Below are 56724 nucleotides of genomic sequence, written 5' to 3'. Positions count from 1 at the left end.
GCGGCGTCGTCGGGTGGGCCGCCGGCCTGCGCGGCTGGGCCCTCGCGGGGCTCGCGCCGCTGCTCAGCTACGCCATCACCGGCCTGGCCGGGCCCTGGCTGGCGATCGTGCACGTGCCGTACGGCCCGCTGAGCGTCGCCGCCTGCACCCTGCTGCTCGCCGTCGTGCTGTACGGCCTGCGCCGGCTGGCCGTGGCCCGGGGGTGGATGACGCCGGGGGCCGAGGAGCCGCGGGAGCCGTGGACGCGCCGGGCGCACCTGGCCGTCGCCGCCTGCGTCGGGATCGCGACCGCGGTGTCGATCGCCGTGGTGGTGTCCGGCCGCGGCGGCACGACCGCCGTCTTCCAGCGCTGGGACACCGTCTTCCACGCGAACGGCATCCGGTACATCGCCGAGACCGGTGACGGCTCGCTGACCGGCATGGGCACGCTGAACTGGTACCCCGACGGCTCCTTCTACCCGAACGCCTACCACCTGGTCGGCGCCCTGGTCTACCAGCTCTCCGGGACGTCGATCCCGGTGACGCTCAACGCGGTCACGATGCCGATCGCCGGGCTGTTCGCCCTGGCCATGGTCGCCCTGGTCCGCCAGCTCGGCGGCCGCGCGGTGTTCGCGGGCTGCGCCGCGCTGGTCGCCGGCGGCGCCACGACCGGCGCGTACGAGTCGGTGTCGAGCGGGCTGCTGCCGTTCGCGCTGGGCATCGTCCTGACGCCGCTGGCCGCGGTCGCGCTGCAGCGGTTCGTGGTCCGGCCGGGGGTCGACACCGGCGCGGTGCTGGCGCTGGGCGCGGTGGGCCTGCTCGCGGCGCACTCGAGCGCGTTGTTCGGCGCGATCCTCTTCGCGTTGCCCCTGGTGGTGCAGCGCTGGTACCGGGCGCTGCGCGGCCGTCGCGTCGACGGCGTCCCCGAGGGCAAGGCCGCCTGGCGGGTCGTGGGCGGCGACGTGCTGAAGATGATCCCGGTGATGCTGGGGGCCGGCCTGCTGGCCGCGCCGCACATCCTGGGCGCGATCACCTTCACGTCCGGGTCGTACCCGTACCACCCGTGGGGCTCGCACATGCCGGTGTGGAAGGCCCTGGCCATGCTGGCGACGTTCAAGCAGGTGCTGCCGGTGCCGCAGATCTGGCTCACGGTGTTCCTGGCGCTCGGCGCGCTCACGCTGGTCGCGCTGCGGCGGATGCGCTGGGTGATGCTCTCGGCGCTGGGCCTGTCGGCGTTGTTCGTCGTCGTCGCGTGCTTCGGCGGCGAAGACTGGGTGATCTCGCTGTCGCGGCCCTGGTGGAACGACCGGTTCCGGCTGATGGCGCTGGCGGCGATCCCGATGTGCCTGATCGCGGCGCACGGCATGAGCGAGGCCCAGCGGTGGCTGGCGAAGGTCGCGACCGGACGCGCCTGGGTGCGCGCGCGGCCGTGGCTGACCGGCCGGGTCGGGCTGGCGACGGCGGTGCTGATCGTGGTCGCGATGGGCGTGCTGACCGGCGGGTTCTACCGCGCGGCCAACGCCAAGACGGTCTCGCTGCTCTACTACAACGGCCTGCCCGGCGAGGTGGTCCCGCCGGTCAGCCAGGACGAGATCGACGCGATGGACCGCCTGGGCGAGCTGGGCATTCCCGGCGACCAGAAGGTGCTCAACGACCGCCTCGACGGCACCGCCTGGATGTACGCGCTGACCGGCGTGCACCCGGTGGCCGCCCACTACGACGCCGGCGCGGTGAACCCCGACGCCGTCTACATGGCGGTGCACTTCCGCGACTACGACACCGACCCCCGGGTCCGCGCGGTGACGCGGGAGCTGAACGTGCACTACGTGCTGGTCGGCAGCGGCACCATCCGCCGGGACACGCCGATCGCGCCGGGCCTGCAGAAGCTGGACGGGCTCGATTTCGTGACCGTCGTCTACCGGAACCCGGGCGCGGTCATCTACCGGATCACCAAGTAGCCGGTTCGACGCAAGACAAAGCCCTCGTGGCCGCGGCGCCCCGTGCCGCGGCCACGAGGGCCTCCCGTCCCCCAACCACCCCCGGGGTGATCCTTGACGTCTGCTGTGAAGGACGCCTCAGGGACGGCAATCGGTTTCCCGACCAGGCAGATGTCACCCGTTCGGCCTAGTCCTTCAGCTTCGGCAGGACGTCGTTCGCCACCTGCTCCAGCACCGACTCGTGTCCCTCGTACGGCGACGACGAGCGCGGCCAATGCGAGATAACGTCGGTGAAACCCAGCTCGCCCGCGCGGCCCACGGCGTCGCGGAAGGCCTCCACGCTGCTCAGCGAGTACACCGGGCACGCGTCCAGGCTGAGGTGGCGCTGGATGCCCGCCCGCTCGCGGCCGACGGCGTCGAGCCGCTGGTCGAAGACCTCGGTGAGTTCCTTGATGCCGCGCCACCAGTCGTCGGCGGTCTCGCCGCCCTTGCCGGTGGTCACCCAGCCCGCGCCGAAACGGGCCGCGAGGGTCATCGTGCGCGGGCCGTTCGCCGCGACCACGAAGGGCAGCCGCGGCCGCTGGACGGTGCCCGGTAGGTTCCGGGCGCCGCGAGCCTTGTAGTACTCGCCGTCGAAGTCGAACTTGTCGGTCATCAGGAGCCCGTCGAGCGCCTCGACGAACTCGGTGAAGCGGTCGGCGCGCTGCTTCGCCGTCAGCTCCGGCGCGTCGAGCACCTCGCCGTCGTAGTGCTGGTGGGTGACGCCCGCCCCGACGCCGAGGATGAACCGGCCGTCCGAGACGTCGTCGAGGGTGGTCAGCTCACGCATGAACGGCACGGGGTGCCGCGCGACCGGCGAGGCCACGAACGTGCCGAGCCGGATACGGGACGTCACCATCGCCGCCGCGGTCAGGGTGGGGACCGCGGAGAACCAGGGGCCGTCGACCAGGTTGCGCCAGCCCAGGTGGTCGTACGTCCAGGCGTGGTCGAAGCCGTATTCCTCGGCGGCCCGCCACTTCGGCTCGGCCGCCCACCAACGATCTTCCGGAAGAATCACGATGCCTACTCGCACACTGCCGGACGCTATCGTCACCCACCGACAATCGCACGGACGGGCGGGGCCCCACCCGAACGTGTCAGGGACAATGGCGGGGTGGAGAGACCCCTTCTGATCGCGTCCGACGTCGACGGCACCCTGCTCGGCCCCTCCGAATCCCTCAGCGCCCGCACCATCGCGACCGTCCGCCGGGTGGTCGACGCGGGCGTGCCGTTCGTGCTGGCCAGCGGCCGGCCGCCGCGCTGGATCGCGCCGATCGCGCGGCCGCTCGAGCTGACCGGGTACGCGGTGTGCGCCAACGGCGCCGTCCTCTACGACTGCGGTGCCGAAGAGATCGTCGAGGTCCACGGCCTGCTCGAACCGGCCCTGCTGCACGACATCGCGAGCGCGCTGGACAAGGCGCTCCCGGGCTGCCGGCTCGCCTCGGAGCGCGTCGCCACCGGCGCGGTCGACCACGACATGCGCAACTTCGTGATCGAGCCGGACTACCACAACCCGTGGGGCGACGGCGAAGGCCGCACCGGCCCGCGCGCCGAGGTGCTCGGGCACCCGGCGATCAAGCTGCTGGTCAGCCACCGCGGCATGACGTCCGAAGAGATGGCGAGCGCGGTGAACTCGCTGTTCGACCGCGACGTCGACGTCACCTACTCGTCGTCGGGCGGGCTGGTCGAGATCGCCGCGCACGGCATCACCAAGGCGACCGGGCTCGCCGACGTCGCCGCGCGCTTCGAGGTCCCGGCCGACCGGGTGATCGCCTTCGGCGACATGCCCAACGACGTCGAGATGCTCAGCTGGGCCGGCCACGGCGTGGCCATGGCGAACGGCCACCAGCAGGTGCTCGACGTCGCCGACGAGGTCACCGGGCCGGCCGGGGACGACGGCGTCGCACAGGTGCTCGAACGCTGGTTCTGAGTCAGGAGCGGCGGTCGAGCTCGACCGCTTCCTCCGGCGTGGGCGCGGTCCCGCCCAGGTGGGCGGGCAGCCACCAGCGTTCCTCGTCGGAGGCCGGCTGGTCCGGGTACTCGGCCTGGGCGCGGTCGACGAGCGCGCTCATCCGGTCGCGCAGCTCCTTCGTCACGACGTCCCAGTCGTCGCCCTTCGCCGGGTGCATCGGCTCGCCGATGAGGATCGAGATCGGCACGTGCCGCCGGGTCAGGTCCTTCGGACGGCCCTTCGTCCAGAGCCGCTGGGTGCCCCACAGGGCCATCGGCACGACCGGGACGTCCGCCGCCGCGGCCATCCGGACGGCGCCCGACTTGATCTCCTTGACGGTGAACGACCGGCTGATCGTGGCCTCCGGGAAGACGCCGACGACCTCGCCGTCCTTCAGCTTCGCGAGGGCCTCGCGGTAGGACGCGAGCCCGGCGGCGCGGTCGACGGGGATGTGGTGCATCCCGCGCATCAGCGGCCCGGCGATCCGGTTGTCGAAGATCTCCTGCTTCGCCATGAAGCGCGTCAGCCGCTTGGCCGGGCGCCCGCCGAGGCCGCAGAAGATGAAGTCCAGGTAGCTCACGTGGTTGCACGCGATGACCGCGCCGCCGGTGCGCGGGATGTGCTCCGCGCCCTCGACCCGGATGCGGTTGTCCAGTACCCGGAACATGGTCCGGGCCGCCGCGATCACGGGCGGGTACACGAAGTCAGCCATCTCGCCAGGTTACGGGACCGTAGGTTACGGACGGCTGTACAGCGGGGAAGAACACAAACCGGGCGAAGCTCACACCGGCCGCACGTCGTCCCGCCGGACGGGAACCGCGAGCACCAGGGCCACCAGCAGCGCGAACAGCGCGACGGACTGGTGCTTGACGCCTTCGATGCCGTCGCCGAGCGCCGCCAGGCCGAACTGCGTCGCCGAGACCGTGAACAGGAACGCCAGCACGACGCCCAGCGCGCTCCGGCGCTGCCACCACGCCCTGGCCAGCACCAGCAGCCACAGCGGCACCAGCGCGAACAGCCCGAGCGGCGCGATCAGCCCGGTCAGCGACGACACGACCGGCACCCGATACTCCTGCGCGTGCGGCGCGAAGCCCGCCGACTGGTCGAAGCTGCCGAGGTAGTCCGGCCGGGCGGTGAGCTGGTCGGTCGCGGCGCGGTTCAGCACCTCGAGCGTCCGCCCGGGGTGGCTCGCGAAGTAGCCGATGACGTTCGCGCGGTCCATCTTGTCGCGGTAGCGCGGGTAGAGCGGGTCGATCCGCACCGGGTGCGGGTGCCACCAGCCGTTGCCCGCGTACTGCGCGAACGACGGCGGCAGGCCGAGCGCCGCGAGGTCGGCCTGGGTGTCGTGCTTGCCGTCGACGATGTTCAGGAAGATCGAGTTGACCATGTTGATCTCGCGCGAGTCGTCGCCGGGCAGCTCGGCGAGCGTGCCTTCGGGCGTGACGGCGGGCTGGACGGTCTGCTGCGCGTACAGCGTGACGGCCCCGAGCGCGCCGATGGCCAGCACGGCCGCGGCCCACCGCCGGGCCCCGCGCAGCGTGCCCGGCCGCACCAGCAGGATCGCGACCACCAGGATCGGCAGGATGGTCAGCGTCTGGACCTTGGCGTTGACGGCCAGGACACCGCCGGCGAGCGTCACGGCCATGCCGGCGTAGCTCCACCGGCCCTCGCGCGCGGTGAGCAGCAGGCCACCGGCGATCAGCAGCAGCCCGAGGAAGGCCGCGCCTTCGCCGAGCACCGCCGCGAAGTACCCGAAGACCGCCGAATCGGCGACGACCAGCAGCAACCCGGCCGCCACGGCCAGCCGCGCCCGGCGCCGGTACGGCAGGCCCAGCACGATCGCGGTGATGGCGGCAGCGGCGATCAGGCTGCTCAGCAGACCCAGGACGACCAGGCTCAGCGTCGTGGGGAACCCGAAGACCCCGGCGAGCCGGACGGCCAGATCGGCGAGCCAGCTCTGCGTCAGCAGGTAGGTGGGCTGACACGGCGGCACGCCGGGCGGGGCGCTGTAGGCGAGGTGGATGAACGGCTCGGGCCCGCCGTGCCAGGTGATGCCGGCGCCGCACAGCACCCGCAGGCCGTCGCCGTTGTTGGACATCGCGATCGGGCGCGGCACCAGGAACCGCACCACGAACAGGCCGAACGCCGCCACGAAGACCCCGATCCCGAGCGCGGCTTCGGTGCTCAGCCGCTGCTTCGGGACGTCGAGTTTCACGTGGGACAGGGTACGTAGCGGAAGTCCGGGTCCTTGTCGAGGTCGTCGACCACGATCCTCGCCTGCTCCGTCCGCGGGTAGACGGCGACCCAGTACGGCGTGCCGACGCGGCGGAAGGTGGCGACCTCGTACTGGCCCGCGTAGACCGGGTCGATGGTGCAGCGCTGGCTGTCCGCGTAACCGCTGTCGGCCGGGACCGCGACGGTCGGGCGCCGGCTGTTGACGACGTAGTCGTAGTCGGTGGCGAACCCTCCGTCGTGGCGCCCGTCGTGGGCGATGTGCTCGTCGGTGCGGCCGAGGACGTCGACGATGAGCAGCTGCCCGCCGCGGGCGGACAGGGCGCCCGGGGCGGCGGCGCTGACCACCGAACCCGGCGGCAGGTACGTGCCGAGCCAGCCGCCGATCTCGGTGAGCTGGGTGCCGTAGGTGTGCCAGTCGCGCACCCGGCCGAGCATGTCGGGGCTGAACACCGAGACGAGCACGGCGATCCCGGCCAGGCCGCAGGCGGTCACTGGGACCAGCCGCGTGCCGGTGGGCCATACCCGCGGCCGCGGCGACGGCTTCACCTCGACGTCCGCCGTCAGCACGCCGTACGCCGCGACGGACCCCACGGCGAGCAGCGGCGGCACCGCGGCCAGCAGCCGCCACGACGGACCGGCGTCGCCGCCCGACACCACGGCGGCGGCCGCGAGCCCGGCCGCCATGGCGAACAGCAGCCAGATCAGGGCGCGGGATTCGAGCGCGGCGCCGGCCGAGCGACGCAGCAGCAACGCGACGGCGGCGACCAGGCCGAGCAGCAGGAAACCCTGGTGCGCCAAGGCGAACCCGGACAGGTAGGGCCAGCCACCGGCGACCTGCGCGCCGAACGGGCCACCGAGCTTGGCGGCCACCGGGGCGGGCAGGTAGTGCTGGTAGAAGGTCAGCCGCCAGGCCAGCCGGGGAATCAGGAACACCAGCGCGCCCAGCGTGTAGCCCGCCGGGGCCCACCAGGTGTGCTGCTTCTTGACGGCGGCGCCGGCCAGCCACAGGCCGCCCAGCACCCCGACGACCAGGCCTTCCGGGCTGGTCATCACGGCGAACGCGACGAGCACTCCGGCCACGACCGGGCGGCGCGCCGCGAGCGAGTAACAGACGGCGAGGACGAGGAGCACGAACAGCGGCACCTCGGAACCGGACGCCCCGTAGACGGCGAGCCCGCCGGCGGCCGCTGTGAGCACCGCGGCGGCGATGCCGATCGCCGGCCGCGGCTCGGCACCCTCCGGTGCGGCGGCGGCAACAATCCGGTTCGCGAGGAAGTAGGAAAGCAACACGCAACCGAGCGCCGAGAGAATCCCGAACGCGACGGCGGTCGATTGCACGTCGGCGCCGAATGCGGCACGCGGAAGGGCGATCAGCACCAACCAGAAGAAGTTCGTATAACCCTCGACGCGTTCACCGGGGTTGAAGACCGGCCCGTTGCCGTCGGCGATGTTCACCGCGTACCGGAACGAAACGAGCGCGTCTTCGGTGACGGTGGCGAACAGCAGTTGGTGAAGCAGGGAAAGGCCGAGTGTGAGCGCGAGCACCACACCGCGCCAGCCGCGATCGGTGCCCAGGCGGCCCCAGGTCAGCACCACGATCGCGGCGAGCACCAGCCACGCCACCACGAGCGCGTAAACCACCCGGCCCCCTCACTTCGCCACCCCAGCCGGCCCCGCCAGGTTATCGGTCATCGGGTGGCGAACCACGGGTCAATATAACCCGATCGGGTGGCTCTTCCGACGGTTGAAGTGACGACCCCGGAATTACGGGCAAAAAGCCTGATCAGAGCCTTGGCCCGAACTGCCGGTCCGGCCGTTGTCGGCTTAGTCTCCAGCGTGCTCTCCGTCGCCGTCGCCATTGTCGTCATCGCCGTGCCGGGCCTCGTAACCGGTTTCGCGGCGGGGCTGCGCGGCTGGGCCCTGGCCGGGCTGACGCCGTTGCTGAGCTACGCCATCGGTGGCCTGACCGGACCGTGGACCGCCGCGGTCGGCTGGTCGTTCACGCCGCTGACCTACGCGCTGTCGACCGTCGTGTTCGCGGCGATCGCCTTCGGTGTCCGGAAGCTGACGGTCCGCAGGTGGGCACCGGAGCCCGAACCGGGCCTGTGGGCGCGGCGCGGGCACCTCGCGGTGGTGGCGTGCCTGCTGTTCGCGTCCGCGGTCGGCGTCTACGCGACCCTGCTCGGCCTGGGGCACATCGGCGCGCTGCCGCAGGGGTTCGACGCCGTCTACCACGGGAACGCCGTCCGCTACATCGCCGACACCGGCGACGGCAGCCTGTTCGGCACCGGCCACGTGAACTGGTACGGCGACGCGCCGCCGGTGTTCTACCCCAACGCGTACCACCTGCTGGCAGCCGTGACGTACCGGCTGAGCGGGACGTCGATCCCGGAGACGCTGGACGCGAACACGGTGTTGCTGCCAGGCCTGCTCGCGCTGTCGCTGGTGACGCTGGTGCGCGAGTTCCGCGGCCGCGCGGTGCTGGCCGGCGCGGTCGCGCTGACGGCGGTGGCGCCGGTGATGGGCGTCTACGAGTCGATGGAGCGCGGGCCGCTGCTGCCATTCGCGCTGGGGCTGACGCTGACGCCGCTGGGTGCGGTGGCGCTGCGGCGGTACCTGGAGCGCGTCGCGCCCGACACCGGGCTGGTGCTGGTGCTGGCCGCGGTCGGGCTGCTGTGCGTCCACTCGTCGACGCTGTTCGGCGGCGTCCTGTTCGCCGGCCCGCTGCTGGTGCAGCGCTGGCTCGGCGGCTGGCGCCGGATCGGCCGTGACCTGCTGGCGCTGCTGCCGATCGCGGCGGTGTCGCTGCTGGTGGCGTGGCTGCAGCTGTTCGGGGCGCTCGGCCTGGCGAACAGCGCGGTGCCGTACTACGGCTGGCCGAGCGAGTGGCGCGCGACGACGGCGCTGGGCGCGCTGCTCGGGTTCCAGCACCAGGAGGCGCACCCGCAGATCTGGCTGTCGGCGGCCCTGTTCCTGGGGATCGTGTTCTTCACGCGGGCGGGCGCGCTGCGCTGGATCGGCCTGACGGCGGCGGTAACGGGCCTGGCGTACATGGCGGTGGCGTCGTCGAACGCACCGATCGTGATGGCGCTGTCGAGGCCGTGGTGGGACGACCCGTACCGCTTCTTCGCAATGGCGGCGATCCCGCTTTGTGTCCTGGCCGCCCACGGCCTGGCTTCGACGCAGGCCTGGCTGTGCTCTCGTATCCCCCGGCTGCCGGCGGTGGCGGTCGCGGTGGTGGTGCTGCTGGGGTTCGTGCTGCTGTCCAACGGCCTGTACTACCGCTCCAACGGCGCCCGCGTGTCCACCGGCTACCAGGCCGCGGACCCGTCGAAGCTGCGGGTGACACCGGGCGAGGCGGCGGCGATGGAGGAACTGGGCAGGCTGGCGAAGCCGGGCGAGTGGGCGATGAACGACCGCTTCGACGGAACGGCGTGGACGTACGCCCTGTCGGGCGTCCGCACGGTGGCCGCCCACTTCGACGAGACCTTCCCACCCTCGGACGCAATCCTCCTGGCGAACCACTTCCGCGACTACGCGACGGACCCCTCGGTGCGGGCGGCGGTGCAGCGGCTGAACGTGCACTGGGTGATCTTGGGCAAGCCGTCGACGGAGCCGGACAAGCCGTACCAGCCGGGGCTGATCGGGCTGGCCGGGGAGCCGTTCCTGCGGGAGGCGTGGCACAACTCGGACTCGGTGATTTATCGACTCCAGCCCTGAGGGTCCGGATCGGCTGGGTTCACCGACGGCGGTTGGCGTTCGCGAGTCGGCTTCGGATCCGCCTGCGGTGGCGTGGGCACCCCCGCGCAGCAGGTTGCGCTTCGGGTCAGAGCGGACGCGAACCCGCCTCGACGTCGGCCACGTTCCGCGATCATCTGTAGCGCTGCGAAGTCGACTTCGCCGGGAATCGTCCGCCGGGAGGCTCCGAGAAGCGCGGCCTGTGGTGCCGCCGTGGCCGAGGCCCGGCGAATACTCCCCCGCCTTCCCCGCGCCGGTGGATCGCGCGGGCGCCATCGCTGACCTCGAGTGGCGGACGGGGAGGTCGTCTCAGCGGTCCGACTAGCGCGGCCGTGACGCGAGCCGGGCTCTACGACGACCGCGGTTCTTTCTGAGCGAGGCCCGACGGGAACGCGCGCCCCGGTCTGACCCACCCGGCCTGGCCGAGCACGGCCGGCAGTTCACCGCTGACCGACCGTGGAAGCCTGCTCGTTGCGGGCCTGGCTGGACCTGCCGCAAAGGCGATTTCGGGCCGAGTTGTCCACATGTGCGCAGAGCCTGTGGACAACTTGGGTACAAGGCTGTGGGCAGTTGCCCGATCGGGCGAAATCGGGGTGGATTGCCGTGACAGCACCGAAAGTGTGCTTGCGTCACGGTGACGAAAGGGGACGGTTGCGGCGCTGTGGGTGGACCAGGCGGCCTAGTTGTCCACAGGCCAAGAGTGAATCGGCAGGTCAGGCCGGTGCCGCGGTCTTGCCGCGCACCGAGCGGGCCGCCAGGGCCGCGCCGCCCGCTGTCAGGAGGTCGGCGACCGTGAACATCACCCGGGAGGCCACCGCGAACGCCGTGGCCTGGCCGACCGTCAGGCCACTCGCCGTCAGGACCGCTACCTGGGCCACCTCGCGGACGCCGACGCCGCTGGGGAGGATGAACGCGAACGTGCCCACGGTCATCGCCACCGCCATCGCGCCGACGCACAGCACGAAGCCGCTGAAGCCGGGGGTGCCGACCGAGTTCGCCAGGAGCCACAGGTGGATGCCCTGTAGGCACCAGGCGGCGGTCGAAGCGCCGAAGACCTTGCCGATGACCTTCCAGGTCAGCGGGTGCGCCAGCGGCGGGCGGCGCAGGATCTTCAGGACCAGCGACGTGCCCCACGTCAGGATCTTCGGGTGCAGCATCGCCAGGCCGACCGGGATCAGCACGAACAGCCACAGCGCGCGCGGGCTGTTGCTGAACACCGCCGGGGCCGCCAGCAGCGACACGACCAGCGCCGACACCACGCCGACGCCGAGCTGGATCAGGGAGCCCGTGAAGATCCGGGCGCGGGCCAGGCCCGCCTTGCGGCCCAGCTCCATCTGCAGCAGGTACGCCCAGACCGAGCCGGGCACGTACTTGCCGAGCGAGCCGACCAGGCAGATCTGCGCGCCGCGGGCGTAGCCGATCGGCTTGCCCAGGTCGTCGACCATCACCTGCCAGCCCCAGGTGGACACCATGATCGCCGCGACCAGCGCGACCAGGCTCAGCAGCGACGACTGCCACGCCACGTCGTGCAGGGTCCGCCAGAACTCACCCCAGTTCGACGCGAGCTGCTTCGCCGCGAAGCCGATGACCAGCAGGATCGCGACCCACCTGACGACGTCGAGGATCTTCGCCTTGGTGGACTTCGGCTGCTTCTTGGCAGCCGGCGTCTCCCACTCCGGCGACTCCAGTGTCGTCATCGACGTATCTCCTCAGGCCTGCACGGTGACCAGGCGGCTGAACTCGGCCAGCAGATCGTAACCGTCCCAGACCGCGGAGAAGGTCAGAGCGGAGCCGAACGGCACGATCCGGTCGACTCCGCGACCGGCCAGCTCGTACGCGAACGCCGTGAGCTCTTCCGTGGTAAAGCCGAACTGGCCGACCGTCTGGTCCTTGCGCAGGACGATCGGGACCAAATCGGACAGAGAGTCGACCTGGGCGTTCGCGAAGGTGCCGGCGCCGAGCCACTCACGCGGCATCACCGCCGAGTCGGTCAACTCCAAGGTGGCCAGGCCGTTGCCCTCGAACGCGATCTCCTTGACCAGCCCGTCGACCGCCGCGCCGTACGCCGAGACGCGCTTCTGGACCGCCATCGCGGGCTCCGTGACGTGCTGTTTCGCCACCAGCACCTCGGCGAGCAGGGTGCGGAACTCCTGGCCCGCGACACGCGCGCCGTCGGCGTCGCCGACCCAGAACACCGCGCGCGGGGACGAGCAGGCGGCCTGGTCGAACCAGTACGAGTCGTTGTAGAAGCCCTCGGCGGCCGCGCGACGCTGGTCCGAGGACGCCCGCTGCCAGCCCGCCACCGAGGCGACGGCGAACGACGAGCGGTCCGGGAACGTCAGGTCACGCGCGTGCGGCGCGAGCGGGTACTGGCGCAGGGCGGCGACCGAGCCGTCGCCACCCCAGATGACGCGCAGGTCGGCGGCCAGCGACAGGGCGCCGCTCACCTCGTCGCTGCGGTCGTAGGTGACCATCCGCTGGGTGGCGGTGATCGCCGCCGCCGTGTCGGGGTCCACTTCGGACAGTGCGGCGTTCAGCGCCTCCAGCACCGCCTCCGCGGCACCGGCCGAGCGCGACGACACCCGCACGACGTTGTGGTTGCCCGCCAGCGCGGACAGCGCCCAGGAGTAGACGAAGATCGTGTCGACGTTCGCCGGCGGCACGTGGAACACGAGCCCGCGCGGGAACCGCAGCGCGCCGCCTGCGGTGTCCAAAGTGGACAGCGCCTTGGCGATCTCGCCCTTGCGCAGGAAGAACCCGAGGGACGCCAGCTCCGGGAACCGGCGCGCGGTGGCCGGGGCCAGCAGCTTGCGCGCGAACTTCGTGATGAACTCGACGACCCGCGGGTCACCGACGCGCAGCCGGCCGCCCGGCGGCGACGCGCGCAGCTCGTCGACCAGGTCGGTCACGGCAACGGAAGGAGCAACGGGAAAGCGCTGGGTAAGGGTGCTCACGCCGCCGCTCCCGAGAACGTGTCGGAGCAGCCGCGGGCCTCGGCCTTCGGCAGCCGCCCGAGGACGGAGAAGTGCTTGCCCGGCCAGTCGCCGTCGTCGATCCCGTTGCAGACACCGAGGTCTTCGGTCAGCAGCACGTGCCCGGGGTAGGACCGCGGCAGCGTCGAGACGACCTCGATCACGCCCGGCTCCCCCACCGGCTGCTCTTCCCAGGTTTCCGGGTTGCGGATCACGACGTCGGCGAAGTCCGGGCAGTACAGCGAATTCCCGGACGGGCCTTCGAGGAACACGGTGCCGATCTGCTCGATCATCCCGTAGTAGTTGTGGATCCGGGTGAGCCCGGTGTCCTCCTTGAACCGCCGCCGGAACTCGGTGTTGTCCACGGCGCGGTCGATCAGCTTCTTCCAGCCACCGCTGTGGATGAGGATGCCGTTCGACAGGTCGAGCCCGTGGTCGCGCGCGACCTCGTAGAGGTACTGCCAGACCATGAACGTGAAGCCGAAGATCAGGAACGGCCGGTCGCCGTACTCGGCCAGGAACTTCTTGACGGCCTCGACGTCCGGCCGGTCGTTCTCGTCGAGCACGTACGTGTGCTTGCGGCCGAAGTTCGCCATGCCCAGCACCCCCGCACCGCGTGCGGAGAACGAGCGGCGGTTCTTGATGATGCCGATGGTGTCGACCATCAGCATCGGCAGCCGCTCACCGCCGAGGACCTCCTGCAGGGTCGCGCCGAGTTGCTTGGTCTGCGCGCCCGCCGCCTCCTTGTCCAGGTAGATCCGCGACGCGCCGGCGCCGGTGGTGCCGGACGACGTGAGGGTCTTGAACACCTCGCTGTCCGGGACGGACTTCAGGTCGTGCGTCTTGAACATCCGCACGGGCAGCCAGGGCAGGTCGGCGATCGTGGCGAAGGACGCGGATGGTGCGATTCCCAGCGACGACAGGATCCGCTCGTAACCCTCGGAATTCGCCCGATGGTGGGACGTCAGAGAAGCGAGCTCGGGCAGCAGCAAGGCTTCCCGGTCGGCCTGCGACCGAGTGAACACGCTCATACCTTCGCCTCCAACGACCGGTAGTCGATCTTGCCGCTGGCCAGCAGCGGCACGGTTTCGATCGGGCGCACGTCGAACCCGCTCGTGTGCAGGTGCAGCCGCTCGGACAGCGCCTTCGACGCGTCCTTGCAGATGTCCTTGTCCACGCCCTCGGCGAACAGCACGACCTTGTCGCCGGCGGGCACGGCCGCCACGACGTCGATCCCGACCGCCGCGGTGCGCACGGCCTGCTCGAGATCGTCGAGGCTGACGCGGTTGCCGAACACCTTGCCGATGCGCTTGAGCCGCCCGGTGATGAACAGGAACCCGTCCTGGTCGAGGTACCCGAGGTCACCGGTGGCGAGCACACCGCCGTATTCGTCGCCCTTGGCCAGGCCGGACTCGTCGTCCGCGTAACCCAGCATCACATTGGGCCCACGGTAGACGACCTCACCGACAATTTTCGGGTGCGTGGTCTCCGACCCGTCGTCACGGCGGACGGCGAACGTGCCGCCCGGCAGCGCCGGCCCGGCGGAACCGAGCTTTTCGGCCAGCCGTTCGGCGGGCACCGTCGTCATCCGCGGCGCGGCCTCGGTCTGGCCGTACATGACGTACATCCGGCCGCCGACGGCGATCATCTTGTCGTTGAACTCGGTGATCAGCTCGTCGCGCAGCTTCCCGCCGGCCTGCGTCAGCGTGCGCAGCGTCGGGTACTTCGCGGGGTCGAACTTGAGCCGTCGCAGCATTTCGTAGTGGTACGGGACGCCCGAGAGGGATGTCACGCCGTAGGTGTTCACCGCGTCCCAGAAGCCACGGCCGAGCACGCCGGACGGCTCGATCACGACGGTCGCGTCGCGCACCAGGTGCGAGTTCAGCACCGACAGGCCGTAGCTGTAGTGCAGCGGCAGGCAGGTGGGCGCGACCTCGCCGGAGTCGATGTGCAGCACCTGCGCGATGGCGTCGGCGTTGGAGAGGATCGCCTGGCGCGAGAGCCGGACGAGCTTCGGGTTGCCGGTGGACCCGCTGGTCGGCAGCAACACGGCCAGGTCGGGGTGCGGTGTGACGCCCTCGGCGCTCGAGCGGATCCAGTCGGAACCGCGCGTGACGTACCCGGCGGGTGCGTCGCCCGAAGCGGACAGCACCGCCGCCGGACGGAAGCGTTCGACGAGCCCGGCGAGCACGTCGACGTCCAGTGCCGGGTCGATCAGCGCGATCGCCCGCCGCGTCTCGAACGCGCCGAGGTAGGTCAGCACGCTGGGCAGGTCCACCGACATCCGCGCGAACACGACGCCGACGGGCAGCGAAGCCAGCTCTTCCATCCTGCGGCCGACCTCGGCCGACAGTTCCGCCCCCGCCAGCGTGCGGCCCCCGGCCACATCGACCAGCCGGGCTCCCGCACCCAACAGCGTCACAACACCAAGCCTCCGTCGACGCCCAGCACCTGGCCGGTGATGAAGGACGCTTCATCACTCACCAGGAACCGGATCGCGTTCGCCACGTCCTCCGCCCGGCCGAGCCGCCCGAGCGGCGTCTTGCCGGCGTTCTCGGCCTTCGCGTCCTCGCTCAGGCCCGCGGTCAGGTCGGTCTCGATCACGCCGGGCGCGACCGCGTTGACCCGGATCCCGGACCGGCCGAGCTCCTTCGCCGCCGAGCGCGCGATGTTCGCCACCGCTGCCTTCGACGCCGCGTACACCGTCTGGCCGGCGCTGCCGTACTCGCCGACGATCGAGGCGAGCACCACGATCGAGCCGGTCTTCTTGCGCATCATCGCCCGCGCGGCGGCCTGCACGGTGTGCAGCGTGCCGGCGACGTTCGTGCTCAACGTCGTGTCGACGAGTTCCTCGCGGATCATCCCGAGGAGCGCGTCCTCCATGATCCCGGCGTTCGCCACGACGATGTCGAGCCGTCCGTGCTCCTTCGCGACGCCCCTGACCAGCGAAGACACCGCCTTCGCGTCGGTGACGTCGAGCGCGAGCCCCGCCGCGGCGCCGGCCGCCGAAGCAGCCTCCTTGGCGCGAGCCTCGTCGCGGCCGGTGAGGACCACCGTCGCGCCCGCATCCACCAAAGCGCGGACGGTGGCCAGGCCGATCCCCCGCGTCCCGCCCGTGACGAGCGCGACGCGACCGGACAGATCAGTCATTCTTCGACTGGAGCTCGGTGACCATGTCCACGGCGACCTTGAAGCTCGACATGTCGATGACCTGGTCGGTGTCGAACTCGACGTCGAACTCGTCCTCGATGGCCGCGACCAGCGCCATGTGGCCGACCGAGTCCCACGCCTCGAGGTCGCGGTACTTCAGGTTCTCGACGTCCACGCCGTCCTCGAGGTCCAGCGCCTCGACGAAGACCTCGCGCAGCTTGGGGGCGACATCCGACATAGCCATGACTCCTAGTGTTCCTCGCGCGGGCGGGCGTCCCACGCCTTGACCAAGGTAGAGAGGTCGCCGGGCAGGGTGTTGTCCGGGAGCCCCGCCTTGCCCTTCAGCCAGGGCCCGAGCGCTTCGATGGTCTCCTCGTCGACGCCGCGGCGCGACAGGCCCACCACGTTGACGCCGGTGACCCGCGCCGGGTTGCCGACGGCGATGGTGAACGCGCCCACCTCGCGGCGCACCGCCGAGGCCATCCCGACCATCGCGCCGGGGCCGACCACGACCTTCTGGTGCAGCACCGCGCCCATGCCGAGGTTCGCGCCGTCCCAGATGTGGCAGTGGCCACCGGTCACGACGTTGGACGCGATCGTCACGGCGTCGCCGACCAGGCAGTCGTGCGCGATGTGGGAGCCGCGCAGGTAGTAGCCGTCGCTGCCCATCGTCGTGGCGCGCCAGGTGCCCTGGTGGACGCTCACGTACTCGCGGATCCGGTTGCGGCTGCCGATGACGACGCCGTGGCCGTCGTGATCCGGGTCACCGGCCGGCGCCTCGTCCCAGGCGGCCGGGTGGGCGCGGTGACGGTCCTCACCGGGCGTGCCGATCGTCACGTGCGGGCCGATCCAGTTGCCGTCCCCGATCCGCGCCGGCCCGGCGACGACCGTGAACGGCCCGATCACGTTGTCCTCGCCGAGTTCGACGCCTTCGCCGATGACGGCGGTCGGGTGGATGCGGTTGGCCACGGGTCGGGTGTCCGTTCGTCGGCGGCTGGGTACTGGGCGTGCTACCGCGCCCGGTAACGTGTGGCCCGCGTTCATGCAGGGCGGCCGGGCGCAGAACCGGCGGCTCACTGTACCGGACGCGCTCAAATCGCCTGCCGAGAGAGACTGCCCATGATCCCCATCACCGTGGTCGACGTCCGCGACGCGGAGGACCTCGTCGTCGAGGTCCTGCGTTCCGGCGCCATCGCACAGGGACCGATGGTCAAGCGCTTCGAAGACGCCTTCGCGGCGGTCTCCGGGACGAAGCACGCGATCGCGGTCAACAACGGGACCACCGCGCTCGTCGCGTCGCTCCAGGTGCTCGACCTGAAGCCGGGCGACGAGGTCGTCACGTCGCCGTTCACCTTCGTCGCGACGCTGAACGCGATCCTCGAAGCCGGCGCGACCGTCCGCTTCGCCGACATCCGGCGCGACGACTTCGCGATCGACCCCGACGCCGTGGCCAAGGTCGTCACGGACCGCACCAAGGTGCTCATGCCGGTGCACCTCTACGGCCAGACCGCGGACATGGGCAAGCTCACGCCGCTCGCCGCCGAGCACGGGCTGAAGGTGATCGAGGACTCGGCGCAGGCCGTCGGGGCGTCGTTCGAGGGCAAGCAGGCCGGCTCGTTCGGCATCGGCTGCTTCTCGCTGTACGCGACGAAGAACATCACCACCGCCGAGGGCGGCGTCATCACGACGGACGACGACGCGCTGGCCGACAAGCTGCGCGTGCTGCGCAACCAGGGCATGCGCGCCCGGTACCAGTACGAGGTCGCCGGCCACAACTACCGGATGACCGACCTGCACGCCGCGGTCGGCATCCCGCAGCTGGCGAAGCTCGACCAGCTGACCGCCGCCCGCCAGGCGAACGCGAAGCGGCTCTCGGAAGGCCTCGCGGGCACGCCGGGCCTCGACATCCCGCAGGTGCTGCCGGGCCGCGAGCACGTGTGGCACCAGTACACCGTGCTGGTCGGGCCGCACGCGTTCCTCTCGCGCGACGAGCTGGCCGCGGCGCTCACCGAGCGCGGCATCGGCAACGGCATCTACTACCCCAAGATCGTCTTCGACTACGACTGCTACCGGGGCCACGACCTGATCCCGGGCGCGCGCGTCGAGGACTTCCCGGTCGCGAAGGCCGTTTCGGAGCAGGCCCTTTCGCTGCCGGTGCACCCGCACCTGACCGAGTCCGACCTGGACACCATCATCGAAACCGTTCGCGAGGTACTGGGCGCATGACGCATCGGATCGCTCTTGTCGGGACCGGGAACATGGGTTCCCTGCACGCCCGCGTGCTCGCCGCCAACGAACGCGTCGACCTGGTCCGCGTGATCGATCCGCGCGAAGAAGCCGGCAAGACCGTCGCCGAGCGGTACGAAACCCAGTGGACGCCCGAGATCGGCTCACTGTCCGATGTGGACGCCGTGGTGCTGGCCTCGGCCACCGAGGCGCACTACGACCTGGCGCAGGAGATCCTCGGCCAGGGCAAGCCGATGCTGGTCGAAAAGCCCGTCTGCAACAGCTACGAGAAGTCGCAGGAGATCGTCGCCCTGTCGAAGAAGCAGGGCGTCGCGCTGATGTGCGGGCTGCTCGAGCGCTACAACCCGGCGGTCATGACCGCGCGGGCGCTGGTGCAGGAGCCGATCCACCTGATGGCCCGCCGCCACGGCCCGTACGCGCCGCGCATCAAGACCGGCGTCGCGTGGGACCTGCTGGTGCACGACGTCGACCTGGCGATCCAGTTCTTCGGCGGCGCGACCCCGGCGCGCGTGACGTCCGGCGCGGGGTACTTCCACCCGTCGTCGGTCGAGGGCGCCGAGGACACCATCGAGACGGTGCTGTCGTTCCCGACCGGCCTCGCGACGGTGTCCGCGTCCCGCTTGGGGCAGAAGAAGGTCCGCTCGCTCATGGTGTCCGAACTGGACCGGCTGATCGAGATCGACCTGCTGCGCCGCGACGTCACCATCTACCGGCACGTCTCGCACGACTCCGTCACCCCGGACGGCCTCGGCTACCGGCAGCAGACGGTCATCGAGATCCCGGAGCTGGTCACCGCGCGGGAGCCGCTGGCCACGCAGCTGGACCGCTTCTGCGACCTGCTGGAGGGCAAGATCGACGCCGACACCGAGCGCGACCTGATCCTGCCTTCGCACCACGTCGTCGAGCAGGTGCTCACGCAGGCCGCCGCCTGACCGCGGAACCGGCTCACTACTTGGTGAGCCGGTTCCCGTTCTTGTCGTAGGCGATCAGCGGGGTCAGGGACGCCGAGTCCGGGACGTCCGTGGTGGCGAACCAGAAGATGACCACGCTCGGGTCTGCGGTCCAGTTCGCCAGCTTCGCTTCCACGGTCTTGCCGTGCACCGTCGTGGTGATCTTCGTGGCCGCGCCGGCGAAGTAGCCGAACACCGGGATGACCTGGTCGCGCAGGACTTCGCCGCCGTCGGTGGCGTGGAAGCCGAAGGAGCGGTCGGAGCCGCGGAACTCGTTGGTGGCCAGCACCGGTTCCAGGTTCCCGCCCTTGCGGAAGCCGGCGACCAGTCCGAAGTGGATGCCGGGCAGGATCTGCGGCTCGTCGACCGCCTTGGCGAAGATCACGATCTCCCCGGCGGCGGTGCTGATCCCGGTGCCGACGACGTCGCCCAGCGGCTCGGGCGGGGGCTCGGTGGCGGTCGTCGGCGGCGGGACCGACGAAGCTGCGGACGGGGGTGCCGGCGGTTGCGCGACCGGTACGGAAGCCGGCTGGCGCCACTGGACGGCGAACACGACCACCAGGACGACGACGACCGCGGCGGCGAGCCCGCCGGTGGTCGTCAGGACCCGGCGGCGGCGCCGGATGCGGGTGCCGTCGGCCATGATCCGGGTCAGGTCCGGCTCGGCGAAGGGCTCGCTGGGCGGCTGCCGGAGCGCGGCGCGGAAGTCGTCGAGATCGTTCATCGTCCGCTCCCTCCGATCAGCGTGTCTTCGGTACCCGCTTCGATCCGCAGCTTGGCCAGCGCCCGCGAATTCGTGCTCTTCACGGTACCCAGCGAGACGCCGAGTTCGCGCGCTACGTCGGCTTCGGGCAGGTCGAAGAAGTGCCGCAGCACGACGACGGCGCGTTCGCGGTCGGTCAGCGTCTTGAGCACCGACGTGAGCCATTCCCGCTGGGTGACGGCCTGGTCGACGTCGACGCGGTCCGGCCCTTCGGGCATCGTCTCGGTCGCGTATTCGCGGATCGGGCGGCGCCAGCCGTCGATGACGTGGTTCATCAGGACGGTCCGGGCGTAGCCGTAGGCGTCCTTGTGGCGGACCCGCGACCAGGCCGCGTAGGTGCGGGTGAAAGCGGTCTGCGCGGCGTCTTCGGCCTGGTGCCGATCGCCGGTGAGCAGGAACGCGGCGTGCGTGAGCCGGGCCGAGGACGCGCGCACGAAGTCCGCGAACTCGTCGTCACCGCGCGCCATGCGTCACCCCTTTCGCCCCCAGCGACGGCCGGGCCCCGGAAAGGTTGCGCGGGCGCGTCTCAACCTTTTCGAGCGTACGCCCGTAATCCCCGGTGGCCGATCATGCCTACGAGGGAGCGAACCCATGAAGAAACGCCTCGTCATCGCCGGTACCGTCGTCGTCGCGTGCGGTGCTTTGGTGGTGTCCGGCGTCCTGACCAGCGCGAACGCCGAGACGTCGCCGGTCGCGCCCGTGGCCGCCCCGGCGCAGCTCGCCGCGGCTCCGGTCTCGCCGCCGCCGACCCGCCGCGCCGCTTCGGAGCACGAGGTGCTGGGCGAGGTGATCGGCACCGGCATCCGCGACAGCTCCGGCGAGCTGGTCTTCTACGGCGTCAAGGTGACGGAACCGCGGCTCCCGCAGACGACGTTCGGCATCATGGGCGGCATCCGCGACGCCGCCGGTGGCCTCAAGGACGTGATCATCGTGAACGAGACCTCGGGCAGCGACAAGGCCCCGGGCTTCCACGGGGTGACCGGCGGCGCCAACCTGGACGGCCACGACGTCCCGAGCTTCGGCTACTACGCGGGCCCGGCGGCGAAGATCACGGCTCAGATCGGGGGCGCGTCGGTGGTGGCGCACCAGGCCCGCTGGAGCGCGGACCCGAACGTCGTCGTGTTCTGGTTCGACACCGCGACCGACCCGGGCCGCCTGCGCGCGTACAACGCGGCGGGCGACAAACTGCCGACGGGACGCACGGACGTCGGCCACGGCTGAAACGTTGCGTAACCGATATCCTGCACTGGGTGACCGGGCGCTAGATTGTGCTCCGTGCGCACCTTGGGGGGAATCTTCGCCGCCGCATGCCTGCTGACCTGCGTCACAGCGTGTTCAGGCGGTTCCACGGCGGCGGCGCCGGCAACCACGCCGGCGCCGCCGTCATCCACTTCGATGAGCAAACCGAAGCCGACGGCACCGACCTTCACCCCGGCGGCCTCACCGGTGACGCTGAGCGCGGCGTGCCCGTTCCTCAGCTCGGACGAAATCCTGAAGCTCACCGGCCAGTCGATGAGCGGCGGCTCGAAGGACCTCGGTCAGGTCAAGACCAAGGTCGGCACCGCGTACGAATGCCAGTACGGCGCCGGTGTCCTGGGAGAGCTGTTCGTCGGCACGAACTCGACGTCACCGGCGAGTTTCATCACGGCGTCGAAGACCGGCTGCACGGCACCGGTGACGGTGCCCGGCGTCGGCGACGCGGCGATGCACTGCAAGTCCACGGGCTCGGACGGCGGCACCGTCCTGTCGGTCGCCAAGCAGAGCCACGGGCAGCTGCGGACCGCACAGTTGTTCCTGTACGCGGAAGGCACCGATGACAGCTACGCGGCCATCATGAAGCTGCTGGGAGACCGGCTCTAAGGCCTCTGTGCGTCGGGAGTCAATGCGTTCAGGTCGAACTTGAGCGGCGCGCCTTCGAACTCGAGTTCCGCGTATCCCGCCTGCTCGCCGAAGTCCTCGTAATCCTCATCGATCAGCCGGTAGCAGACCAAGCTCACCGGCGGGTCCAGATCGACGATCCAGTAATGGTCGATCCCCGCCTCGGCGTACTCGGAGAACTTCGTGACCCGGTCGGTGCGCCTGCTGCCCGGCGAGATCACCTCGATCGCCAGCCGGACGTCAGAGGCGTCACAACGCGCCGGGTTCGCGTGGACCACGGTGTTCCCGACCACGACCACGTCGGGCACTCGGACGGTGAGCGGCTTCTCGGCGATAAGTCAGCCGGTTGACGGCTCGCTGGTGCAGGAACAACGGGCGCGGCGCCACGACAAGAACCCCTTCGACCGCTTCGACCTGGTACTCCGGGGTTTCCGGCAGGTCGATCCAGTCTTCAAGGGACAAGAGGTGGTGAGGCCACTCCATGACACTCATCGCCTTCTCCGCCGCGGTAACTGGACGTCATCATCGCACGTCAGGCTGCCACAAAGCTACTGCTCCGAGTAGTCGCCCGATGGGGCTCCCCAGCCCGAAGTGTTCTGCCCGTGTGACTCCGCGATCTCGCGGCGGCGGGTGTTCTCCGCGCGCACCCGGTCCACTTCGGACTGGATGTACTCCTCGTCGTAGCGCTGGAAGACGCGGGCCGGGTTGCCGGCCACCAGGGTGCGGGGCGGGACGTCCTTGGCCACCACCGAGTTCGGCTGGACCGTGGCGAAGTCGCCGATCGTCACGCCCGCCATGATGACGACCAGGCCACCGATGAAGCAGCCCTTGCCGATCTTCACCGGCTTGCGCTCGATCAGGTCGCTGCCCGAGTGGTTCTGCAGCGTCATGTTCGCGAGCCAGCTGGAGTGGGTGAAGATCAGCGTGTTCAGGCCGATGCTCGTGTGCTCGCCGATCTCCAGGCCGCCGCTCGCGTCGAGCGCCGCGCCCTCGCCGACCCAGCAGTGGTCGCCCATCTTGAGGTTCTCGGGGCTGATGATCTTGACGCGCTCGCGGACCCGGCACGTCTCGGGCAGCCCGTAGTACTTCGCCCGCTCGGCGTCGTTCATGTACTGCGAGACGAGCTCGGTCAGGATCTGCGGGCGCAGCCGGTGGCTGCGCTCGTCATCGAAGAACATGGGAGTCCGACACCAGTTTCTCGAAGGTCCGCAGGTGCTCTTCGGCGACGACGTCGAGGCCGAAGTTCGACCGCACCATCTCGCTCTCGCGCTGGGCGATCACCGCGCGCCGCTCCGGGTCGTCGAGCAGGCCGATGACCGTCGAGGCCACGGCTTCCGCGTCGTCCGGGCGGACCAGCAGCACGTTCTCACCGTTGCGCAGCTCGATGCCCGGGTAGTTGTCCTCGGTGACCGACGCGATCGTCGCCGTGCCCGAAAGCATCGCTTCCAGGGACGCCGTGCCGCAGCCGCCGTTGAGGTCGTGCGTCACGATGTCGGCCGCCGCGAAGTACGCCGGGACGTCCTCCTTCGGCACCGCGCCGGTGACGATCAGCGCCTCGGAGACGCCCAGTTCGGCGGCCCGCTTGAGGAACGCGTCGTGGTAGACGCGGCCGACGATCGCCACCCGCACCCCGGGGTGCTTGTCCAAAATGGACGGAAGAGCCTCGATCAGTGGGAGCCGGTTGCGCAGCGGGATGACGTGCCCGAGCGAGACGATCAGCGGCGCGTCACCGATCTGGTGCTCCGCGCGGACGTCCTTCGTCACCGGCTTCGCGAAGTGGCCGGTGTCGACCGCGATCGGGAAGTACTCCGAGTTCGCGTCGCTGGTGCCGTAGCGCTCGACGCAGTAGTCGACGCCGAGCTTGTCGAGGATGACGTACCGCGGCCGGATGTAGGCGAGGATCGGCCGCACGAGCACCGCGTCGAGCATCCGGAACACCCCGCCGTACAGCTTGTTGTCGCTGATCAGCAGGGTGTGGATGGTCAGCAGCACCGGGATGTTCCGCCGCCGCGCGTAGATCCCGGCCAGCCACGACAGGTCGAAGAACTGGCCGTGCAGGTGGATCGCGTCCGGCTTGAACTCGTTGAGCAGCTTCCACAGCCGCCGCCAGTTGCCCGGCCGGACCGACGCGAAGCTCATGTCGAAGTCGATCGACAGGCCGACCTGCGGCATCTTCGTCGCCGGGAGGCGCACGACGCGGTAGCCGTCACGCTCCTCTTCGGCCGGGGCGTCGGCGTAGGCGGCCGTGATCGCCAGGACCTCGTGGCCCTCTTCGACGAACTGCGCCGCCAGCGACGCCGACATGTGCGCGCTCCCGCCCACCCGCGGCGGGAAGAAGTTGTTGACCACCGCGATGCGCATCGCACGTCCTCGGGCAGGGCCCGCGGTGGTGCTCACTCGGAGTCCTTGACCAGCTGTCGCATACCTTCTTCGACAGTGATCCGCGGCTCCCAGCCGAGCACGTTCCGGGCGCGGGTGATGTCGGCGGCGCGGCGCGTGACCAGCACGTCGCGTTCGTTGAACAGCGGCTCGACGTCGACGCCGACGGCCTCGATGAGGATCTTGGCCAGCGCGGCGATCGAGGTGTCGATGCCGGTGCCGATGTTGATCGGCAGGTTCGCCTGCTCCGACTCCAGCGCCGCCACGACCGCGCGCGCCAGGTCGGCGACGTGCACGAAGTCCATCGACTGGTCGCCGCGGCCGTCGATGATCGGCGGCTGGCCGGCGCGCAGGCGCTGGATGAAGTGGTTGATCACCGAGGTGTAGTAGGCCTCGATCTTCTGGCCGGGGCCGTACACGTTGAAGAAGCGCAGCGCGTTCCAGGACAGGCCCTTGGTGCGCTCGTAGAAGCCGAGCAGGTCCTCGCCGGCGCGCTTCGAGATGCAGTACGGCGTGAGCGGCTTGAGCTCGTCGTCCTCGTGCATCGGCAGCCGCTTCGGCTCGCCGTAGACCGACGCGGTCGAGGCGAACACGAGCCGCTCGACACCCTCGTCGGCCGCCGCGGCGAAGACGTTGTGGTTGCCGACCATGTTGATGTCGATCGACTCGGCCGGGTCGGCGATCGACTTGTTGATCGAGACCGTGGCGAAGTGGATGACGTGCGTGCAGCCGCGCATGGCCTCGCGGACCGCGCCGCCGTAGCGGACGTCCTGCTCGACCAGCTCGACCTTGCCGGTGGCGACGAACTCGTCGACGCGCGCGCGATCGCCGCGGGTCATGTTGTCGAAGATGCGGACGGTGTAGCCGCCCTCGATCAGCAGCGGGATGACGTGCGCGGCGATGAACCCACCGGCCCCGGTGAACAGGACCTTCTTGTCGGACACCAATTTCTCCTCGGTCGGTGGCTTCAGGACAGTGACTGCACGGCGGCGCGCACGACCTCGCCGACGCGCGCCACTTCGGCGTCCGTCAGGTTGGCGTGCATGGGGATGGCGAGCTGACGCGCGAACGCGTCGGCCGACACGGGCAGCGGGGTCTGGGGGCCGTAGATCGGCTGGAGGTGGGAGGCGTAGGTGCCGAAGTTGCACTGGACACCCTGTTCGCGGACGCGCAGGGCCAGCGTGTCGCGGCTGATCGACGGGGCGACCGTGAGCAGGTATGCCTGCCACGGGTGTTCGCGGTCGGGCAGCTCGACGGGGACGGTCAAGGCTTCGACGTCGTCGAACGCCTCGTGGTAGCGCTTGGCGACCGAGCGGCGGGCGGCCAGCAGGTCCGGCAGGCGGTCGAGCTGGACGCCCATGATCGCGGCCTGCACGTCCGACATGCGGAAGTTGTACCCGAGCTCGTGGAACTCCGGGATCGGCAGCGCGTTCGAGCCTTCGCGGCTGATCGCCGGCTCGATGCCGTAGGTGTGCAGCTTGCGGGCGTGCGCGATGAGGTCTTCGCGGTCCGAGACGAGCGCGCCGCCCTCGCCCGCTGTGATGCCCTTGCGGCCGTGGAAGGAGAACGCGGCGAGGTCGGCGAGGCTGCCGGCCGGACGCGTCTTGTACGTCGCGCCCGCGGCGCAGGCGGCGTCCTCGAAGAGCCAGAGGCCGTGCTTGTCGGCGATCGCGCGGTACTCGTCGAAGTCGCCCGGCTGGCCCGCGACGTCGACGGCGAGGATGCCGACGGTCCGCGGGGTGATCAGGGCCTCGACGTGCGCCGGGTCGGCGCTGAAGACGTCCGGGCGGATGTCGGCGAACACCGGGGTGGCGCCGGCCTGGACGACCGCGTGGCCCGTCGCCGGGAACGTGTAGTCGCCGACGACGACCTCGTCACCGGGCTGAACACCCAGGACCTTGAGGCCGAGGAAGAGCGCCGAACCGCAGTTCGCGGTCGCCAGCGCGTGCGCCGTGCCGGTGACCTGCGCGAACCGTTCCTCGAAACGGCGGCACGCCGGACCGGCCCCGGCCAGCCAGCCGGACCGGAAGACCTCGGCGACGGCGGCTAGCTCTTCTTCGCCCACGGTCGGTTGACCTAGGGCAATGCTGTCGGTCGGCATACCTCTCCCATTGCGTGGGGACCCGGCGAAGTGTATATACGCCGGATCATTCGGTTGACAGCCCCACGCCGAACCCCACTTTCGAGTGATCCCCACCGCACCCCGCCGAACGTCTTACGCTGGGCACATGCGATTCGGGGTGCTGGGGGCGGTAGCCGCGTGGCGCCCGGACGGCACGCAAGTGGCGGTGGGCGGCCCGCGGTCGCGAACGCTCCTCGCGCTGCTCGCGCTCGAGGCCGGCCGGTTCGTCCCGGCCGAGCGGCTGATCGACGGGATGTACGGCGAACACCCGCCGGACGGCGCGGCCAACGCCCTCCAATCGCAGGTGTCCCGGCTGCGGACGGCCCTGAAGGACCTCGCCCCGGTCGAGTTCACCGCGGCGGGCTACCGCCTGGACGTCGAACCGGACGAAGTGGACGCTCTCGCCTTCGCCCGGCTCGTGCGCGAAGGCCGCGCGCACCTGAAGGCCGCGGAGCACGCGCAGGCCGCCGACGTGCTGGGTGAGGCGCTGGCGCTGTGGCGCGGGGACGCGTTCAGCGACCTGGCGGACGCGCCGTTCGCCGTCACCCAGACCGCCCGGCTCGCGGAGCTGCGGGCCGAGGCGGCCGACGACCACGTCGAGGCCCGGCTGGCCCTCGGCCAGGCCGAGGACGTCCTCGCCGGGCTGCGCGAGACGGTCGCCGCCCACCCCCTGCGGGAGCGGCCGCGCGCGCAGCTCGTCCGCGCGCTGCACGTCGCCGGCCGGTCCGCCGACGCGCTGGCCGCGTTCGAGGACGCCCGCCGCACCCTGGCCGACGAGCTGGGCGCCGACCCCGGCCCGGAGCTCGCCGAGGTCCACCTCGCCGTGCTGCGCGGCGAGACCGAGAAGCCGGCCATCCCGGCACTGCCCGCGCAGCTGACCAGCTTCGTCGGCCGGGACGCCGAGCTGCGGCAGGTCTCGGAGCTGCTCGCGCGCGCCCGGCTCGTCACGCTGCTCGGGCCGGGCGGCACCGGCAAGACCCGGCTGGCCGTCGAAACCGCCGCGGCCGCCGAGGGCCCGGTCGCGTTCGCCGAGCTGGCGCCCCACGGCGCCGGCGAGGTCGTCGGCGCGGTGCTCGGCGCGCTGGGCCTGCGGGACACCACGCTGCGGCAGCGCGAGGCGCAGGACCCGGCCGACCGGCTGGTCGCGGCGCTGCGCGACCGCACGACGCTGCTGGTGCTCGACAACTGCGAGCACGTCGTCGACGTCGCGGCCCGGCTGGCCGGGCGGCTGCTCGGCGCGTGCCCCGGGCTGCGGGTGCTGGCCACCAGCCGCGAGCCGCTCGGGATCACCGGTGAGCAGCTGGCGCCGGTGCCGCGGCTGGCCGTGCCGCCGCCCGGGACGTCCGCCGCGCAGGCCGGCGAGTTCCCGGCCGTCCGGCTGTTCGCGGACCGCGCGGCCGCCAGCGATCCCGCGTTCGCCCTCGACGAGTCGACGATCGGCGACGTCCAGCACATCTGCGCCGCGCTCGACGGCCTGCCGCTCGCGCTGGAGCTGGCCGCGGCCCGCGTCCGGACGCTGCCGGTCGGCGAGATCGCGGCCCGCCTCGACGACCGGTTCCGGCTGCTCGCCCGCGGCAGCCGCACGGCCGAGCAGCGGCACCGGTCGCTGCGCGGGGTCGTCGAATGGAGCTGGGACCTGCTCGACGACGAGGAGCGGCGGCTGGCGCGGCGCATGACGGTCTTCCCCGGCGGGGCGACCCTCGCCGCGGCCGCCGAGGTGTGCGGCGCGGACGACACCCTGCTGCCGGAGCTGGCCGACAAGTCACTGGTCGAGGCCGTCGGCGGGCGGTTCCGGATGCTGGAGACCATCCGCGCGTTCGGCGCGGAGAAGCTCGCCGAAGCGGGCGAGACGGACACCCTGCACCGCGCGCACGCCGAGTACTTCCTGCGGTTCGCCGAAGAGGCGGACCCGCTGCTGCGGACCGCGGCGCAGCTGGACTGGCTGGCCCGGATCGACGCCGACTACGACAACGTCCTGGCGGCGCTGCGCTGGGCGGCCGACGCGGACGTCGTCATCGCGTTGCGGCTGGTCACGTCGCTGGCGATGTACTGGTGGATGCGCGGGCGGCGATTCGAGGGCGCGGTGCTGTCGCTGGAGGTCGTGAAGCGCTGCGGGCCGGAGGTGCAGGCGGAGTACGTCGAGGAGTTCCTGCTCTGCCTGCTCAGCGCGCTCGCCGGGATGCCGGGTGAGGAGGCGCTGGCGCCGTACGTGCCGCTGGCCCGCCGGTACGCCAGGGACTCGATGTGGTCGCCGCGCCACCCGATGCTGATCATGTTGCTGGCCGTGGTGATCGGGCCGCCCGCCGACGACGCCGAGATGTACGGGCGCGGCGAGGTGATGCTGGCGCACGGCGAACCGTGGACGTGGGCGATGGTCCCGATGGGCCTCGGCCTGCGCTCGATGATGACCGGCGACCTCGTCCAGGCCGAAGAGGGCCTGCGCGAGGGCGCGCTGCAGTTCGGCGAGCTCGGCGAGCGGTGGGGTCTTTCGATGGCGCTGGACCACCTTTCGCAGCTGCTGAGCTGGCGCGGCGAGTACGCCGAGGCGCTGGTGAAGATGGACGAGTCGCTCGCGTTGATGCACCAGCTGGGCGCGACGGACGACGCCGCGGACCTGATCACCCGCCGCGCCTGGACCCGCCTGCTGCAGGGTGACCACGCGGGCGCGCGGGCGGACTACGAGCTCGCGGAGTCGACGGCCCGCCGCTCGGGCATGCCGGAATCCCGCGCGGCCGCCTACATCGGACTGGCCACCCTGTCCCGCTTGGACGGTGACCTGCCGACGGCCCGGTCGTGGTGCGAGCGGGCGCTGGCGGAGTGCGAGGGCGGTTCGTTCTCGGCGGAGACGGTCCACGCGGCGGCGTTGATTGCGCTGGGCTGGCTGGCCCTGGGCGAAGGCCGGGTGGCCGACGCGGCCGGGCTGTACCGCGAGGCGTTGCAGGTCGGACGCCGGTGGCACGCGGGTGACGTCGTGGCGTTCGCCCTGGAGGGCCTGGCCGGCGCGGCCGTCCACCCGGAACAGGCGGCGGTGCTGCTGGGCGCGGCGGCGGCGGTGCGCGGGACGGCGATCAACGGCGACCCGGACGTGGCGGCGGTCCGGGCCCGGGTGCGGGAGTCGTTGGGAGCGGCGGGTTTCGAACAGGCCTATGTGGTGGGACTCGGGATGAGCGCCCAGAAGGCCCTGACGACGGCCGGGCTGGCGGACTGAGCGGCACCCCGAAACCGCCTGCCGCTACCCCGCTGCCGTTCGGCGCGGTTTCCCGAACCACCTGGTCGGCGGATCGCGGGGACTCGCGTAGCCTGGTCGATCGTGCGCAACGTGGTGGTCGTCGGGGGTGGAATCGTCGGTCTGGCCGTGGCCTGGGAACTGACCAGGCGTGGGCTGGACGTGACCGTGCTGGAGAAGGAGCCGCGGTGGGCGGCGCACCAGACCGGGCACAACTCGAACGTGGTCCACGCCGGGCTCTACTACAAGCCCGGCTCCTTCAAGGCGCGGATGTCCGTCGCGGGCAACCGGTCCATCGTGGACTTCGCGCGCCAGTACGGCGTGCCGGTGGAGGTGTGCGGGAAGCTCGTCGTCGCCACCGACGAGAAGGAGATCCCGGCGCTCAACACGCTCGCCGAACGGGCCGAGGCGAACGGCGTGCCGGCCAAGAAGATCTCCCCCGCCGAGGCTCGTGAGTACGAGCCCGAGGTGGCCTGCGTCGCCGCGCTGCGCGTCGAGTCGACCGGGATCATCGACTTCCCGGCCGTCTGCCAGGCACTCGTGCGGCTGCTCGACGAAGCCGGCGTCGACCTGCGGCTGAACAGCCCCGCGATGGCCATCCGGGCCGGCGCGAACGGCGGGGTCGAGGTCGCGACCGGCTCCGACGTCGTCGTCGCGGACGGGCTCGTCAACTGCGCCGGCCTGCACTCCGACCGGGTCGCGCGGCTGGCCGGGCTGACGCCGTCCGCGAAGATCGTGCCGTTCCGCGGTGAGTACTACGAGCTCAAGCCCGAACGCCGTGGCCTGGTCAAGGGCCTGATCTACCCGGTGCCGGACCCGACGCTGCCGTTCCTCGGCGTGCACCTCACGCGCATGCTCGACGGCAGCGTGCACGCCGGCCCCAACGCCGTGCTCGCGCTGCGCCGCGAGGGTTACCGCTGGGCCGACTTCTCCGCGAAGGACGTGGCCGAGGTCGCCGCGTTCCCCGGCGTCTGGCGGCTCGCGAAGAAGTACGCGATCCCGACCGGGCTCGACGAGGTGCGGCGCTCGTTCTCGAAGAAGCGCTTCGCCGCGAGTCTCGCCCGGCTCGTCCCGGCCGTGACCGAGGACGACATCGTCCGGCACGGCTCCGGCGTCCGCGCGCAGGCCATGCGCCGCGACGGCTCGCTCGTCGACGACTTCCTCATCGAGACCGCGCGCGACCAGGTGCACGTCCTGAACGCGCCGTCGCCGGCCGCGACGAGCGCGCTGGAGATCGCGCGCCACATCGCCGACCAGGTGTCCGCCTAGCCCGGCAGGTTCGCCGTCACCAGCGGCAGGCCCTTCTTCACGAGGTCGCACGTCTTGGTGTCGTCCCCGATGAACCCGCTGACGACCTCCACCGACGACGTGTCCGTGACGGCCAGGGTGGCGCCGCAGGTCGCGCGGAGGCCGCCCATGTTCGGGAAGATGCCCCACTTCTTGCCGCCGACGTCGACGGTCTCGGTCGCCGAGACGCCCTTGGTGCCGGGCCAGTCGGCCGCCGGGGTGCTCGGGCCGAGCCAGACCTCGAACGCCTTCTGCCCCTCGTCGCCGTCGGTGTCGTCCCACAGGCAGAACGCCGCGTTCGGCACCGTGGAGGAGTTGTCCTTCTTGCCCTCGGGGGAGATGCCGGGCAGCTGCGCTACCTGGTCCGGCTTCAGCATCGTGCAGGGGTCGACCGACAGCAGCGGCCCGCCCGGCTCGACCTTCGCCGGGCTCGTCGGGGTGATCGACGGCGCGTCCTGCCCGCCGGGCAGGTGGGCCGCGACCTGCGGGACCACCGCCTTCGCCAGCTCGCACGCCTTGTCCAGCGGCGGCTCCGAGACGCTCACGTACGCGAAGGACTTGTCCCCGAGGAGCGCGTACAGCACGCAGTCGTCCCCGATGATCGACGGGTACTGCGTCCAGGTGAACCCGGCGATCTGCTGCGGCCCGGACTTCGCGACGGCGCCGGCGATGTACTCGTTGAAGTCGATGTCCGTGGTGTAGCCGACGTTGAGGACGGCCGACGGATCGACGTCCTCCTTCGTGTTCCACAGGCACATCGGCGTCTGGAGCCGGTCCTTGTTCTCCTTGACCGAGCGGCCCTTGATCTCGTAGCCGAGGGCGTCGAGCTGGGCCTCGTCGAGCAGCGAGCAGGCGTCGATGTCCTTGACGATCGCACCCTGACCCGGCACCGGCGACGCCGATCCGCCGACCGCCACCGTGCAGCCGGACACCACGGTCAGGGCCGCCAGGGCCACCGCGACCTGCCACTTCACGCGCATACGTTGAGTCCTCTCCCGTTCGGCCCGGACCTTACTGGGACGAACGGGAGAGCACCGGGGATCCGCCGGATTCAGCGCGGCGTGAGGACTTCCTTGCCGCCGACGAACGGACGCAGCGCCGCCGGGACGCGCACGGAGCCGTCCTCCTGCTGGTGGTTCTCGATGATCGCGACGATCCACCGCGTGGTGGCGAGCGTGCCGTTGAGCGTCGCGGCGATCTGCGGCTTGCCGTTCTCGCCGCGGTAGCGCACCGAGAGGCGGCGGGCCTGGAACGTCGTGCAGTTGGACGTCGAGGTCAGCTCGCGGTAGGTGTCCTGCGTCGGGATCCACGCCTCGCAGTCGAACTTGCGGTGCGCGGACGTGCCGAGGTCGCCGGTCGCGGTGTCGATGACCCGGTAGGGCACCTCGATCTTCGCGAGCATCTGCTCTTCCCAGCCGAGCAGCCGCTCGTGCTCGGCCTCGGCGTCCTCCGGCTTGGTGTAGACGAACATCTCGACCTTGTCGAACTGGTGCACGCGGATGATGCCGCGGGTGTCCTTGCCGTACGAGCCGGCCTCGCGGCGGTAGCAGGACGACCAGCCCGCGTAGCGCTTCGCGTCGTCGTTCAGGTCGAGGATCTCGTCGGCGTGGAAGCCGGCGAGCGGCACCTCCGACGTGCCGACGAGGTACAGGTCGTCGTCCTGGAGGTGGTAGATCTCGCTCGAGTGCTGGCCGAGGAAGCCGGTGCCGGCCATGATCTCGGGGCGCACCAGCGACGGCGTGATCATCGGCGTGAAGCCGTTTTCGAGCGCCTGCGCGATGGCCATGTTGAGCAGGCCGAGCTGCAGCTGCGCACCGACGCCGGTGAGGAAGTAGAACCGCGAGCCGGACACCTTCGCGCCGCGTTCCATGTCGACGCCGCCGAGCGCTTCGAGCAGGTCGAGGTGGTCGCGCGGGGTGAAGTCGAACTTGGTGGGCTCGCCGACGTGCTTGACGACGGTGAAGTCGTCCTCGCCGCCGACCGGCGCGTCCGGGTGCACGAGGTTCGCCACGGTCCGGAAGAGCTGGTCGAACTCCTCCGACGACGTGTTCTGCTCTGCTTCGGCCGCCTTGACCTGGGCGGCGAGCTCCTTGGCCGTGGCCAGCAGCTGCTGCTTCTCCTCCGGCGGGGCCTTCGGGATCTGCTTGCCCAGGAGCTTCTGCTCGTTGCGCAGCTTGTCCGCGGCCGCGATCGAGGAGCGGCGCCGGGAGTCGAGGGAGAGCAGCTTGTCGACCACTCCTTCGTCCTCGCCACGGGCGCGCTGCGACGCGCGCACGGCTTCCGGGTCATCGCGCAGAGTCCTGGGGTCAATCACGAAGACAGAGGGTAGTCCGTACAGACTGTGCGTCCCTACTGGGTTATCCCGACAGTCTGATCGTTGAAGCGCTGTTCGCGGCCTCCCCATACTTCTGGGAGACCCCGAGGAGGCGCCCCGATGACCGACGAGCTGCTCGCCCGCCACCGCGCTGTGATGCCGTCCTGGATGTCGCTGCTCTACGAGGAGCCGATCGAGATCGTGCACGCGCACGACCGGCGGATGACCGACTCGCAGGGCCGCACCTACCTCGACTTCTTCGCCGGCGTGCTGACGAACTCGATGGGCTACGACGTCGCGGAGATCGGCGACGCGGTCCGCAAGCAGCTCGACACCGGCATCCTGCACACCTCGACGCTGTACCTGATCCGCTCGCAGGTCGAGCTGGCCGAGCGGATCGCGTCGCTGTCCGGCATCCCGGACGCGAAGGTGTTCTTCACGAACTCCGGCAGCGAGGCGAACGACACGGCGCTGATGCTCGCGACGCAGTTCCGGCGCAGCAACCAGGTGCTGGCCATGCGGAACTCCTACCACGGCCGGTCCTTCGGGACGGTCGCGATCACCGGCAACCGCGGCTGGTCGGCGTCGGCGCTGAGCCCGGTCAAGGTCAACTACGTCCACGGCGGTTATCGCTATCGAAGCCCGTTCCGCGACCTGTCGGACGCCGACTACATCAAGGCCTGCGTCGCCGACCTGGTCGACGTCCTGGACACGGCGACGGCGGGCGACGTCGCCTGCCTGATCGCCGAGCCGATCCAGGGCGTCGGCGGCTTCAGCCTCCCGCCGGACGGCCTGTTCCGGGCGATGAAGGAGGTGCTCGATTCCTATGGCGTGCTGTTCATCTCGGACGAGGTCCAGACCGGCTGGGGCCGCACGGGCGAGCACTTCTGGGGCATCGACGCCCACGGCGTCACGCCGGACATGATGACGTTCGCGAAGGGCCTCGGCAACGGCCTCGCGGTGGGCGGCGTGGTCGCCCGCGGCGACGTCCTGGACTGCTTCCAGGCCCAGTCGTTCTCGACGTTCGGCGGCAACCCGGTCTCGATGGCCGGCGCGACGGCCGTCCTCGACTACATCAAGGACCACGACCTCCAGGCGAACTGCGCAGCCCGCGGCCGCCAGCTCCTCGACGGCCTGCGCGCGGCGTCGTCACCGCTGGTGGCGGAGGTGCGCGGCAAGGGCCTGATGATCGGCATCGAGCTGATCAAGCCGGGCACGACGGAGCCCAACGTTCCGGCGGCCGCCCGAATGCTGGAGGAGACGAAGAAGCGCGGCTTGCTGATCGGCAAGGGCGGCCTGCACGGCAACGTCCTGCGGCTCGGCCCGCCGATGACCCTGACAGCGGACGAGGCCCAGGAAGGCTTGGACATCCTGGTCGACGCACTGGCTGCGACCCACGCGGCACTCGCCTGACCTGAGCAGGCCCCCGATTCCAGCCTAACGGGAGGGCCTGACACTCCCGGACGCGTGGAAAACGGGGGCTGCTCAGTCCGCGTCGTTGACGTCCGACGGCGGGAGGTTCAGGTCGCAGTAGGAGTACAACTCGGTGCGGCTGTCGTCCGTTTCCGGTGGGATGTCCTGCAACGGCACGATCCAGGTACTGCGTTCGCCCGGTGAGCACGACGGGCTCGCCGGGCGCTGCTGTGGACTGCCGGCCGGATTGCCCCGGCCGTCGGGCGGGAGGAGGCCATCGCCGACGATCTTGCCGGTCGTGTCCCGGAACACCACCGCGGTCCGGCGGCTGGCCAGTGCCCGGCAGTTGGCCGAGCGCTCCGTGTACCGGACGGCGTCGGCCGGCAGCGCGGCCTTGACCCGGCTGGTGGATTCGTAGGTGTCGGTCACCGGGCTGAACCCGCCGAGCGCACCGGCGGGAAGCCAGGTGGTCGTCTGCGGGTCGACGTCGGCCGAGGTCACCTTGTTCGTCGCGGTCACCTTGATGAGCGGCCGGCCGATGCCCACCCGCTGGCCCGGCACCAGCACCGGGATCTCCATGGTCATCAACGGCCCCTGGACCGGCCCCGGTGGCAAGCCGTCGACGGAGACGTTCACCTCGAGCGCCACCCTGGTCCGGTAGGCGACCCGGTCGCTGGTGTTGCGCAGGACGGCTCCCATGCTCACCAAGCCCGTCGAGGAGACCCCTTTCTCGGCGACTTCGATTCCGCCGCCACCCGGTGCGGTCTTCGCGGAAGCGGGCTGCTCCCGAACCGAATCCGGGATGTCACACGGCCGCGCCGCCGGCTCACCGCCGGTGGAGAGCACCACCGCGGTGATTCCAGCGGCGGCGACCACGGCCACGGCGACCACGGACAAGACAAGCTTGCGTTTCGTCATTCGTAGTACCGCTTCTTGAGCTCATCCACCTTGGCCTGGAAGTCTTGGATCAACTTCGTGGCCGCTTCGGCGGCGTTCACCGCGAACCGGTCCTCGGGTACTTCGCGGACGGTACCCGGCGCGATCTGAACCGAGTAATTTTCCATGCCCACCGCGGTTATCGTGATCCGCTTGTCGTTCGATGCACCCAAAGTCACAATTTTGGCCCGGTCGGCGAAGAAATTCGAATCCCGCAAGTCATCGGCATCGATGTTGAGATCCGTCTCGTCGATCGCGGCCCGATATTGACGTTGCCAACCCGCCCACAGCAGACGCGCCAGGGAAGCCAGCACGGTCTCCAGCGCGGATTCGTTGATGAAGTCGTAGACGCTTTCGCCGAACGAAATCGTGATACCGGTGCGCTGACGCAGCTCCGCTTCGATATCCGCCCCCGGAGCCCGCACCCGAACTCGAATGCCGTCCAGCCTCTCGGCCAAGTCCACCACGGTGCTTTCCCTCCCCCTAGTCCGACTTACCCATGCCGCCGTCGCCGACGAGGTCGTGGTCGCTCATTCCAGCCAGGTTCGGGCGAGCAGAAACGATCTTGTCCTTGTTCCCGTGCACAGCTTCGGTCAACGCTTGCACCCGTTGCGCGATCTGCTGGGTCTCGACCTCCTGAATGTGCTTGGCGAGCTCGTCGACACCCTGCTTCATCGAGCTGATGATCGCCTCGGCCGAGTCTCCGGACGCCGTCAGCCCGGCCACGCCCGCACCACCCACCGACGCGAGCGCCCCGATCGCGGCGAGCGGCACGACACCCCCGGTCGCGACCGCGACGACCACTCCACCGATCGCACTGACCGCGGAGAGCACCGAGAAGTCGAAGGTCCACTGGTTCTTGCCGCAGCCACCGGCGTTGTCGAGGGCGTTCTTCGTGTTCTCCGCGATCTTGTCGATGTCGGCGCGTGCCCGGAGCCACATCTCCCGGTGGGCCTGCAGGATGCCCTTGAGGATGGACAGCACGGTGAACTGGTTCCCGGCGATCGACCTGAAGGTGTCGACGAAGTTGGCCTTGAAGGCCATCGCGGCGTCCCCGGTCCAGCCTTGCAGGTATCCACCGTCGGTCGTCATCTTGTCCAGGTGCGGGTTCACGAACGTCACGTCGCTGCTGAGTTCCGTGTTGTTGACGGAACCGGTGTTCAGCTTCGCCATCGCCGCGTTCAAGTCGGCGATCAACGGGTCGTACCCGGCCGGATCGGGCAACCTGGAGAACGGCTCGAACATCGATTCGATGAAAGCGTAGGACCGCCGGATGGCCTCGGGGTCGGGGTTCGCCCCGGACTGCGTCGCCTTTTTCTGGGCGATCTCCCTCGCCGTCAGGGCAACGGCCTTGTCCGTGATATCCCTGGCGTGCTGCATGAGCTGGTCGAAACTCACAGCTTGCCGCCTAGTTCCGGGTCGTTCTGCGCACGACGGTAAAGCTCGTCGTGCGCCGCCTGATCTGTCGCGGCGTAGTGCTGCGCCGCCTTGTCCAGCACGATGGCCGTGTCGTCCAGGTTGGCCTTGGTTTCCCCGATGAAACCCATCACGGTGTCGTGCAGGTCCAAATACGCCTGGTACACCGGCCCGAGCGCGTCGCCTCCGAACTGCTCCGGGCGTCGCATGCGTCTCCGTAGTCGGCCGACACGGTCGGGAAGTCCACCTTCGCGACCTTTTCCAGCTCGTACAGATCGACGCCGAACTCTTTACCTCGATGAACCATGTTTCCCCCTCGGTCCCCGGTTCGTTGACCCGACTGTAGCCGAGGAGTCACCATGAGGTACCGGGTTCAGGCAGACGCAAGAACGGAGGGCACCGATTCCGTCGGTGCCCTCCGCTTGCGTGGAAAACGGGGGCTGCTCAGCCCCGGATGAAGCGCACCACGTGTTCGGCCAGTTCCTCGCCTGCGTCTTCCTGCAGGAAATGGCCCGCGCCCGCAATCACCGGGTGCTCCAGGCCCTGCGCGCCCTTCAACGACCGCTGCAGGACCGGGGCCAGACCACCCGTGATCGGGTCGCCGTCGGAGAAGGCCACCAGGAACGGCAGTTCCAGTTCGGTCAGGACTTCCCACGCGGAGCGGTTGGCCGCCGACGCCGGGTTGTCCGGCTGGTAGGGCACCAAGCCCGGCATCGCCCTCGGCGCGGCCTTGTACATCTCGTTCGGGAAGGGCGCGTCGTAGGCCGCGCGCACCTCGGGCGTCAGCGACGTCTTGCAGCCCGACTGGACGAACCGGGCGACGTCCAGCACCTGGGCCTTCTCGATGGCCTCGCGGAAGGCGTGCCACACCGCCGGCATGTCGTGGTCGCCGGTCGGCAGGCCCGTGTTGGACGCCACCACGCGCGCGAACCGTGAGGGGTGCTCCGCGACCAGGCGCAGGCCGATCAGGCCGCCCCAGTCCTGGCCGACGAGCGTGACGTCCCGCAGGTCCAGTGCGTCGAACGCGAACCCGCGCATCCACTCGACGTGCCGGGCGTAGGTGTGGTCGACCATGTCGCCGGGCTTGTCGGACCGGCCGAAGCCGACCAGGTCGGGCGCGATGGCGCGCAGGCCGGCCGCGGCCAGCACGGGCAGCATCTTGCGGTAGAGGAACGACCAGCTGGGCTCGCCGTGCAGGAGCAGCACGGGCGGGCCGTCCGCGGGGCCGGCCTCGACGTAGCCGACTCTGATCACGCCGCCGTGCGGGTCGTCGAGCTCGACGTACCGCGGCTCGAAGGGGAAGTCGGGCAGGTCCGTGAACCGGTCGTCCGGTGTCCTCAGCAGGCGCACGAACTCCACGCTAGTGGGAACAAGAGAGCCGGGCCACGCACGTGGCCCGGCTCACCTGGATGCCGCGAGTCAGGAAATGCCGACCGCCACGACGAGGCCCAGCCCGATGTGCGCGGCCGCGACGACGATGCTCACCGGGGCGAACTTCTCGCTCTCGATGGTCGACGCCACGTCGATGCGGGTCGCCCACTCCAGCAGCCGGACGGCGATCACCTGGACGACGATCCCGAGCAGGCCGTAGACGAGCGAGGTGATCAGGCCCTCGGTGAGGTCGCTCGCCGAGTTGAAGATCGCCACGACGACGATGAACGCCATCGAGAGCAGCCCGGACGCGGTCACGATCACCGCGTTCGGCAGACCCTGCGTGACCAGCTTCGACAGCTTGCCGGGCGTGGTCCAGTCGATGGCGTAGAAGCCGGCGAACATCAGCAGCAGGCCGATGACGCCGTAGAGCAGGATCGCGCCGATCCCCCGCACGAGGTCGGAGCCGAACGTGTCGGACAGCGCAAGGGTCGTGTTCACGAGTTGTCTCCCAGGAGAAAAGAGCTGATCAGCGACGGTGTTGTATCACGACTCGGGGATGCGATGTGGGACAAATGCCGCACCGTCGTCGGTGACCAGCCCGCCGGTCTCCCGGATGCCCAGTCCCGCGGAGCTGTCGCCGACGATCCACGCGCCGAGCGCCGGCCGGTAGCCGTCGAACTCGGGCAGCGGGTCGAAGGCCTGGTAGACGAACCCTTCGGCGCCGTAGACGCCGTCGGTCTGGGTCTCGTAGCCGGTGGCGACGATCTGGACGTTCGCCCCCTCGCGGCCCAGCTTGGGCTTGCGGACGTACTCGGTGAGGATGCCGGGGTCGTCGGCGAACGCGGGCAGCAGGTTCGGGTGGCCCGGGTAGTTCTCCCACAGGACCGCCAGCAGCGTCTTGTTGGAGAGGATCATCTTCCAGAGCGGCTCGATCCACAGCGTCCGGGGCAGCGACTCGACGGCGTTGCGGCCGAACTCCTCGTCGACCACCCACTCCCACGGGTACAGCTTCAGGACGGTCGCCATCTGCTGCTCTTCGAGGTCGACGAACCGCTTGAGCACCGGGTCCCAGCCGATCTCCTCGATCGCCAGGCCCACCGTGTCGAGGCCGGCCTCGGCCGCCGTCTCCTGCAGGTACGCCGTGGTGACGTTGTCCTCGCCGGACGGGTCGGCCGCCGACCAGGTGAAGTGCAGCTCGTTCGACGGCAGCTTCTCCTGCAGGAACGCCCACCGCTCGACGAGCTTCTCGTGGATCGAGTTCCACTGGTCGTCGTCCGGGAAGACGTCGGTCTTCCAGTGCCACTGGAGCAGCGAGGCCTCCAGCAGCGTCGTCGGCGTGTCCGCGTTGTACTCGAGCAGCTTCGCCGGCGACTTGCCGTCGTAGCGCAGGTCGAACCGGCCGTAGACGTGCGGGTCCTGCCGCTTCCACGACTCCGCGATGTGCGGCCAGACCCATTCCGGGATGCCGAAGCGCTGGTAGCCCTCGGTCGTCACGACGTTGTCGACGGCCTCCAGGCACATCGAGTGCAGCAGTTCGACGTCGGCTTCGAGCGAGAGGACCTCGTCCATGTCGAAGACGTAGTGCACGGACTCGTCCCAGTACGGCCGCACCCGGCCGCTGCTGTCACGGGCCGGCGTGCCGTAGACGAGCCCCTGCTCCTCGACGATCCGCTGCCAGTCGCGCCGCGGCTCACGCCGGTCCCGGTACACCTAGGATCCCCCGCTCTTGCCGGTGCCGCCGGTGCTCCCGGTGCCGCCGCTCTTGCCGCTGATGCCGAAGCCGCCGCGCTGGACGGACTTGCCCGACTTGGTGTTGACGCTGGTCCGCGACGACGGCGCGTCGTACGAACCACCCGACACGCGCTGGCCGATGGTGCCGGTGCCGCCGTAGTTGTAGCGGTAGCTGTTGTAGCCGCCCCCGCCGATCGGCAGGAACAGGAAGCCACCACTGGAGTACCCGCCGTGACTGGTCACGTAGGTCTCGTCGCAGTTGTCGTCGCCCTGGACGATGCCGTTCGAGTCGGTGCAGACGGCGGTGACGTCACCGGCCGGCTTGGCGACCGCGTAGAACGTCGCGACCAGGCCGACGAGCCCGACCGTGACACCGCTGCCGATGAGGATCTTGCGCCGGGTGGCCGCCTTGGCGTCCGCCTGACGGGCCAGCTCCTCGTCGCGTTCTTCCTGGGCGAGCGCCTGCTGACGGGCTCGCTGTTCGGCCAGCGAAGGCTCGCGGGGCTGCGTGTTCGAGTCCTGGAACCTCATGGAACCGCGCTTCGGCGGCTCCGGGGGCGGCTGGTCCCCAGTGTTGTTGTCCTGCGTCATATACGCTCCGTAATCACCGGCCACCACGAAACCGTGACCACCCTAACCACCCGGATCGCGCACGTCTCGCGCGACGCGGGCATCATGGACTGCGATGTCTTCCAGCGCCGATCGGTTCCCCTCCGCCTCGCAGACGCTGCGCACCCGCGTCGTGATGGGCGGGATCTTCGCGGGCGCGCTCATCGCGCTCGCCCTCAGTGTCGTCTTCTCTTGGGGCGGCGGCATCACAGGCGGCGTCGGCGGAGGTGCCGGCAAGCTGTCGGCGGCCGCCGAAGAAGCCTTCCACTCACCCCCCGGCAGCTGCCTGACCTGGGACAACCCGGACGCGAGCGACGCGCGCAAGGTCGCCTGCACCGAGCCGCACCTGTTCGAAGTGACCACGCTCGTCGACATCGGCGCCCAGTTCCCGGAGGGCGCGCCGACGCCGACGCTGGAGCAGTGGCAGCAGATCGCCCAGCAGAAGTGCACCGCCGACGTGAAGCCGTACCTCGGGCACAACCTCGATCCGTACGGAAAGCTCACGACGAACCTCCTGCGCCCGACGACGTCGCAGTGGGACGACGGCGACCGCCAGCTGCGCTGCGGCCTGCAGTGGGCGGGCCCGGCCGGCAAGCTGCTGCCGACGAAGGGGCCGGCGAAGCAGCAGGACCAGTCGCTGGCCTTCGATCCCGGCACCTGCCTGGCGCTGCAGGGCAAGGGCGTCGGCGACCCGATCGACTGCGCCAAGCCGCACTCCTACGAGATCGTCGCGACCCTCGACCTCAAGTCGAAGTTCAAGGACGCCTACCCGTCGCAGGACGACCAGAAGAGCTGGCTCGACACCGAGTGCACCAAATCGGCGTCCGACTACACCGGCGGCGCCGACCTCGACGCCAAGCACCTGATCCTCAGCTGGGACCTGCGCGAGCAGGAGAGCTGGGACGCCGGCTCGACCAAGGTCAACTGCAAGGTGGCCGCGCTCCTGCCGGACAAGAGCGGCCTGCAGGCCGTGACCGGCAGCATCAAGGCCGCGCCGGCCGGCGCCGACAGCGGCCAGCCGGGTGACGGCCCGCCCGCCGACGGCCCGCCTTCGGACGGTGGCGGCGGCCCGGCGACGTCGAGCTCCGCGCCGCCGACCTCGAAGCAGAACGGCTGATGCCCGTCGAGATGAGCCGGGAGCGGTTCGAGGAACTGGTCTCGGAGGCCCTGGACGAGGTGCCGCCGGAGTTCGCGAAGGCGATGGACAACGTCGTCGTGCTGGTCGAGGAGTTCAACGACGAGGCGCCGGACATCCTCGGGCTCTACCACGGGATCGCGCTGACCGAGCGGACGTCGTCGTACGGCGGGGTGCTGCCCGACCGGATCTCGATCTACCGGCAGCCGATCCTCTCGATGTGCGAGGACGAGGACGAGGTCGTCGAGGAGGTCCTCATCACCGTCGTGCACGAGCTGGGCCACCACTTCGGCATCGACGACGCCCGCCTCCACGAGCTCGGCTGGGGCTGACCCGCACCGCGCTGGATGACGAATCGGCCTCAGCCGGGGCCTCGGGGCACCAGGATCCGCAAATGTGAGCTGAAATACCTCATCACCCAGGTGGTGGGAGGCGGATATGCGCACCATGGACACCGGCACCGACGCCGAGCCCGACTACGACGAGCCGGCGGCCGACTCCGGCGACGCCGGCGAGGTCGCGGCGCCCGTGCCGCAGTCGCGCCGCATGCTGGTGCTGTGCGCCGTGGCCGGCTTCGTCCTCGGCGGCGGCGTGCTCGGCCTGCTCTGGAGCCTGTCCGGGGTGCACGCCGGTGCCCTCGACGACGCCCTCGCGGCGTGCCAGGCGCTCGACCGCGTCGGCGAGCTGCCCGACACGAGCCGGGACGAGCATCCGTCGCTGACCCCGGGCCTCACGCCGGAGCGGCTCCACCGGATGACCGCCGCACGCGAGCTCTCCGCGGCGGCGGCCCAGGTGAACGCCACCTACCAGCCGCTGGCCGACCACATCGACGGTGTCAGCCGGATGGTGCTCAGCCTGCACTTCAACGACATCTCCGGGCAGCGGCACCTGGTGCAGGCCCAGGAGATCTGCGGCCGCCTCTAGGCGGGGTGCACCGTCTTCACCGCGAGCTGGTTGCCCGGGATCTTGGTGCTCGCGCAGCCCGTGCCCGGCGCCGGCACGAAGTTCGACGCGGTCTCCTGCGGCAGGTAGATCCGCAGGCCCTTGACATCGGTCGGCTGGCAGGTCGCGGAGTCGAAGTTCCGCACGTTGACGAACTGGATGTCGGCGACCGCGGACTGGCCCGGGTTCAGCTTGACGGCGTTGCCCTTGCTGCCTTCGCGGAAGGCGTCCTTGCCGACCTGGTGCCCGTCGGTGCCGCCGACGTAGGAGACGCCGGGGAAGCCCTGGATCTCACACGGCTTGCCGCTGGAGTTCGTGATGACCAGCGAGCGGTACAGCGAGCCGGCACCGGCGTCACCCTGGCCGAGCGCGAGCTTGACGTCCCCGGACTTGCAGAGCCCGTTGTCCGCGGGCGCGGCGACCGGTGAGGACGACGCCGGTGCCGGGTTGCTGGTGCTGGGCGGCGCGGTGGGGGCCGTCGACGAGGTCGGGGACTCGGACGTCGACGGCGTGGACGTGCTCGCCGCCGGGGTGGTCCCGCCACCGCCGCAGGCGCTGAGCGCCAGAACGCCCGCGGAAGCCGCGACGACCGGCAGCAAGCGCGAAAGCTTCGTCCGAACCATTTTCAATCGCCTCCCTGGTGTGGTGCTGCTGGGTAGACGCACGGATCAGCGGCAGGTTGGTTCAGTTGTTAATTCCCCACCGAAAGTGTCCTAAACGTGACAGCATCACACTTTCGTGACGGTCAGAGTGGCGTATCGACCCAGGTCAGGCAGTGCCACTGCCCCTCGGGCCGCGCCAGCAGCTCGACGATGCCCGTGTTCGGGATCAGGGCCGCGTTGGCGACGTCGGCGTGGACGTTCGGGGCCAGCCACTCGGCACCCAGCCGGATCGCGCCACCGTGGCTGACCAGCGCGACCACCCCGTCCGGGTCGGCCTGCTCGTGCTTGGCCCGCAGGCCGCCCACGGCGTCGAGCATCCGCGTGCGCACGCTCGTGCCGCTCTCACCGCCGGGCAGTGACGGCTCCAGCTCGCCGAGCGTCCACTTCCGCACGGTGTCCATGTAGACGCGGATCGACGCGTGGTCGGTGGCGCCCTCCAGGTCACCGGCAACGACCTCGTGCACGCCGTCGACGACCTGCACCTCCAAGCCGAACTGCGCGGCGAGCGGCGCGGCGGTCTGCTGGGCCCGGGTCGCCTGCGACGCGTAGACCGCGACCACCGGCTCCCCCGACAGGCGGCCGGCGAGGTCCACGGCCTGCGACTGCCCCAGTTCGGTGAGCGGCGGGCCAGGCAGTGCGGTGTCGAGCGCGCCGCGGACGTTCCCCTCGGTCTGGCCGTGGCGGATGAGCAGCAGCCTCACGCCAGGTCCCCCTTGCGGACGGCGTCGGCCCACACGGACGCGTCCACGAAGTCGTCGTTGCCGAAGCCGGGTTCGATCGTGGGGCGGACCCGGTCGGCCCGCGGGTGCGAGCCGAGGAAGCGCAGGGTGCGGCAGTGCCGGCGCAGCGCGGTCAGCGCGTCGAGGATCCGCGGCTCGGCCACGTGGCCCTCGAAGTCGATGAAGAAGCGGTACTCGCCGAAGTTGTTGCGGGTCGGGCGGGCGTCGAGGCGGGTTAGGTTGATCCCACGGTCGGCCAGCGCGGTGAGCAGCTCGGCGAGCGTGCCGGTGCGGTTCACCGCGGCGGCCACCACCGACGTCCGGTCGGCGCCGGTCGGCTCCGGCAGGTCGCCCGGCGGGCGGACCAGCAGGAACCGGGTCGCCGCGTCGGTGACGTCGGCGACCTCGGTGGCCAGCACCTCGAGGTCGTAGTGCTCGACGGCGACCGGCGCGCAGACCGCGGCGTCGAAGTCGCCCTGGAGCACGCCGACCGCGGCCGCCGCCGTCGAGGACGACGCCACCGGGTTCGCGCCGGGCAGGTTCGCCTCCAGCCAGTCGCGGACCTGGGCGAGCGCGTGCGGGTGGCTCGCTACGGTCCGGATCTCGCGGTCACCCGGACGGGTGAGCACGCTGAAGTGGACCGGCAGGATCGCTTCGGCGACGGCGACCAGCGGCGTCGACTCGCTGAGCGCGTCGAGCGTCGTGGGGACGACACCTTCGACCGAGTTCTCGATGGGGACGCACGCGGCGTCCGCCTCGCCGTTGCGGACGGCCGTCATCGCCAGCCGGACGGTCTCGACCGGAACCAGCTCTTCGCCGCCGGCGAGGATCCGCGCGGCCTGTTCGGTGAAGGTCCCCTGGGGGCCGAAGTATGCGATCCGTGACACAACACCCAGGTTACGGGGCCCATGCGTGGCGACTTTCACTCGGACAGCCGGTACCGGCACCGGTTACGCCGGGTGGCATTTTTTGCGATGCTAGGAGCGTGACCGCCGACTCGGGCACGCACACCGGCCGAGAGGGCACCCACCCGCCGGTTTCCCCTCGCTCCCCGGAGCTGGTGCTGTGCGCCGTCGATGAACCACTCGCCACCGCCTGGACCACCGCTGCCGAAACAATGACAACCGGGGCTTCGCCCCGGGCCGGGGGCTTCGCCACCCGGACCCCCCAAAGAGGGGTGGCGGGCCGGGTCCGGGTGCACCGCGGGTCGGTCCTCGACGTCGTCGCCCAGGCCGTGGTCAGCCCGGCGAACTCCTACGGCTGGATGCGCGGCGGCATCGACGCCGTCTACGCGCGGGCGTTCCCCGGCGTGGAACAGCACGTCCGCAGCGCCGTACTGGCGTTTCACGGCGGTGAGCTGCCGATCGGCGAGGCCGTGATCGTCGCGACGGGCGAGGCCGAGCCGGCGTGGCTGATCAGCGCGCCGACCATGCGGGAGCCCGGCGAGCTGCTGCCGCCCGACACCGTCCACCCCTACCTCGCGGCGCGCGCGGTGTTCTTGAAGTGGCGGGACGGCGAGCTGGACCACGGCCCGGTCCGCGAGTCCGTCGAGACGATCGCGATGCCCGGGCTCGGCACCGGCATCGGCGGGGTGGACCCGGCGACGTGCGCGCGCCAGGTCGCGGCGGCCTGGGACGACGTCTTCGGGAATCGTCACCCGCGGTGATCACCCCAAGATAGGGGGTGGACTACATCACAGCGCGTTCACCGGCCGTAAGCCCTACCGTTAATCGAGCAGGTGAACGTCCGCCAGTGCAGGCGACGGCCGGAGGAGTGTGCGATGACCCGGGTCCGCGAACTCAGCCCCTATGTCGAGCTGCACCGGGAACAGTGGAAGGAACTGCGAAGTTCGACGCCGTTGCCGCTGACGGCGGACGAGCTGCTGCGCCTGCGCGGCCTCGGTGAGCAGGTCGACCTGGCCGAGGTGGCCGACGTCTACCTCCCGCTGTCCCGCCTGATCAACCTGCAGGTCGCCGCGCGCCAGCGGCTCTACGAAGCGACCACGACGTTCCTCGGTGACGACTCCCGCGGCACGAAGGTCCCGTACGTCATCGGCATCGCCGGGAGCGTGGCGGTCGGCAAGTCGACCACGGCCCGCGTCCTGCGCACGCTGCTCGCCCGCTGGCCGGACCACCCGCGGGTCGACCTCGTCACCACCGACGGGTTCCTCTACCCGGGCGCCGAGCTGCAGCGCCGCGGGATCATGCACCGCAAGGGCTTCCCGGAGAGCTACGACCGCCGCGCGCTGCTGCGGTTCGTCACCGACGTCAAGTCGGGCGCCGAGCGCGTCGCCGCGCCGGTGTACTCGCACCTGGCCTACGACATCCTGCCCGGCGAGGAGCAGGTCGTGCAGCAGCCGGACATCCTCATCCTCGAGGGCCTGAACGTGCTGCAGCCCGGCCCGCGGCTGATGGTGTCGGACCTGTTCGACTTCTCGATCTACGTCGACGCCCACACCGACGACATCCAGCGCTGGTACGTCGAGCGGTTCCTGAAGCTGCGGCACACGGCGTTCGCGGACCCGGCGTCGCACTTCCACCACTTCGCCGGCCTGCCCGACGACGAGGCCCGCGCCGAAGCGAGCCACCTCTGGCGGACGATCAACGAGCCGAACCTGATGGAGAACATCAAGCCGACCCGCCCCCGGGCGACGCTGGTGCTGCGCAAGGACGCCGACCACACCATCAACCGCGTCCGGTTGCGCAAACTCTGACACCGTCACCCCGGACGTTCACCCACATGTCGTCTTTTCCACTGTGGGCGAACGGCCGAGCACGCGTTGTCGCTCTCGGCGCTCGTTTCTCGGCCGATCGGCCGAGGCGGCGCGTCCAGGCGTAACCGGTTGGCCGATACCGGAGGCCCGTTCCGGAAGCGACCCTGAAGGAGTCAGGAAAACGGCTCTGAGCTGGGGAGGAGGCCCGCGATGTTCACGATGATCCTCACGTGGGTCGGTGCGGTGCTCGGTCTGGCCCTGTTGATCGCGATGGCCGCCGGAACGTTCGTCGTCGACTTCGACGACCGGTTGCAGGAGCGCCGCCGGAAGACTGTGACCTCCGGGGCTACGCCCCGGGCCGGGGGCTTCGCCACCCGGACCCCCAAAATCTCGGGTAGCCGTCGAACCGGCGGGCCCCATCACCTGAGTCAGCCCAGTTCGGCCAGCGCTTCCAGGTAACCGTCGGCGTCGTATTCGAGCTCTTCCGATTCGAGCAGCGTGCCCGCCAGCGCGTCGATCAGCTGGTCGAAGATCTCCACGCGGTCCAGCTCGCCCTCCTGCAGGCGCTGCACGGCCTGCCAGGCTTCGGCGGGCTCGTCCTCCCACAGCTGGTCGACGACGGTGGCGCGCAGCACCAGCCGCTCTTCTTCCTCGTCCTCGTCCGCCTCGGCGATGACGAGCGCGCGGCGCTGCTCGGGGTCACCCGGGTCGAGGTCGACCTCCTCGTCGCCGATCTCCGCCGTCAGCGACGGGACGGCGAACATCCGGCGTTCCAGCGCGTCGGCCAGCTCGGACGGCGACAGGTCGCCGACGTCGCCGAAGTAGCGCTCCAGCGGGGAGTCGTCCTCGTCGTTGTACTCGCCCAGGTACTCGGCGACGGCCTCTTCGAGGGCCGCGGTCGCCGTCTCGGTCAGGCCCTCCCGCTCGGCCGCCCACTGCGCCCAGGCCAGCACCACCGGCTCGACGGCGTCCTCGTGGTCGGCGTCGAGCTCGTACTCCTCGCCCAGCAGGCCTTCGAGGAACCGCGCGAGCTTCTCCGGGCCGACCCGCAGCGGGTTCGCCGGGTCGGTGCGCAGGCCGTGCTCCAGCAGCAGGCTGCCGATCGCGCGCGCCGCGTCGGCGTCCTCACCGCTCGCGACGACGAACTGCTCGACGACGGCCGCCCGCTCGTCGGCGGACCACTCGGACACCTCGGGCACGAGCGACGGCTCCGGCAGGGCGCGGCACCAGGTGAGCGCGACCGCGTGGAAGCGCGCGTAGTCCTCGCTGACGTCGGCCTCGTCGAGGTGGTCGGTCGCGTCGAGGCCGTCGGCGATCAGGCGGTGCGCGTCGGCGGGGTCGACGGCCTCCAGCACGACCAGCTCCGGGTCGGCTTCGGCCTGGTCCCGCATCTCCTTGAGGACCTCGCCGGGCTGGTCGATCACCACGAGGTCGCGCACCCGGCCGCCCTCGGTGAAGTCCAGCAGCGCGAGCAGGCCGTGGACCTGGTCGCCGTGGGCGAACACGATCAGCAGCGACGACTCGTCGCCGTAGACGTCACCGGTGCGCCAGCACTCGCCCGCGGTGACCCGGCCCAGCCCGCCGGCCCATGGCGGCGCGGGGATCCCGCGGCCGAGGACGGTCTCCAGTCCGGCGTCGGCGGCCTTGCGCTCGACGTCGGTCTCCGCGACGACGGCCAGCGCGGCCAGCAGCGCGGCCGCGCCCGGCGTGATCTTGCGCTGGGCGAAGGCGATCAGCTCCAGGCCGAGCGGCTCTTCGCCGTCTTCGACCGGCACGTCGTGGAATTGCCCGAGCACCTCGGAGGCGAGCAGTTCGACGTCCACCGCCGCCGGGTCGGCGCCCAGCGCCGAAAAGTCGTTCAGGACGTCCTTGAACAGACCGGTCACGCTGTGCGTGACGGGTTGGGGGGCCTTCTTGCGGGCGCGACTCACCGGGCTCATGGACTCATGTTTTCATCGGGGCTCTGAGCAGGTCGCGGTGGCCCTGGCGCGGGTCCCGCCGGCTGCTCGACGGGGAGGCGCCGAGCCGGACGGCGGAACAGGGCCACCGCGACATCACTGGCCAGAAGCGGTGTGACCGCCTTGGCGGGCTCGATGCCGGATGCACGTGCAAACCGGTTCAGCCGGTCAACGAGCCGCGCGCGGCGAGGTTACGGCTTTCGGCAACGCGATGCGCGCGGTGCGGATTTCCGTGATCAGCCGGGTTTTCCGCTTGTGGGTTTCCGCCAGCGCGGCGAGGTAAGCGGTGAATTCGTCCGGTGTCCCGGCACGCTTGTGCAAGGTGCGCAACAGCTTCAGGCGGCGCGCGGCCTCCTGGTAGGCCTGGGGGTCCTTCCGCTCGATCAGCTCGTCGACCTCTTCGCGGAACACCGGGATCGTCTCGGCCGGGTGCTCGGCCGCTCGCAGCTCGGCCAGCTCCCGCGTGACCTGCGGCGACGCCCCGAACCGGACGCAGGCGCGCCAGGCTTCGTCGGCGCGACCGTCCTCCAGCAGGAGGCGGGCCAGCTCGTCGGCGTGCTCGACGCCCTCCCCGGCCAGCTCGCGCAGTCGGGCCAGCGCGGCCCGGCGCTGGACCGGCCACTTCCCCGCGTCCGTCGCGGCTTCGCGCAGGGCGGCGTAGGTCTCACGGCCGGGTTTCGCGTCGAACTCCTTGCGGCGCCGTGAAACGTCGTCGTCCTCTTCGGGCGGTTGTGGCGGCTCGGGTGCGGGGACGTTCTTGTGCGGCGTGAGCGCGCGGGCGGCGTGCGCGATGGCCTCGCTGTGGCGCCCCGCGGCCCGCAGCACGCGCACGATCTTGAGGCTGACCTCGCGGCGCGGCGGCTTGGCCGACAGGATCGCGACCAGCCCGTCGACGTCGCCGAGCACCTCGGCCAGTTGCTCCTGCAGCCGCTCGGCCACGTCCCGCCGGTGGCCGGGCCCGCTCGCGGCGAGCACATCGTCCACAGTGGACTTGATCCGGCGCAGGCCGGGCTCGCCCAGCGGCGCCGCGAACTCGGCGAGGTCGATGGCCGGGCGGCCGGGGCCGTCGAACTCGACCTCGAGGATCCAGTCGGCCAGCTTCTCCGGGTCCGGCGGCCGGGCGGCGCACGCGCGGGCGTACAGCTCGGCGGCCCGGTCCAGGCGTTCGCCGAGGTCACCGGGGTGGTCGCCGGCCTGTTCGTACATCTCGCCGATGTCGTCGACCGTGCGGCGGGCCAGCGGCGCCAGGTCGGCGCGGCTGCCGACGTCGAGCATCCGCTGCAGCGTGTCGAGGACCGCGCCGACCTTCGCGGTGTACTCGACGTTCCCGTCGGTCACCGCGGTGTCCAGCAATCGGTGCGCTTCGCTGACGTCACCGGATTGGGTCGCGGCGCGCAGTTCGAGCGAATGTCGTAGCTCAGGGTCGCGCTCGGCCTGGGCGTGCAACAGGTCCGCCAGCGTCTCCGCGTCCAAAGTGCGCAGGTAGGGGCGAAGATCCGAGGGGGGACTCACGCGCACCAGTCTGCCCGACGGTGCCGTCGCGGCGTGTGGGCCAACCGCGTGCTCTTTTCGGAGCAATCCATGACTCTCCGTGAGATCGTCATCGGCGTCGCAGGTCCTCGAACACGGCTTTCTTCGGCCACGGTTCCGGCGCCCGCGGCTCCGGTGACCGTGTGTGCCGGGGTCGCGGGATGGCCGTCCGGACCGTCGGCACCATGATCGGCACGACCGGCACCGGCACCCGCGCCACCAGCCGCCGCACGACGACCAGCAGGAGGACGGCGGAGAGCAGGATCGCCGTGCTCGCGGCGAGCGCGCCGGCGAGGGTGCGGCGGCCGTCGTCGAGGGTCAGCTGGACGGCGTACTGGCTCTGGCGGCTGTAGAGCACGCCGAGCTGCTGCGAGACGCTGTACGCGGCGCTGCGCCAGGTGGATTCGGGGATGGGCAACGGTTCGGCGGCGATGAGGGCGTCCTCGACGGCGGCCAGCGTGCTCCATTCGGCGCTGCGGGTGATCGACTCGTAGGCCTCCCGGCCGGTCTCCGTCAGCTGCCCGGAGAGCTGCGCGAGCTGGGCCCGGTAGGCGGCCACGGCGGTGGTGAACGACCGCCGCGTCACGCTGTCCAGGCCCGCCAGCGCGAGGGAATCGGCGCGGTACATGCCTTCCGCCACGCAGAGCAGGTCGACCGCGGTGGTCTGCTGGTAGGCGGATTCGGCGTCCGGCGCGCGGCGCGCGTAGTCGCGCAGGCCGGCGATCGTGGTGTCGATCCGCTGGGTGAAAATCGCGTACGCCGAAGCCCGGTGGTCGGGTGTCGCCATGGCCTCGCCCCGCTGCGCCTGCAACGAGACCACCGCGCGGGCCGTCCGGTCCGCCGCGGCCGCCGTCTCGGTCGCCTGCTCGCGCGTCCGATCCGCTTGGTGGATCAGGAAAGCGGCGATCACGAGCGCGACGACGACGAGCGCGACCCCGGGGACGAACGCGATGCCCAGCATGCGTCCGCGCACGGATCGCAGGTACTTCAAGACGTTCCTTTCCCAGCACCTGGCCCCGCAAGCATTCCCGACGACGGTCAACCTATTGAGTGAGAGATTCACCGGTCAACGTCAGTCCGCCATACGGCCGTTAGCGGTCCGTGACGACCCGGGGAGAATCGGCCGCGTGACCTTCGACGACGTGACCCGGCGGCTGCGCGGCTTCGCGGCCGCCCGCTCCTGGGAGCCGTTCCACACCCCGAAGAACCTCGTGATGGCGCTGTCCGGCGAGGTCGGCGAGCTGACCTCGCTGTTCCAGTGGCTGACCCCCGAGGAGTCCGACGCGTGGCGCGCGGATCCGGCCCTGGAAGCGAACGTGCTGGACGAGATCGCCGACGTCACGCTGTACCTGCTCCAGCTGGCTGACCGTCTCGGCGTCGACCTGGCCGAAGCGGCGCACGCGAAGATCGACCGCAACGAGGTGCGCTTCCCGCCGCCGGCCTAGCCCCAGAAGATGCCGTTGGGGTTGCGGTCGATCTCGGCCAGCAACGCCGGCGGCGTACTGGCGACCGGCGCGTCCGGATAGGTCAGCCAGGTGCCGTTCCGGTCGGCCCAGCGCACCGACCAGATCCCGTACTCGTCCAGGCGCAGCTGAGCGATCTTCTGCTCGGTCCACTCCGGCCCGGCCTGCGGCCGCCACGGCGCCCGGCACTCCACGATCGTGACGGTCCGCCCCCGCGTCCGGCACTCGACCCGGACCTTGTCCAGGACCCGCTCGGGGACCCGCTGGGCGCACCACCGTTCGATCTGCCGCAGCGCGAGTTCCGGAATCGCCGTCATGCCCCCAGTGAACCCGATCCCGGCTCGGCCATCCACCAGCCACCGAGCAACGCTCCGACACCCAGGACGGCGAACACGATCCCGCCCGCCAAGGCCGCGCCGCCGAACATCGAGATGACGACGACGAACATCAGCAGCAGCCCCACACCCATCAGGATCCGCCCGCCGACGCGCTTCCCCGGCGCGGTCACGGCAGGCCGGGCCGCCGGCGGGGCTTCGAACCCGAGCGCGAACGGCGCTTCCCGGACCCCGAGCACGACCGCGCCCAGCTCGGCGGCCCGCGCGAGCCGCGGCTCGTTCGCCGGCACCGTCGCGTCCGTCACGAGGTGCGTGACGCTCCCCGTCAGCTTCTTCGCCAGCTGGACGCCCTCCCCGAGCACGCGGGCGCGCAGCCGGTCCGCGGCGGCCGTCGTGCCGAGCACCAGGACCCGGGTCGGCTTCGGCCCGTTGGACGGCCCGAAACCGCCGAGGTCGACGCCGAGCGCGGTGGCCACCTGACGCAGTTCCCGCGCCTCCGCCGCCGTCACGACGCCGTCCCCTTCCGCGACCGCGCGCACCGCCGCCACGAACCGCTCGTGCGTCGCGCGCACCCGGGCCTCGTCCCACCCCGCTTCGGCCGCCAACGCGGCCAGGGCCGCCACCTCGGGCGGCGAGAGGTGCTGGTCGGCGACGACGCCGGCGAGCAGGTCCAGGTACGCGTCCTCGCCGTCGACCCGGTCGACGGCCTCGGCCATCCACCCCGGCTCGACCGGCGCGACGTCGGCGCGCGGGCGCATCGGTCCCTCGGCGAACGTGGCCAGCGCGGGCAGCGCCGGTGCGACGGCGAACGTGCAGCCGTGCCGTCCGAAGAGGCTGGTCGCCAGCCGCGCGACCGTGCGCGCGCCGCTCAGTGCCGACTGACCCGGCCTCGGCACCCCGAAGGCGCCGGCGACCGTGGCGAGCCGGAAGTTGGGCAGCCGGACGGCGGACCGCGCGGCGGCCAGCACGTCCACGCCCGGCAGCACCGGCACGCGGGCGCCGAGCCGCGCGGCCTCGCTGCTCAGGAAGGCCGTGAGGAACGGCAGGTCGTGGGCCACGACGACACTGCCGCGGCAGAGGTTCAGCAGCGACCCCAGCACCGCGCCGAACGACGGCGCGCCGTCCAGGTCCTCCCGCGTGACGCCGTGCAGGACGACCGGGCCGGGCGGCACGCCGGGCCCCGGGTCCACGAGGGTCGTCAGCTCACCGGTCACCACGCCGTCGGCGCGGACGCGCACCGCGGCCAGTTCGACGACCCGGCCCGGGCGCAGGCCGGTCGTCCGGATCTCCAGGGCGGTGAAGTCGATGCCCTGCGCGGGGTAGCCACCGGCCCCGAGCAGCGGGAGGGATTCGATCACGTCCGCCAGGTCGTTTCCCCGCTCGGGTTCGTGACGCTTTTTCGCGACGGAAACGCTGTTCGTGACGTGATCGTGACGGTGACATTCCGCCGGATAACGACTGGTGGTCGATCACGGTCCGCGGCGTAACAACGGCGGGAGATTTCCCGAGTACACCGTCGGCACGTCGCGTTCGAGGAACGAGGGAAACCGGCATGAAGCGCCTACCGAATTGGCTGAAGATCGTCCTGGCCGCTTTCGGCGTCCTGTTCGTGCTCGGCGCCGTCTTCGGGAAGGCACCCGAGCCGAAGCTCGCCGCCGCCACCCCGCCGGCCACGGCTCCCACCAGCGCGACCAGTGCGACGCCGACCCCCACGCCCGTCGCCGTGACCTACACGGTCGGGACCGTGACGGACGGCGCGAACGTCGTCGTGAACGGCAGTGACGGCACCAGCAAAACGGTCCGCGTGCTCGGCGTCATCGCCCCCGTCACCAGCACCGGTTGTTACGCGGCCGAATCGCTGGCCTGGGCCACGTCGACCCTTTACGGGAAAACCGTCCAGCTCGGCGCGGAAACGGTGGACGGCGTCGCCGTGACACTGGCCGGCGGGCAGGATTACGCGGCTCTCGCCATCCAGAACGGTTACCTCAAGTACGCGACGAGTGCCGCGGCCCCGGCGCTCGCGGCCGCCGAAACCACGGCGCGCCAAGCGACCAGCGGCCTGTGGGCGCCGCCGTGCAACGGCGCCATCGACGTCCCGGCACCGACCCCGACCCCCACGCCGCAGCCGCCCGCGCCGGAGACCAAGGCCGCGCCGCCGAAGCCGGCGCCCGAGCCGACCACCGAAGAAGCACCGGCCCCGGAACAGGATTCCGCCGCGTACTACAAGAACTGCTCCGCGGCCAAGGCCGCCGGCGCCGCGCCGCTGCACCGCGGCGAGCCCGGCTACCGGCCGGCGCTCGACCGCGACGGCGACGGCGTCGCCTGCGAACGGTGATCTAGCCTGGGCCGATGACCACCGCCGACGGACTGCTCAGCCGGCTCGCGGGCCTCGACCGGCAGGGCCTGGCGACGGTGCTGGCCCACCGGCCGGACGTGCTCGAGGAGCCGTGGCCGCGGCGGCTGGACGTCGTCGCCGCGCGGCTCGCGTCGGCGGCCTCGGTGAACGCGGCCCTGCTCGGGCTGACGACGCCGCACGCGCAGGTGCTGCGGGCCCTCCAGCTGTGTCACGCGCTGGGGTCGCAGCCGGCGCCGGTCGCCGAGGTCGCCCGGTTGCTCGGCGCGGAACCCGCCGTCGTCGAGTCCTTTGTGGACGCTCTCGAAGAGCGGGTGCTGGCCTGGCGCGAACCCGGCGGCGTCACGCTGCCGGAACTGCTGCACGCGACGAACTTCCGCCCGGACGGCCTCGGCCAGCCGGCCGCGGACCTGCTCGGCGAGCTCGGCACGACGCGGCTCGCGCAGCTGTCACGGGCCGTCGGGCTGCCGGCCGACGGACGGCGGGCGGAGCTGCTGCTCGGCCTCGTGCGGTTCTTCCGGGACGCCGACGGCGTGCGCGAACTCGCCGCAACCGCGCCGGAGCCGGTGCGGAAACTGTTGCGGGACATGGCCGAGGGCGTTCCCGAGATCAACTCCGTGACACCGCTGCCGGGCACGCCGGAGGCCTGGGCGTTCGAACACGGCCTGCTGTTCGCGACGTACTACGGCAGCGCCGCGATGGCCGTCGAGGTGTCGCTGGCCCTGCGCGGGCCGGAGCACCACCTGTCGTTCACGCCGTCGGAACCCGCATGCCCGCTGACGCAGGTCGGCGCCGAAGCGGCCGAAGCCTCGTCGTCGGCCGCCGCCCTGCGCCTGCTCGACCGCGTCTCGGCGATCCTCGAACTCGCCGCCGCAGAGCCGTTTCCGCTGCTCAAGGACGGCACGATCGGGTCGCGGCTGATCAAGAAGGTGGCCAAGGACACCGGCGGCACCGCCGAAGAGATCGAGCTGGCCATCGACCTCGCCGTGCAGACGGGTCTGCTGCTGGTTCAGGAGCCCGACCCGCCGCGGCGCGGTCAAAAGGCGGCCCCGCCGACGCTCGAACCGGACCCGGACGTCGTCCGGCCCGCCCCGGCGCTGCTGCACCGCCTGCTGCTGACGACCTGGTGGGAGCCGGCCCGCCCGGACACCGGCACGCAGGTGCGGCAGCTGGTCGTGCGGCTGCTGGCGCGGCTCGAGCCGGGCACCGGGATCACCGGCGCGGACGCGGTGACGGAGCTGGCCACGTGGCACGCGCCGATGCTGGTGACCGACGAATTCGCCGGACAGGTGGCCGCCGCGCTCGTCGAGGGCGAGCTGCTGGGCGTCTTCGCGCACGGCGCCGTCACGGCCGCCGGGCGTGCCCTGCTCGCCCCGGAAAAGCTGGTGGAAGTCACCGAAGAGCTGGTTTCTCGCGCCCGCACGACGGCGTTGTTCGGCACCGACCTGACCGCGATCGTGCCCGGCTCCCCCGACGCGCGGCTCGCCACGCTGCTCGACCGTGCCGCCGACCGCGAGACCCAGGGCACGGCGACCAGCTGGCGGTTCTCGCCGTCGACCGTCCGGCGGGCCTTCGACCAGGGCGTGACCGCCGCCGAGCTGCTCGGTGAGCTGGGCGGGATCGCCTCCGGCGAGCTGCCGCAACCGCTGGTGTACCTGGTGAACGACGTCGCGCGGCGCCACGGCGAGGCGCAGGTGCTGGACGTCGCGAGCGTCGTCGTCGGCGAGCCGGCCGTGCTCACCGAACTCGCCGCGCACCGCAGGCTCGCGAAACTCGGCCTGCGTGCGGTGGCGCCGACCGTCCTGACGTCCACTGTGGACGCTGCCGGCACGCTCGAGGCGTTGCGCGAAGCCGGTTACGCGCCGACCCACCACGCCGGTGACGGGAGCATCGTGCTGCCGTCCCGTGAGCAGGCCGAACCGAAGGTCACCATCGGCGTCCAGGAGGCCACCGACCGGCCGTTCGACCCGCTGGACCACGCGGACCGGCTGCTGGCGGCCCCGCCGACCGGCCCGAACCTGCACCGCGGGCAGCTCGCGCGGGCGATGAGCGACCGCTACGCGGGGCGGCTCACGCCGAAGCAGCAGCAGCTCTGCTGGCAGCTCGAAGCCGGGATTCCGGTGGACGTCGTCTACCGGGCGGACGGTGCCGAGCCCGCCCGGCTGGTCGTCGCGTACCCGGAGCTGGACGGCGCCGTGCTCGACGTCTGGTCGCTGGACGACCACGGGTACCGCCGGCTCGAACTGGCGCGGATCGACCTGGCCTAGG

General features: G+C 71.0%; 55 protein-coding genes (1 of these 55 only partly in view). 19 read left to right on the top strand and 36 right to left on the bottom strand.

From position 1 onward, the window contains the following. Positions 1 to 1937, top strand: the 3' portion of a protein-coding gene (locus tag VA596_RS49460; protein WP_323337765.1) for a DUF6541 family protein. It extends 73 nt beyond the left edge of the window; the window shows 1937 of its 2010 coding nt (coding positions 74–2010); its start codon lies beyond the left edge, outside the window; it ends in the stop codon at positions 1935 to 1937. A 166-nt stretch (positions 1938 to 2103) separates the two neighbouring features. Here the strand turns inward: VA596_RS49460 and VA596_RS49455 are convergent, their stop codons facing one another. After that, positions 2104 to 2988 (bottom strand): LLM class flavin-dependent oxidoreductase, encoded by an 885-nt coding sequence (locus tag VA596_RS49455; RefSeq protein ID WP_323337764.1) that lies wholly within the window; start codon positions 2986 to 2988, stop codon positions 2104 to 2106. 96 nt (positions 2989 to 3084) lie between these two features. On the opposite strand from VA596_RS49455, the gene VA596_RS49450 reads away from it, so the two are divergent. Continuing rightward, a complete protein-coding gene (locus VA596_RS49450) occupies positions 3085 to 3885 on the top strand; it encodes an HAD family hydrolase (protein WP_323337778.1) in 801 nt (266 codons plus the stop codon). Between the two features lies 1 nt (position 3886). Here VA596_RS49450 and VA596_RS49445 read toward each other — a convergent pair whose 3' ends face one another. From VA596_RS49445 to VA596_RS49435, 3 genes are all read right to left on the bottom strand, one after another. Beyond that, entirely contained in the window at positions 3887 to 4618 is a 732-nt protein-coding gene (locus tag VA596_RS49445; RefSeq protein WP_323337763.1) for a lysophospholipid acyltransferase family protein, read from the bottom strand. A gap of 69 nt (positions 4619 to 4687) precedes the next feature. Further along, a complete protein-coding gene (wsfD, locus tag VA596_RS49440) occupies positions 4688 to 6121 on the bottom strand; it encodes a glycan biosynthesis hexose transferase WsfD (protein ID WP_323337762.1) in 1434 nt (477 codons plus the stop codon). Continuing rightward, positions 6118 to 7782: a hypothetical protein gene (locus VA596_RS49435; RefSeq protein WP_323337761.1), complete on the bottom strand. Its 1665-nt coding sequence runs from the start codon at positions 7780 to 7782 to the stop codon at positions 6118 to 6120. Before VA596_RS49435 ends, wsfD begins: the two co-directional genes overlap by 4 nt. A 195-nt stretch (positions 7783 to 7977) precedes the next feature. Here VA596_RS49435 and VA596_RS49430 point away from each other — a divergent pair, with 195 nt between their 5' ends. After that, positions 7978 to 9861: a DUF6541 family protein gene (locus tag VA596_RS49430; RefSeq protein WP_323337760.1), complete on the top strand. Its 1884-nt coding sequence runs from the start codon at positions 7978 to 7980 to the stop codon at positions 9859 to 9861. Between the two features lie 731 nt (positions 9862 to 10592). Here the strand turns inward: VA596_RS49430 and VA596_RS49425 are convergent. The 7 genes from VA596_RS49425 to VA596_RS49395 are packed head-to-tail and all read right to left on the bottom strand — an operon-like array spanning position 10593 to position 16970. Then, positions 10593 to 11576 carry a lysylphosphatidylglycerol synthase transmembrane domain-containing protein gene (locus VA596_RS49425; protein ID WP_323337759.1) on the bottom strand — a complete coding sequence of 328 codons (984 nt, stop codon included), beginning with the start codon at positions 11574 to 11576 and terminating at the stop codon, positions 10593 to 10595. A 12-nt stretch (positions 11577 to 11588) separates the two neighbouring features. Beyond that, positions 11589 to 12833, bottom strand: a complete 1245-nt coding sequence (locus VA596_RS49420) for an acyl-CoA reductase (RefSeq protein WP_323337758.1) — start codon at positions 12831 to 12833, stop codon at positions 11589 to 11591. Continuing rightward, entirely contained in the window at positions 12830 to 13882 is a 1053-nt protein-coding gene (locus VA596_RS49415; protein ID WP_323337757.1) for a LuxE/PaaK family acyltransferase, read from the bottom strand. The genes VA596_RS49420 and VA596_RS49415 overlap by 4 nt, the downstream gene beginning before the upstream one ends. Further along, positions 13879 to 15273: an AMP-binding protein gene (locus tag VA596_RS49410; protein WP_323337756.1), complete on the bottom strand. Its 1395-nt coding sequence runs from the start codon at positions 15271 to 15273 to the stop codon at positions 13879 to 13881. The genes VA596_RS49415 and VA596_RS49410 overlap by 4 nt, the downstream gene beginning before the upstream one ends. Further along, positions 15270 to 16001, bottom strand: coding sequence for an SDR family NAD(P)-dependent oxidoreductase (locus VA596_RS49405; protein WP_323337755.1), 732 nt, complete (start codon positions 15999 to 16001; stop codon positions 15270 to 15272). The genes VA596_RS49410 and VA596_RS49405 overlap by 4 nt, the downstream gene beginning before the upstream one ends. Beyond that, positions 15994 to 16239: an acyl carrier protein gene (locus VA596_RS49400; RefSeq protein WP_323337777.1), complete on the bottom strand. Its 246-nt coding sequence runs from the start codon at positions 16237 to 16239 to the stop codon at positions 15994 to 15996. Before VA596_RS49400 ends, VA596_RS49405 begins: the two co-directional genes overlap by 8 nt. Before the next feature lie 11 nt (positions 16240 to 16250). Next, positions 16251 to 16970: an acyl-ACP--UDP-N-acetylglucosamine O-acyltransferase family protein gene (locus VA596_RS49395; protein WP_323337754.1), complete on the bottom strand. Its 720-nt coding sequence runs from the start codon at positions 16968 to 16970 to the stop codon at positions 16251 to 16253. A 150-nt stretch (positions 16971 to 17120) separates the two neighbouring features. On the opposite strand from VA596_RS49395, the gene VA596_RS49390 reads away from it, so the two are divergent. Together VA596_RS49390 and VA596_RS49385 are read left to right on the top strand one after the other, a co-directional pair. Further along, a complete protein-coding gene (locus VA596_RS49390; RefSeq protein ID WP_323337753.1) occupies positions 17121 to 18227 on the top strand; it encodes a DegT/DnrJ/EryC1/StrS family aminotransferase in 1107 nt (368 codons plus the stop codon). Further along, positions 18224 to 19180: a Gfo/Idh/MocA family protein gene (locus VA596_RS49385; RefSeq protein WP_323337752.1), complete on the top strand. Its 957-nt coding sequence runs from the start codon at positions 18224 to 18226 to the stop codon at positions 19178 to 19180. Before VA596_RS49390 ends, VA596_RS49385 begins: the two co-directional genes overlap by 4 nt. A 16-nt stretch (positions 19181 to 19196) precedes the next feature. On the opposite strand, the gene VA596_RS49380 is transcribed toward VA596_RS49385, so the two are convergent. Next, on the bottom strand, positions 19197 to 19922 hold the full coding sequence (locus VA596_RS49380) for a hypothetical protein (RefSeq protein ID WP_323337751.1): 726 nt from the start codon (positions 19920 to 19922) through the stop codon (positions 19197 to 19199). Continuing rightward, positions 19919 to 20428, bottom strand: a complete 510-nt coding sequence (locus tag VA596_RS49375) for a SigE family RNA polymerase sigma factor (protein WP_323337750.1) — start codon at positions 20426 to 20428, stop codon at positions 19919 to 19921. Before VA596_RS49375 ends, VA596_RS49380 begins: the two co-directional genes overlap by 4 nt. Positions 20429 to 20552: 124 nt before the next feature. On the opposite strand from VA596_RS49375, the gene VA596_RS49370 reads away from it, so the two are divergent. Both VA596_RS49370 and VA596_RS49365 read left to right on the top strand, forming a co-directional pair. Next, a complete protein-coding gene (locus VA596_RS49370) occupies positions 20553 to 21182 on the top strand; it encodes a hypothetical protein (protein ID WP_323337749.1) in 630 nt (209 codons plus the stop codon). Between the two features lie 174 nt (positions 21183 to 21356). Beyond that, the gene (locus VA596_RS49365) at positions 21357 to 21821 is read left to right on the top strand and encodes a hypothetical protein (RefSeq protein WP_323337748.1); all 465 of its coding nucleotides are present in this window, start codon (positions 21357 to 21359) and stop codon (positions 21819 to 21821) included. Here VA596_RS49365 and VA596_RS49360 read toward each other — a convergent pair. The 5 genes from VA596_RS49360 to VA596_RS49340 all read right to left on the bottom strand — a co-directional run bounded on the left by VA596_RS49360 (position 21818) and on the right by VA596_RS49340 (position 26319). Further along, positions 21818 to 22147, bottom strand: coding sequence for a Uma2 family endonuclease (locus VA596_RS49360; RefSeq protein ID WP_323337747.1), 330 nt, complete (start codon positions 22145 to 22147; stop codon positions 21818 to 21820). The genes VA596_RS49365 and VA596_RS49360 overlap by 4 nt on opposite strands. 240 nt (positions 22148 to 22387) lie before the next feature. Further along, positions 22388 to 23017, bottom strand: a complete 630-nt coding sequence (locus VA596_RS49355; protein WP_323337746.1) for an acyltransferase — start codon at positions 23015 to 23017, stop codon at positions 22388 to 22390. Then, entirely contained in the window at positions 23004 to 24200 is a 1197-nt protein-coding gene (locus VA596_RS49350) for a glycosyltransferase family 4 protein (protein WP_323337745.1), read from the bottom strand. The genes VA596_RS49355 and VA596_RS49350 overlap by 14 nt, the downstream gene beginning before the upstream one ends. A 32-nt stretch (positions 24201 to 24232) precedes the next feature. Then, positions 24233 to 25162 carry an NAD-dependent epimerase/dehydratase family protein gene (locus VA596_RS49345; RefSeq protein ID WP_323337744.1) on the bottom strand — a complete coding sequence of 310 codons (930 nt, stop codon included), beginning with the start codon at positions 25160 to 25162 and terminating at the stop codon, positions 24233 to 24235. A gap of 23 nt (positions 25163 to 25185) precedes the next feature. After that, on the bottom strand, positions 25186 to 26319 hold the full coding sequence (locus tag VA596_RS49340; protein WP_323337743.1) for a DegT/DnrJ/EryC1/StrS family aminotransferase: 1134 nt from the start codon (positions 26317 to 26319) through the stop codon (positions 25186 to 25188). Positions 26320 to 26446: 127 nt separating this feature from the next. Between VA596_RS49340 and VA596_RS49335 the strand changes: the two genes are divergently transcribed. Both VA596_RS49335 and lhgO read left to right on the top strand, forming a co-directional pair. Then, on the top strand, positions 26447 to 29548 hold the full coding sequence (locus VA596_RS49335; RefSeq protein ID WP_323337742.1) for a BTAD domain-containing putative transcriptional regulator: 3102 nt from the start codon (positions 26447 to 26449) through the stop codon (positions 29546 to 29548). Between the two features lie 102 nt (positions 29549 to 29650). Further along, positions 29651 to 30835, top strand: coding sequence for an L-2-hydroxyglutarate oxidase (gene lhgO, locus VA596_RS49330; RefSeq protein ID WP_323337741.1), 1185 nt, complete (start codon positions 29651 to 29653; stop codon positions 30833 to 30835). Here the strand turns inward: lhgO and VA596_RS49325 are convergent. Beyond that, positions 30832 to 31833 carry a DUF3558 family protein gene (locus tag VA596_RS49325; protein ID WP_323337740.1) on the bottom strand — a complete coding sequence of 334 codons (1002 nt, stop codon included), beginning with the start codon at positions 31831 to 31833 and terminating at the stop codon, positions 30832 to 30834. The genes lhgO and VA596_RS49325 overlap by 4 nt on opposite strands. Before the next feature lie 71 nt (positions 31834 to 31904). Continuing rightward, complete coding sequence (serS, locus tag VA596_RS49320; protein WP_323337739.1) at positions 31905 to 33167, bottom strand: serine--tRNA ligase; 1263 nt, start codon at positions 33165 to 33167, stop codon at positions 31905 to 31907. 120 nt (positions 33168 to 33287) lie between these two features. Between serS and VA596_RS49315 the strand changes: the two genes are divergently transcribed. After that, positions 33288 to 34580, top strand: coding sequence for an aspartate aminotransferase family protein (locus tag VA596_RS49315; protein ID WP_323337738.1), 1293 nt, complete (start codon positions 33288 to 33290; stop codon positions 34578 to 34580). A gap of 72 nt (positions 34581 to 34652) precedes the next feature. Here the strand turns inward: VA596_RS49315 and VA596_RS49310 are convergent, their stop codons facing one another. The 8 genes from VA596_RS49310 to VA596_RS49275 form a co-directional block, all read right to left on the bottom strand. Next, positions 34653 to 35498, bottom strand: a complete 846-nt coding sequence (locus VA596_RS49310) for a hypothetical protein (protein WP_323337737.1) — start codon at positions 35496 to 35498, stop codon at positions 34653 to 34655. Beyond that, positions 35495 to 35983, bottom strand: coding sequence for a hypothetical protein (locus VA596_RS49305; RefSeq protein WP_323337736.1), 489 nt, complete (start codon positions 35981 to 35983; stop codon positions 35495 to 35497). The genes VA596_RS49310 and VA596_RS49305 overlap by 4 nt, the downstream gene beginning before the upstream one ends. A 16-nt stretch (positions 35984 to 35999) precedes the next feature. Then, positions 36000 to 36914 (bottom strand): hypothetical protein, encoded by a 915-nt coding sequence (locus tag VA596_RS49300; RefSeq protein ID WP_323337735.1) that lies wholly within the window; start codon positions 36912 to 36914, stop codon positions 36000 to 36002. Then, positions 36911 to 37141 (bottom strand): hypothetical protein, encoded by a 231-nt coding sequence (locus tag VA596_RS49295; protein WP_323337734.1) that lies wholly within the window; start codon positions 37139 to 37141, stop codon positions 36911 to 36913. Before VA596_RS49295 ends, VA596_RS49300 begins: the two co-directional genes overlap by 4 nt. Positions 37142 to 37376: 235 nt before the next feature. Then, positions 37377 to 38282 (bottom strand): haloalkane dehalogenase, encoded by a 906-nt coding sequence (locus VA596_RS49290; protein WP_323337732.1) that lies wholly within the window; start codon positions 38280 to 38282, stop codon positions 37377 to 37379. Between the two features lie 69 nt (positions 38283 to 38351). Beyond that, positions 38352 to 38804 (bottom strand): DUF350 domain-containing protein, encoded by a 453-nt coding sequence (locus VA596_RS49285; RefSeq protein WP_323337730.1) that lies wholly within the window; start codon positions 38802 to 38804, stop codon positions 38352 to 38354. Between the two features lie 45 nt (positions 38805 to 38849). Further along, a complete protein-coding gene (locus VA596_RS49280) occupies positions 38850 to 40016 on the bottom strand; it encodes a glutathionylspermidine synthase family protein (protein WP_323337728.1) in 1167 nt (388 codons plus the stop codon). Next, positions 40017 to 40568 (bottom strand): hypothetical protein, encoded by a 552-nt coding sequence (locus VA596_RS49275; RefSeq protein ID WP_323337726.1) that lies wholly within the window; start codon positions 40566 to 40568, stop codon positions 40017 to 40019. It abuts the gene before it with no gap. 154 nt (positions 40569 to 40722) lie between these two features. Here VA596_RS49275 and VA596_RS49270 point away from each other — a divergent pair, with 154 nt between their 5' ends. From VA596_RS49270 to VA596_RS49260, 3 genes are all read left to right on the top strand, one after another. After that, the gene (locus VA596_RS49270) at positions 40723 to 41763 is read left to right on the top strand and encodes a septum formation family protein (protein WP_323337724.1); all 1041 of its coding nucleotides are present in this window, start codon (positions 40723 to 40725) and stop codon (positions 41761 to 41763) included. Continuing rightward, on the top strand, positions 41763 to 42113 hold the full coding sequence (locus tag VA596_RS49265) for a metallopeptidase family protein (RefSeq protein WP_125305989.1): 351 nt from the start codon (positions 41763 to 41765) through the stop codon (positions 42111 to 42113). Before VA596_RS49270 ends, VA596_RS49265 begins: the two co-directional genes overlap by 1 nt. A 106-nt stretch (positions 42114 to 42219) precedes the next feature. Beyond that, a complete protein-coding gene (locus tag VA596_RS49260) occupies positions 42220 to 42705 on the top strand; it encodes a hypothetical protein (RefSeq protein WP_323337721.1) in 486 nt (161 codons plus the stop codon). Here VA596_RS49260 and VA596_RS49255 read toward each other — a convergent pair. The 3 genes from VA596_RS49255 to pheA all read right to left on the bottom strand — a co-directional run bounded on the left by VA596_RS49255 (position 42702) and on the right by pheA (position 44991). Continuing rightward, positions 42702 to 43346, bottom strand: a complete 645-nt coding sequence (locus VA596_RS49255; RefSeq protein WP_323337719.1) for a DUF4232 domain-containing protein — start codon at positions 43344 to 43346, stop codon at positions 42702 to 42704. The genes VA596_RS49260 and VA596_RS49255 overlap by 4 nt on opposite strands. Before the next feature lie 122 nt (positions 43347 to 43468). Further along, on the bottom strand, positions 43469 to 44086 hold the full coding sequence (locus VA596_RS49250) for a histidine phosphatase family protein (RefSeq protein WP_323337717.1): 618 nt from the start codon (positions 44084 to 44086) through the stop codon (positions 43469 to 43471). Next, positions 44083 to 44991: a prephenate dehydratase gene (gene pheA / locus VA596_RS49245; protein ID WP_323337715.1), complete on the bottom strand. Its 909-nt coding sequence runs from the start codon at positions 44989 to 44991 to the stop codon at positions 44083 to 44085. Before pheA ends, VA596_RS49250 begins: the two co-directional genes overlap by 4 nt. Before the next feature lie 98 nt (positions 44992 to 45089). Here pheA and VA596_RS49240 point away from each other — a divergent pair, with 98 nt between their 5' ends. The 3 genes from VA596_RS49240 (at position 45090) to VA596_RS49230 (ending at position 47276) form a co-directional block, all read left to right on the top strand. Next, the gene (locus VA596_RS49240; protein WP_323337713.1) at positions 45090 to 45770 is read left to right on the top strand and encodes a macro domain-containing protein; all 681 of its coding nucleotides are present in this window, start codon (positions 45090 to 45092) and stop codon (positions 45768 to 45770) included. A gap of 114 nt (positions 45771 to 45884) precedes the next feature. After that, positions 45885 to 46817 carry a type I pantothenate kinase gene (coaA, locus tag VA596_RS49235; protein WP_323337711.1) on the top strand — a complete coding sequence of 311 codons (933 nt, stop codon included), beginning with the start codon at positions 45885 to 45887 and terminating at the stop codon, positions 46815 to 46817. A 210-nt stretch (positions 46818 to 47027) separates the two neighbouring features. Further along, positions 47028 to 47276, top strand: coding sequence for a hypothetical protein (locus tag VA596_RS49230; RefSeq protein WP_323337779.1), 249 nt, complete (start codon positions 47028 to 47030; stop codon positions 47274 to 47276). Here VA596_RS49230 and VA596_RS49225 read toward each other — a convergent pair. From VA596_RS49225 to VA596_RS49215, 3 genes are all read right to left on the bottom strand, one after another. Next, a complete protein-coding gene (locus VA596_RS49225) occupies positions 47246 to 48757 on the bottom strand; it encodes a hypothetical protein (protein ID WP_323337709.1) in 1512 nt (503 codons plus the stop codon). The two genes, VA596_RS49230 and VA596_RS49225, sit on opposite strands and share 31 nt — an antisense overlap. A 186-nt stretch (positions 48758 to 48943) precedes the next feature. Further along, positions 48944 to 50287: a hypothetical protein gene (locus VA596_RS49220; protein WP_410172003.1), complete on the bottom strand. Its 1344-nt coding sequence runs from the start codon at positions 50285 to 50287 to the stop codon at positions 48944 to 48946. An 88-nt stretch (positions 50288 to 50375) separates the two neighbouring features. Further along, a complete protein-coding gene (locus VA596_RS49215) occupies positions 50376 to 51296 on the bottom strand; it encodes a nitrate- and nitrite sensing domain-containing protein (protein WP_323337707.1) in 921 nt (306 codons plus the stop codon). Between the two features lie 136 nt (positions 51297 to 51432). Here VA596_RS49215 and VA596_RS49210 point away from each other — a divergent pair, with 136 nt between their 5' ends. Then, positions 51433 to 51750: a nucleotide pyrophosphohydrolase gene (locus VA596_RS49210; protein ID WP_323337705.1), complete on the top strand. Its 318-nt coding sequence runs from the start codon at positions 51433 to 51435 to the stop codon at positions 51748 to 51750. On the opposite strand, the gene VA596_RS49205 is transcribed toward VA596_RS49210, so the two are convergent. Both VA596_RS49205 and VA596_RS49200 read right to left on the bottom strand, forming a co-directional pair. After that, entirely contained in the window at positions 51747 to 52085 is a 339-nt protein-coding gene (locus VA596_RS49205) for a DUF3024 domain-containing protein (RefSeq protein WP_323337703.1), read from the bottom strand. The genes VA596_RS49210 and VA596_RS49205 overlap by 4 nt on opposite strands. Beyond that, the gene (locus VA596_RS49200) at positions 52082 to 53461 is read right to left on the bottom strand and encodes a 3'-5' exonuclease (RefSeq protein ID WP_323337701.1); all 1380 of its coding nucleotides are present in this window, start codon (positions 53459 to 53461) and stop codon (positions 52082 to 52084) included. Before VA596_RS49200 ends, VA596_RS49205 begins: the two co-directional genes overlap by 4 nt. A gap of 194 nt (positions 53462 to 53655) precedes the next feature. Between VA596_RS49200 and VA596_RS49195 the strand changes: the two genes are divergently transcribed. Next, positions 53656 to 54438 carry a thermonuclease family protein gene (locus VA596_RS49195; protein ID WP_323337700.1) on the top strand — a complete coding sequence of 261 codons (783 nt, stop codon included), beginning with the start codon at positions 53656 to 53658 and terminating at the stop codon, positions 54436 to 54438. Positions 54439 to 54452: 14 nt separating this feature from the next. Next, positions 54453 to 56723, top strand: a complete 2271-nt coding sequence (locus tag VA596_RS49190; protein WP_323337698.1) for a helicase-associated domain-containing protein — start codon at positions 54453 to 54455, stop codon at positions 56721 to 56723. Position 56724: the final 1 nt, after the last annotated feature.

The organism is Amycolatopsis heterodermiae (assembly GCF_034929455.1).
Taxonomy (GTDB): Bacteria; Actinomycetota; Actinomycetes; order Mycobacteriales; family Pseudonocardiaceae; genus Amycolatopsis; species Amycolatopsis heterodermiae.
The sequence above is the reverse complement of the archived record's forward strand: the minus strand, read 5'-3'. Positions and strand labels throughout refer to the sequence as shown.

Excerpts from the sequence above, each read along its gene's own strand:
- VA596_RS49405 (WP_323337755.1), bottom strand. The coding sequence starts at position 16,001 with ATGACTGATCTGTCCGGTCGCGTCGCGCTCGTCACGGGCGGGACGCGG.
- VA596_RS49230 (WP_323337779.1), top strand. The coding sequence starts at position 47,028 with ATGTTCACGATGATCCTCACGTGGGTCGGTGCGGTGCTCGGTCTGGCC.
- VA596_RS49335 (WP_323337742.1), top strand. The coding sequence starts at position 26,447 with ATGCGATTCGGGGTGCTGGGGGCGGTAGCCGCGTGGCGCCCGGACGGC.
- VA596_RS49310 (WP_323337737.1), bottom strand. The coding sequence starts at position 35,498 with ATGACGAAACGCAAGCTTGTCTTGTCCGTGGTCGCCGTGGCCGTGGTC.
- VA596_RS49415 (WP_323337757.1), bottom strand. The coding sequence starts at position 13,882 with ATGAGCGTGTTCACTCGGTCGCAGGCCGACCGGGAAGCCTTGCTGCTG.
- VA596_RS49225 (WP_323337709.1), bottom strand. The coding sequence starts at position 48,757 with ATGAGCCCGGTGAGTCGCGCCCGCAAGAAGGCCCCCCAACCCGTCACG.
- VA596_RS49365 (WP_323337748.1), top strand. The coding sequence starts at position 21,357 with ATGAGCAAACCGAAGCCGACGGCACCGACCTTCACCCCGGCGGCCTCA.
- VA596_RS49190 (WP_323337698.1), top strand. The coding sequence starts at position 54,453 with ATGACCACCGCCGACGGACTGCTCAGCCGGCTCGCGGGCCTCGACCGG.
- VA596_RS49260 (WP_323337721.1), top strand. The coding sequence starts at position 42,220 with ATGCGCACCATGGACACCGGCACCGACGCCGAGCCCGACTACGACGAG.
- VA596_RS49255 (WP_323337719.1), bottom strand. The coding sequence starts at position 43,346 with ATGGTTCGGACGAAGCTTTCGCGCTTGCTGCCGGTCGTCGCGGCTTCC.
- VA596_RS49445 (WP_323337763.1), bottom strand. The coding sequence starts at position 4,618 with ATGGCTGACTTCGTGTACCCGCCCGTGATCGCGGCGGCCCGGACCATG.
- VA596_RS49425 (WP_323337759.1), bottom strand. The coding sequence starts at position 11,576 with ATGACGACACTGGAGTCGCCGGAGTGGGAGACGCCGGCTGCCAAGAAG.
- VA596_RS49315 (WP_323337738.1), top strand. The coding sequence starts at position 33,288 with ATGACCGACGAGCTGCTCGCCCGCCACCGCGCTGTGATGCCGTCCTGG.
- VA596_RS49370 (WP_323337749.1), top strand. The coding sequence starts at position 20,553 with ATGAAGAAACGCCTCGTCATCGCCGGTACCGTCGTCGTCGCGTGCGGT.
- VA596_RS49375 (WP_323337750.1), bottom strand. The coding sequence starts at position 20,428 with ATGGCGCGCGGTGACGACGAGTTCGCGGACTTCGTGCGCGCGTCCTCG.
- VA596_RS49325 (WP_323337740.1), bottom strand. The coding sequence starts at position 31,833 with ATGCGCGTGAAGTGGCAGGTCGCGGTGGCCCTGGCGGCCCTGACCGTG.
- VA596_RS49355 (WP_323337746.1), bottom strand. The coding sequence starts at position 23,017 with ATGTTCTTCGATGACGAGCGCAGCCACCGGCTGCGCCCGCAGATCCTG.
- VA596_RS49380 (WP_323337751.1), bottom strand. The coding sequence starts at position 19,922 with ATGAACGATCTCGACGACTTCCGCGCCGCGCTCCGGCAGCCGCCCAGC.
- VA596_RS49195 (WP_323337700.1), top strand. The coding sequence starts at position 53,656 with ATGAAGCGCCTACCGAATTGGCTGAAGATCGTCCTGGCCGCTTTCGGC.
- VA596_RS49265 (WP_125305989.1), top strand. The coding sequence starts at position 41,763 with ATGCCCGTCGAGATGAGCCGGGAGCGGTTCGAGGAACTGGTCTCGGAG.
- VA596_RS49205 (WP_323337703.1), bottom strand. The coding sequence starts at position 52,085 with ATGACGGCGATTCCGGAACTCGCGCTGCGGCAGATCGAACGGTGGTGC.
- VA596_RS49295 (WP_323337734.1), bottom strand. The coding sequence starts at position 37,141 with ATGCGACGCCCGGAGCAGTTCGGAGGCGACGCGCTCGGGCCGGTGTAC.
- VA596_RS49390 (WP_323337753.1), top strand. The coding sequence starts at position 17,121 with ATGATCCCCATCACCGTGGTCGACGTCCGCGACGCGGAGGACCTCGTC.
- VA596_RS49340 (WP_323337743.1), bottom strand. The coding sequence starts at position 26,319 with ATGCCGACCGACAGCATTGCCCTAGGTCAACCGACCGTGGGCGAAGAA.
- VA596_RS49385 (WP_323337752.1), top strand. The coding sequence starts at position 18,224 with ATGACGCATCGGATCGCTCTTGTCGGGACCGGGAACATGGGTTCCCTG.
- VA596_RS49270 (WP_323337724.1), top strand. The coding sequence starts at position 40,723 with ATGTCTTCCAGCGCCGATCGGTTCCCCTCCGCCTCGCAGACGCTGCGC.
- VA596_RS49350 (WP_323337745.1), bottom strand. The coding sequence starts at position 24,200 with ATGCGCATCGCGGTGGTCAACAACTTCTTCCCGCCGCGGGTGGGCGGG.
- VA596_RS49275 (WP_323337726.1), bottom strand. The coding sequence starts at position 40,568 with ATGAGGTTCCAGGACTCGAACACGCAGCCCCGCGAGCCTTCGCTGGCC.
- coaA (WP_323337711.1), top strand. The coding sequence starts at position 45,885 with ATGACCCGGGTCCGCGAACTCAGCCCCTATGTCGAGCTGCACCGGGAA.
- VA596_RS49400 (WP_323337777.1), bottom strand. The coding sequence starts at position 16,239 with ATGTCGGATGTCGCCCCCAAGCTGCGCGAGGTCTTCGTCGAGGCGCTG.